This window comes from Pseudomonas sp. LBUM1670, assembly GCF_059695695.1.
The window spans coordinates 5,145,780-5,202,311 of record NZ_CP166783.1; the positions used below are offsets into that span (position 1 = coordinate 5,145,780).

The 56,532-nt window shown below is 56.4% G+C and carries 55 protein-coding genes, 6 tRNA genes and 3 rRNA genes (1 of these 64 cut by a window edge); 9 read left to right on the plus strand and 55 right to left on the minus strand.

What is annotated here, in order from left to right:
• The 39 genes from rplE to tyrS form a co-directional block, all read right to left on the minus strand.
• Positions 1–289 carry the 5' portion of a 50S ribosomal protein L5 gene (rplE, locus tag ACA073_RS23535; RefSeq protein ID WP_003210069.1) on the minus strand. Its footprint begins 251 nt before the window's first position, so only the first 289 of its 540 coding nucleotides appear in the window; it begins with the start codon at positions 287–289; the stop codon falls past the left edge of the window.
• A 22-nt stretch (positions 290–311) separates the two neighbouring features.
• The gene (rplX, locus tag ACA073_RS23540) at positions 312–626 is read right to left on the minus strand and encodes a 50S ribosomal protein L24 (RefSeq protein ID WP_003176416.1); all 315 of its coding nucleotides are present in this window, start codon (positions 624–626) and stop codon (positions 312–314) included.
• 11 nt (positions 627–637) lie between these two features.
• A complete protein-coding gene (gene rplN, locus ACA073_RS23545; protein ID WP_002555479.1) occupies positions 638–1,006 on the minus strand; it encodes a 50S ribosomal protein L14 in 369 nt (122 codons plus the stop codon).
• 23 nt (positions 1,007–1,029) lie between these two features.
• The gene (gene rpsQ / locus ACA073_RS23550; RefSeq protein ID WP_003176419.1) at positions 1,030–1,296 is read right to left on the minus strand and encodes a 30S ribosomal protein S17; all 267 of its coding nucleotides are present in this window, start codon (positions 1,294–1,296) and stop codon (positions 1,030–1,032) included.
• A 2-nt stretch (positions 1,297–1,298) separates the two neighbouring features.
• Positions 1,299–1,490: a 50S ribosomal protein L29 gene (gene rpmC, locus ACA073_RS23555; protein ID WP_008030901.1), complete on the minus strand. Its 192-nt coding sequence runs from the start codon at positions 1,488–1,490 to the stop codon at positions 1,299–1,301.
• Entirely contained in the window at positions 1,490–1,903 is a 414-nt protein-coding gene (rplP, locus tag ACA073_RS23560) for a 50S ribosomal protein L16 (protein WP_261740739.1), read from the minus strand. Before rplP ends, rpmC begins: the two co-directional genes overlap by 1 nt.
• A gap of 12 nt (positions 1,904–1,915) precedes the next feature.
• On the minus strand, positions 1,916–2,602 hold the full coding sequence (gene rpsC / locus ACA073_RS23565; protein WP_003176422.1) for a 30S ribosomal protein S3: 687 nt from the start codon (positions 2,600–2,602) through the stop codon (positions 1,916–1,918).
• 13 nt (positions 2,603–2,615) lie between these two features.
• Positions 2,616–2,948, minus strand: coding sequence for a 50S ribosomal protein L22 (gene rplV / locus ACA073_RS23570; RefSeq protein WP_003103908.1), 333 nt, complete (start codon positions 2,946–2,948; stop codon positions 2,616–2,618).
• Between the two features lie 11 nt (positions 2,949–2,959).
• Entirely contained in the window at positions 2,960–3,235 is a 276-nt protein-coding gene (rpsS, locus tag ACA073_RS23575; RefSeq protein WP_002555486.1) for a 30S ribosomal protein S19, read from the minus strand.
• 16 nt (positions 3,236–3,251) lie between these two features.
• Complete coding sequence (gene rplB, locus ACA073_RS23580) at positions 3,252–4,076, minus strand: 50S ribosomal protein L2 (RefSeq protein ID WP_003210080.1); 825 nt, start codon at positions 4,074–4,076, stop codon at positions 3,252–3,254.
• Between the two features lie 14 nt (positions 4,077–4,090).
• Positions 4,091–4,390 carry a 50S ribosomal protein L23 gene (gene rplW / locus ACA073_RS23585; RefSeq protein WP_002555488.1) on the minus strand — a complete coding sequence of 100 codons (300 nt, stop codon included), beginning with the start codon at positions 4,388–4,390 and terminating at the stop codon, positions 4,091–4,093.
• On the minus strand, positions 4,387–4,989 hold the full coding sequence (gene rplD / locus ACA073_RS23590) for a 50S ribosomal protein L4 (RefSeq protein ID WP_007896707.1): 603 nt from the start codon (positions 4,987–4,989) through the stop codon (positions 4,387–4,389). Before rplD ends, rplW begins: the two co-directional genes overlap by 4 nt.
• Positions 4,990–5,001: 12 nt before the next feature.
• A complete protein-coding gene (gene rplC / locus ACA073_RS23595) occupies positions 5,002–5,637 on the minus strand; it encodes a 50S ribosomal protein L3 (protein WP_003186059.1) in 636 nt (211 codons plus the stop codon).
• An 80-nt stretch (positions 5,638–5,717) separates the two neighbouring features.
• A complete protein-coding gene (gene rpsJ, locus ACA073_RS23600) occupies positions 5,718–6,029 on the minus strand; it encodes a 30S ribosomal protein S10 (protein ID WP_003186070.1) in 312 nt (103 codons plus the stop codon).
• Between the two features lie 156 nt (positions 6,030–6,185).
• Complete coding sequence (gene tuf / locus ACA073_RS23605) at positions 6,186–7,379, minus strand: elongation factor Tu (protein ID WP_007896660.1); 1,194 nt, start codon at positions 7,377–7,379, stop codon at positions 6,186–6,188.
• A gap of 30 nt (positions 7,380–7,409) precedes the next feature.
• Positions 7,410–9,515 (minus strand): elongation factor G, encoded by a 2,106-nt coding sequence (gene fusA / locus ACA073_RS23610; RefSeq protein WP_150582440.1) that lies wholly within the window; start codon positions 9,513–9,515, stop codon positions 7,410–7,412.
• A gap of 30 nt (positions 9,516–9,545) precedes the next feature.
• On the minus strand, positions 9,546–10,016 hold the full coding sequence (gene rpsG, locus ACA073_RS23615) for a 30S ribosomal protein S7 (protein WP_002555493.1): 471 nt from the start codon (positions 10,014–10,016) through the stop codon (positions 9,546–9,548).
• Between the two features lie 118 nt (positions 10,017–10,134).
• Positions 10,135–10,506, minus strand: coding sequence for a 30S ribosomal protein S12 (gene rpsL / locus ACA073_RS23620; protein ID WP_002555494.1), 372 nt, complete (start codon positions 10,504–10,506; stop codon positions 10,135–10,137).
• Between the two features lie 216 nt (positions 10,507–10,722).
• Positions 10,723–14,922: a DNA-directed RNA polymerase subunit beta' gene (rpoC, locus tag ACA073_RS23625; RefSeq protein ID WP_214379168.1), complete on the minus strand. Its 4,200-nt coding sequence runs from the start codon at positions 14,920–14,922 to the stop codon at positions 10,723–10,725.
• A 64-nt stretch (positions 14,923–14,986) separates the two neighbouring features.
• Positions 14,987–19,060: a DNA-directed RNA polymerase subunit beta gene (gene rpoB, locus ACA073_RS23630; protein ID WP_461952995.1), complete on the minus strand. Its 4,074-nt coding sequence runs from the start codon at positions 19,058–19,060 to the stop codon at positions 14,987–14,989.
• Between the two features lie 220 nt (positions 19,061–19,280).
• Positions 19,281–19,646, minus strand: a complete 366-nt coding sequence (gene rplL / locus ACA073_RS23635; protein WP_497399872.1) for a 50S ribosomal protein L7/L12 — start codon at positions 19,644–19,646, stop codon at positions 19,281–19,283.
• A gap of 80 nt (positions 19,647–19,726) precedes the next feature.
• The gene (rplJ, locus tag ACA073_RS23640) at positions 19,727–20,227 is read right to left on the minus strand and encodes a 50S ribosomal protein L10 (RefSeq protein WP_007896629.1); all 501 of its coding nucleotides are present in this window, start codon (positions 20,225–20,227) and stop codon (positions 19,727–19,729) included.
• 198 nt (positions 20,228–20,425) lie between these two features.
• The gene (gene rplA / locus ACA073_RS23645) at positions 20,426–21,121 is read right to left on the minus strand and encodes a 50S ribosomal protein L1 (RefSeq protein WP_008041297.1); all 696 of its coding nucleotides are present in this window, start codon (positions 21,119–21,121) and stop codon (positions 20,426–20,428) included.
• Positions 21,121–21,552, minus strand: a complete 432-nt coding sequence (gene rplK / locus ACA073_RS23650) for a 50S ribosomal protein L11 (RefSeq protein ID WP_017341076.1) — start codon at positions 21,550–21,552, stop codon at positions 21,121–21,123. Before rplK ends, rplA begins: the two co-directional genes overlap by 1 nt.
• A gap of 116 nt (positions 21,553–21,668) precedes the next feature.
• On the minus strand, positions 21,669–22,202 hold the full coding sequence (gene nusG / locus ACA073_RS23655) for a transcription termination/antitermination protein NusG (RefSeq protein ID WP_007896622.1): 534 nt from the start codon (positions 22,200–22,202) through the stop codon (positions 21,669–21,671).
• Between the two features lie 9 nt (positions 22,203–22,211).
• Entirely contained in the window at positions 22,212–22,580 is a 369-nt protein-coding gene (gene secE / locus ACA073_RS23660) for a preprotein translocase subunit SecE (protein ID WP_007896620.1), read from the minus strand.
• Positions 22,581–22,625: 45 nt separating this feature from the next.
• Positions 22,626–22,701 (minus strand) — tRNA-Trp (locus ACA073_RS23665).
• Positions 22,702–22,869: 168 nt separating this feature from the next.
• Positions 22,870–22,945: transfer RNA gene (locus ACA073_RS23670), tRNA-Thr, on the minus strand.
• 26 nt (positions 22,946–22,971) lie between these two features.
• Positions 22,972–23,045 (minus strand) — tRNA-Gly (locus ACA073_RS23675).
• Between the two features lie 24 nt (positions 23,046–23,069).
• Positions 23,070–23,154 (minus strand) — tRNA-Tyr (locus tag ACA073_RS23680).
• Positions 23,155–23,296: 142 nt separating this feature from the next.
• Positions 23,297–23,737: a hypothetical protein gene (locus ACA073_RS23685; protein WP_497399875.1), complete on the minus strand. Its 441-nt coding sequence runs from the start codon at positions 23,735–23,737 to the stop codon at positions 23,297–23,299.
• A gap of 7 nt (positions 23,738–23,744) precedes the next feature.
• On the minus strand, positions 23,745–24,500 hold the full coding sequence (locus tag ACA073_RS23690) for a pantothenate kinase (RefSeq protein WP_497399877.1): 756 nt from the start codon (positions 24,498–24,500) through the stop codon (positions 23,745–23,747).
• Positions 24,490–25,449 (minus strand): bifunctional biotin--[acetyl-CoA-carboxylase] ligase/biotin operon repressor BirA, encoded by a 960-nt coding sequence (gene birA / locus ACA073_RS23695; protein ID WP_497399879.1) that lies wholly within the window; start codon positions 25,447–25,449, stop codon positions 24,490–24,492. The genes ACA073_RS23690 and birA overlap by 11 nt, the downstream gene beginning before the upstream one ends.
• 136 nt (positions 25,450–25,585) lie before the next feature.
• Positions 25,586–25,701: ribosomal RNA gene (rrf, locus tag ACA073_RS23700) — 5S ribosomal RNA — on the minus strand.
• A 146-nt stretch (positions 25,702–25,847) separates the two neighbouring features.
• Positions 25,848–28,739, minus strand: a 23S ribosomal RNA gene (locus ACA073_RS23705).
• A gap of 227 nt (positions 28,740–28,966) precedes the next feature.
• A tRNA-Ala gene (locus ACA073_RS23710) sits at positions 28,967–29,042 on the minus strand.
• 9 nt (positions 29,043–29,051) lie between these two features.
• A tRNA-Ile gene (locus ACA073_RS23715) sits at positions 29,052–29,128 on the minus strand.
• Between the two features lie 123 nt (positions 29,129–29,251).
• Positions 29,252–30,788, minus strand: a 16S ribosomal RNA gene (locus ACA073_RS23720).
• The 16S, 23S and 5S rRNA genes sit together here with 2 tRNA genes alongside, the layout of an rRNA operon.
• A 552-nt stretch (positions 30,789–31,340) precedes the next feature.
• Positions 31,341–32,540 (minus strand): tyrosine--tRNA ligase, encoded by a 1,200-nt coding sequence (gene tyrS / locus ACA073_RS23725; protein WP_497399881.1) that lies wholly within the window; start codon positions 32,538–32,540, stop codon positions 31,341–31,343.
• Between the two features lie 212 nt (positions 32,541–32,752).
• On the opposite strand from tyrS, the gene ACA073_RS23730 reads away from it, so the two are divergent.
• Positions 32,753–34,171: a peptidoglycan DD-metalloendopeptidase family protein gene (locus ACA073_RS23730; protein WP_497399883.1), complete on the plus strand. Its 1,419-nt coding sequence runs from the start codon at positions 32,753–32,755 to the stop codon at positions 34,169–34,171.
• Positions 34,172–34,174: 3 nt separating this feature from the next.
• Positions 34,175–35,266, plus strand: a complete 1,092-nt coding sequence (locus ACA073_RS23735) for an anhydro-N-acetylmuramic acid kinase (protein WP_497399885.1) — start codon at positions 34,175–34,177, stop codon at positions 35,264–35,266.
• A 79-nt stretch (positions 35,267–35,345) separates the two neighbouring features.
• Here the strand turns inward: ACA073_RS23735 and erpA are convergent, their stop codons facing one another.
• On the minus strand, positions 35,346–35,696 hold the full coding sequence (gene erpA, locus ACA073_RS23740; protein WP_497399887.1) for an iron-sulfur cluster insertion protein ErpA: 351 nt from the start codon (positions 35,694–35,696) through the stop codon (positions 35,346–35,348).
• Between the two features lie 168 nt (positions 35,697–35,864).
• Entirely contained in the window at positions 35,865–36,899 is a 1,035-nt protein-coding gene (argC, locus tag ACA073_RS23745; RefSeq protein ID WP_497399889.1) for an N-acetyl-gamma-glutamyl-phosphate reductase, read from the minus strand.
• A gap of 135 nt (positions 36,900–37,034) precedes the next feature.
• Between argC and hemJ the strand changes: the two genes are divergently transcribed.
• The 6 genes from hemJ to coq7 all read left to right on the plus strand — a co-directional run bounded on the left by hemJ (position 37,035) and on the right by coq7 (position 41,655).
• Positions 37,035–37,463, plus strand: a complete 429-nt coding sequence (gene hemJ, locus ACA073_RS23750) for a protoporphyrinogen oxidase HemJ (RefSeq protein ID WP_497399891.1) — start codon at positions 37,035–37,037, stop codon at positions 37,461–37,463.
• 33 nt (positions 37,464–37,496) lie between these two features.
• Positions 37,497–38,465, plus strand: a complete 969-nt coding sequence (locus ACA073_RS23755; protein WP_461952986.1) for an NAD(P)H-dependent flavin oxidoreductase — start codon at positions 37,497–37,499, stop codon at positions 38,463–38,465.
• Positions 38,466–38,557: 92 nt separating this feature from the next.
• Positions 38,558–39,535, plus strand: a complete 978-nt coding sequence (locus ACA073_RS23760) for a DUF805 domain-containing protein (RefSeq protein WP_497399893.1) — start codon at positions 38,558–38,560, stop codon at positions 39,533–39,535.
• A gap of 62 nt (positions 39,536–39,597) precedes the next feature.
• On the plus strand, positions 39,598–40,386 hold the full coding sequence (locus tag ACA073_RS23765) for an SDR family NAD(P)-dependent oxidoreductase (RefSeq protein ID WP_497399895.1): 789 nt from the start codon (positions 39,598–39,600) through the stop codon (positions 40,384–40,386).
• Positions 40,387–40,465: 79 nt separating this feature from the next.
• Entirely contained in the window at positions 40,466–40,804 is a 339-nt protein-coding gene (locus ACA073_RS23770) for a histidine triad nucleotide-binding protein (protein WP_497399897.1), read from the plus strand.
• A gap of 203 nt (positions 40,805–41,007) precedes the next feature.
• Positions 41,008–41,655: a 2-polyprenyl-3-methyl-6-methoxy-1,4-benzoquinone monooxygenase gene (gene coq7 / locus ACA073_RS23775; protein WP_497399899.1), complete on the plus strand. Its 648-nt coding sequence runs from the start codon at positions 41,008–41,010 to the stop codon at positions 41,653–41,655.
• Positions 41,656–41,819: 164 nt separating this feature from the next.
• Here the strand turns inward: coq7 and speD are convergent, their stop codons facing one another.
• Positions 41,820–42,614, minus strand: a complete 795-nt coding sequence (speD, locus tag ACA073_RS23780; RefSeq protein WP_131061017.1) for an adenosylmethionine decarboxylase — start codon at positions 42,612–42,614, stop codon at positions 41,820–41,822.
• Positions 42,615–42,853: 239 nt separating this feature from the next.
• On the minus strand, positions 42,854–43,276 hold the full coding sequence (locus ACA073_RS23785) for an OsmC family protein (protein ID WP_007941657.1): 423 nt from the start codon (positions 43,274–43,276) through the stop codon (positions 42,854–42,856).
• 230 nt (positions 43,277–43,506) lie between these two features.
• On the opposite strand from ACA073_RS23785, the gene crp reads away from it, so the two are divergent.
• The gene (gene crp / locus ACA073_RS23790; RefSeq protein ID WP_497399902.1) at positions 43,507–44,151 is read left to right on the plus strand and encodes a cAMP-activated global transcriptional regulator CRP; all 645 of its coding nucleotides are present in this window, start codon (positions 43,507–43,509) and stop codon (positions 44,149–44,151) included.
• Here the strand turns inward: crp and ACA073_RS23795 are convergent.
• The 12 genes from ACA073_RS23795 to ACA073_RS23850 form a co-directional block, all read right to left on the minus strand.
• Positions 44,148–44,849: a lipoate--protein ligase family protein gene (locus ACA073_RS23795; protein WP_497399904.1), complete on the minus strand. Its 702-nt coding sequence runs from the start codon at positions 44,847–44,849 to the stop codon at positions 44,148–44,150. The genes crp and ACA073_RS23795 overlap by 4 nt on opposite strands.
• Positions 44,850–44,997: 148 nt before the next feature.
• Positions 44,998–45,834, minus strand: a complete 837-nt coding sequence (trpC, locus tag ACA073_RS23800) for an indole-3-glycerol phosphate synthase TrpC (RefSeq protein ID WP_497399906.1) — start codon at positions 45,832–45,834, stop codon at positions 44,998–45,000.
• The gene (trpD, locus tag ACA073_RS23805) at positions 45,831–46,880 is read right to left on the minus strand and encodes an anthranilate phosphoribosyltransferase (protein WP_461952979.1); all 1,050 of its coding nucleotides are present in this window, start codon (positions 46,878–46,880) and stop codon (positions 45,831–45,833) included. The genes trpC and trpD overlap by 4 nt, the downstream gene beginning before the upstream one ends.
• A gap of 9 nt (positions 46,881–46,889) precedes the next feature.
• On the minus strand, positions 46,890–47,483 hold the full coding sequence (locus tag ACA073_RS23810; RefSeq protein WP_008027095.1) for an aminodeoxychorismate/anthranilate synthase component II: 594 nt from the start codon (positions 47,481–47,483) through the stop codon (positions 46,890–46,892).
• 114 nt (positions 47,484–47,597) lie between these two features.
• Entirely contained in the window at positions 47,598–49,079 is a 1,482-nt protein-coding gene (gene trpE, locus ACA073_RS23815; RefSeq protein ID WP_497399909.1) for an anthranilate synthase component I, read from the minus strand.
• A gap of 71 nt (positions 49,080–49,150) precedes the next feature.
• Positions 49,151–49,969 carry a phosphoglycolate phosphatase gene (locus ACA073_RS23820; RefSeq protein WP_497399911.1) on the minus strand — a complete coding sequence of 273 codons (819 nt, stop codon included), beginning with the start codon at positions 49,967–49,969 and terminating at the stop codon, positions 49,151–49,153.
• A complete protein-coding gene (gene rpe, locus ACA073_RS23825) occupies positions 49,966–50,640 on the minus strand; it encodes a ribulose-phosphate 3-epimerase (protein ID WP_008027088.1) in 675 nt (224 codons plus the stop codon). The genes ACA073_RS23820 and rpe overlap by 4 nt, the downstream gene beginning before the upstream one ends.
• A gap of 80 nt (positions 50,641–50,720) precedes the next feature.
• Positions 50,721–51,869: an iron-containing alcohol dehydrogenase gene (locus ACA073_RS23830; RefSeq protein ID WP_497399913.1), complete on the minus strand. Its 1,149-nt coding sequence runs from the start codon at positions 51,867–51,869 to the stop codon at positions 50,721–50,723.
• A gap of 194 nt (positions 51,870–52,063) precedes the next feature.
• Entirely contained in the window at positions 52,064–52,888 is an 825-nt protein-coding gene (locus ACA073_RS23835) for an ABC transporter permease (protein ID WP_497399915.1), read from the minus strand.
• Between the two features lie 12 nt (positions 52,889–52,900).
• Positions 52,901–54,148 (minus strand): ABC transporter permease, encoded by a 1,248-nt coding sequence (locus ACA073_RS23840; protein WP_407015371.1) that lies wholly within the window; start codon positions 54,146–54,148, stop codon positions 52,901–52,903.
• Between the two features lie 171 nt (positions 54,149–54,319).
• Positions 54,320–55,363: an ABC transporter substrate-binding protein gene (locus ACA073_RS23845; protein WP_497399917.1), complete on the minus strand. Its 1,044-nt coding sequence runs from the start codon at positions 55,361–55,363 to the stop codon at positions 54,320–54,322.
• 44 nt (positions 55,364–55,407) lie between these two features.
• Positions 55,408–56,532, minus strand: a complete 1,125-nt coding sequence (locus ACA073_RS23850) for an ABC transporter ATP-binding protein (RefSeq protein ID WP_497399919.1) — start codon at positions 56,530–56,532, stop codon at positions 55,408–55,410.

Sequence of the window (56,532 nt, forward strand, 5' to 3'; positions counted from 1 at the left end):
ACATACGCTCACGGCGCAGGGTCACTTTGACGCCGATCGGCCAACCTTCACGGACTTTAAAGCCAGCGATGGATTTCCGAGCGTAAGTCACAACGACTTTCTGGCCGGTGATCTTTTCCAGGTCAGCAACAGCGTGTTCGATGACTTTTTTGTCGCCGATCGCTTCGCCCAGACCCATGTTCAGGGTGATTTTGGTAACGCGCGGAACTTCCATCACGTTCGAAAGCTTAAGTTCTTCCTTAAGTTTCGGAGCGATTTCCTTCCGGTAAATCTCTTTTAGTCGTGCCATGGTCTCATCTACCTAGCAGTGTTCAAGCATCAACCGCTTTTTGGGTCGACTTGAAGACACGAATTTTCTTGCCGTCTTCTACTTTGAAACCAACGCGGTCAGCCTTGTTGGTTTCGCCGTTGAAAATGGCGACGTTAGAAGCATCCAGTGGAGCTTCTTTTTCGACGATACCGCCCTGCACGCCCGACATCGGGTTAGGCTTGGTATGACGCTTAACCAGGTTCAGACCACCAATAACCAAACGGTTATTAGCGAGAACCTTAAGCACCTTACCGCGCTTACCTTTGTCTTTGCCGGCGATCACGATGATCTCGTCGTCACGACGAATCTTTTGCATGTCGGATCTCCTTACAGCACTTCTGGGGCGAGCGAGACGATCTTCATGAACTTCTCAGTACGAAGTTCACGGGTCACTGGCCCAAAGATACGGGTGCCGATCGGCTCTTGCTTGTTGTTCAGAAGAACAGCAGCGTTGCCATCAAAGCGGATAATGGAGCCATCTGCACGGCGTACGCCGTGACGAGTGCGGACTACAACAGCAGTCATCACTTGGCCTTTTTTCACCTTACCGCGAGGAATTGCTTCCTTCACGGTAACTTTGATGATGTCACCGATACCAGCGTAACGACGATGGGAGCCACCCAGCACCTTGATGCACATAACGCGGCGAGCGCCGCTGTTATCGGCCACATCGAGCATGGATTGAGTCTGAATCATATAATTTCTCCGACCCCTAGTCCTTAGACTTCCACAGCGCGTTCGAGAACATCAACCAGCGCCCAAGACTTGGTCTTGGCCAAAGGACGAGTTTCACGAATAGTGACTTTGTCGCCGATGTGGCACTGATTGGTTTCGTCGTGCGCGTGCAGCTTAGTCGAACGCTTAACGTATTTACCGTAGATCGGGTGCTTTACGCGACGCTCGATCAGAACGGTGATGGTCTTGTCCATTTTGTCGCTGACAACACGGCCAGTCAGCGTACGGACGGTTTTTTCGGCTTCAGCCATGATTACTTACCTGCCTGCTGTTTGAGCACAGTCTTCACGCGAGCGATGTCACGCTTAACTTGCCGGAGCAGGTGAGACTGCCCCAACTGGCCAGTTGCTTTCTGCATGCGCAGATTGAACTGGTCGCGCAGCAGGCCGAGCAGTTGCTCGTTAAGCTGCGGCGCGTCTTTTTCACGAAGTTCATTCGCTTTCATCACATCACCGTCCGTTTAACAAAGGCGGTGGCGAGCGGCAGCTTTGCAGCAGCCAGGGCAAAAGCCTCACGCGCCAGCTCTTCAGTAACGCCCTCGATTTCATACAGGACTTTGCCTGGCTGAATCTGGGCAACCCAGTACTCCACGTTACCCTTACCTTTACCCATCCGAACTTCGAGTGGCTTTTTGGAAATAGGCTTGTCCGGGAATACACGGATCCAGATCTTGCCGCCACGTTTAACGTGACGGGTCAGTGCACGACGCGCTGACTCGATCTGACGAGCGGTGAGACGACCACGAGCTACAGACTTCAGCGCATACTCGCCGAAGCTGACTTTGCTACCGCGCAATGCCAGGCCACGGTTGTGACCAGTCATTTGCTTGCGGAACTTCGTACGCTTTGGTTGCAACATTTGGCGTACCCCTTACTTAGCAGCTTTTTTACGAGGCGCTGGTGCTTGTGGTTTCAGCTCTTCTTGGCGACCACCAATTACTTCGCCTTTGAAGATCCAAACCTTTACACCGATCACACCATAAGTGGTGTGAGCTTCGTAGTTGGCATAGTCGATGTCGGCACGCAGGGTGTGCAGTGGCACACGACCTTCGCGATACCATTCAGTACGTGCGATTTCAGCACCGCCGAGACGACCGCTCACTTGGATTTTGATGCCTTTGGCACCAATGCGCATGGCGTTCTGTACAGCGCGCTTCATAGCGCGACGGAACATTACGCGACGCTCCAGCTGCTGAGCTACGCTCTGCGCAACCAACATACCGTCGAGTTCCGGCTTGCGGATTTCTTCGATATTGATGTGCACAGGCACACCCATTTGCTTGGTCAGGTCCTGACGCAGTTTCTCAACATCTTCACCTTTCTTCCCGATAACGATACCTGGACGAGCGGTGTGGATGGTGATACGTGCAGTTTGGGCCGGACGATGGATATCGATACGGCTTACGGACGCGCTTTTTAGTTTGTCTTGGAGATACTCACGCACCTTCAGATCAGCGAACAAATAGTCCGCATAAGTCCGACCGTCTGCGTACCAGACGGAGGTGTGCTCCTTGACGATTCCCAGGCGAATGCCAATGGGATGTACTTTCTGACCCATCTCTTCGACTCCGTTACTTGTCAGCAACCTTGACAGTGATATGGCAAGACCGCTTGACGATGCGATCAGCACGGCCTTTGGCACGTGGCATGATTCGCTTCAGCGAACGCCCTTCGTTGACGAAAACGGTGCTGACTTTAAGGTCATCAACGTCTGCGCCTTCGTTATGCTCGGCGTTGGCTACGGCCGACTCCAGCACTTTCTTCATGATCTCGGCGGCTTTCTTACTGCTGAAAGCCAACAAGTTGAGCGCTTCGCCCACCTTCTTCCCGCGGATCTGGTCGGCGACCAAGCGGGCTTTCTGGGCGGAGATTCGAGCGCCCGACAACTTAGCGGCTACTTCCATTTCCTAACCCCTTAACGCTTGGCTTTCTTGTCAGCCACGTGCCCACGATATGTGCGGGTACCGGCGAACTCGCCCAGTTTGTGGCCGACCATGTCTTCGTTCACGAGAACTGGCACATGTTGACGACCGTTGTGTACTGCGATGGTCAGACCGACCATTTGTGGCAGGATCATCGAACGGCGCGACCAGGTTTTAACTGGTTTGCGATCGTTCTTTTCCGCCGCCACTTCGATCTTCTTCAGTAGGTGAAGATCGATAAAAGGACCTTTTTTCAGAGAACGTGGCACTGTCGTATCCCTCTATTTACTTGCGACGACGGACGATCATTTTGTCGGTACGCTTATTACCACGAGTCTTCGCGCCCTTAGTCGGGAAGCCCCATGGCGATACCGGATGACGACCACCAGAGGTACGACCTTCACCACCACCATGTGGGTGGTCAACCGGGTTCATGGCAACACCACGAACGGTTGGGCGAACGCCACGCCAGCGTTTGGCACCAGCTTTACCCAGCGAACGCAGGCTGTGCTCGGAGTTCGAGACTTCACCCAGGGTCGCGCGGCATTCAGCCAGCACTTTACGCATCTCACCAGAACGCAGACGCAGGGTCACGTAGACACCTTCACGAGCGATCAGCTGAGCCGAAGCACCAGCGGAACGAGCGATTTGTGCGCCTTTACCTGGCTTCAATTCGATGCCGTGTACGGTGCTACCAACTGGAATGTTACGCAGTTGCAGAGCGTTGCCCGGCTTGATCGGCGCCAAAGCACCTGCGATCAGCTGGTCGCCAGCACTCACGCCTTTAGGGGCGATGATGTAGCGACGCTCGCCATCTGCGTACAGCAGCAGAGCGATGTGAGCAGTACGGTTTGGATCGTATTCAATACGCTCGACAGTGGCAGCGATGCCATCTTTGTCGTTGCGACGGAAATCGACCAGACGATAATGCTGCTTATGGCCACCACCAATGTGACGAGTGGTAATACGACCATTGTTGTTACGACCACCAGTCTTCGATTTTTTCTCGAGCAGCGGTGCGTGAGGAGCGCCTTTATGCAGCTCCTGGTTGACCACCTTGACCACAAAACGGCGGCCAGGGGAAGTCGGTTTGCATTTAACGATTGCCATGATGCACCCCTTCCTTACTCAGCACTGCTGCTGAAATCGAGATCTTGGCCTGGCTGAAGGGAGATAACTGCCTTCTTCCAGTCATTACGCTTGCCCAGACCGCGAGCAGTGCGCTTGCTCTTACCCAGAACATTCAGGGTAGTAACACGCTCTACTTTCACGCTGAACAGGCTTTCGACGGCCTTCTTGATTTCCAGCTTGGTTGCGTCAGTTGCAACCTTGAAAACGAACTGGCCTTTCTTGTCAGCCAGAACCGTAGCCTTCTCGGAAACGTGCGGGCCAAGCAGAACTTTAAATACGCGTTCCTGGTTCATCCCAGCAGCTCCTCGAATTTCTTCACGGCCGACACGGTGATCAACACCTTGTCGTATGCGATCAGACTAACTGGATCGGAACCTTGCACGTCACGTACATCAACGTGTGGCAGGTTGCGAGCAGCCAGGTACAGGTTCTGATCAACTACTTCAGACACGATCAAGACGTCAGTCAGGCCCATGCCGGTCAGTTTGTTCAGCAGATCTTTGGTCTTCGGTGCATCAACAGCGAAGTCCTGAACCACAACCAGACGATCAGTACGCACCAGCTCAGCAAGGATGGAACGCATTGCTGCGCGATACATCTTCTTGTTCAGCTTCTGGGTGTGATCCTGAGGACGAGCTGCGAAAGTGGTACCGCCGCCACGCCAGATTGGGCTACGGATAGTACCGGCACGAGCACGGCCAGTACCTTTCTGACGCCATGGGCGCTTACCACCACCACGAACGTCGGAACGGGTCTTTTGCTGCTTGCTACCTTGACGGCCGCCGGCCATGTAGGCCACGACTGCTTGGTGAACCAGCGTCTCGTTGAATTCGCCGCCAAATGTCAGTTCGGAAACTTCGATCGCTTGAGCGTCATTTACATTTAATTGCATGTCAGCTTCCCCTTAACCGCGAGCCTTGGCTGCTGGACGTACAACCAAGTTGCCGCCAGTAGCGCCAGGAACAGCGCCCTTGACCAACAACAGATTGCGTTCAGCGTCCACGCGCACTACTTCGAGGGACTGCACGGTCACGCGCTCAGCGCCCATATGACCGGACATTTTTTTGCCCTTGAATACACGACCAGGAGTCTGGCACTGGCCGATAGAGCCTGGAACGCGGTGGGACACGGAGTTACCGTGGGTATTATCTTGCCCGCGGAAGTTCCAACGCTTGATCGTACCCTGGAAGCCTTTACCTTTGGACTGACCGGTTACATCAACCAGTTGACCAGCGGCGAAGATTTCAGCGTTGATCAGATCGCCGGCCTGGTACTCGCCTTCTTCAAGGCGGAATTCCATTACGGTACGACCAGCGGCAACGTTCGCTTTAGCGAAGTGGCCAGCCTGAGCAGCTGTAACACGCGAAGCACGACGCTCGCCTACAGTGACTTGCACTGCACGATAGCCATCGGTTTCTTCAGTTTTGAACTGGGTGACGCGATTCGGCTCGATCTCAATGACCGTGACCGGAATGGAGACACCTTCTTCGGTGAAAATACGGGTCATACCGCATTTACGACCGACTACACCAATAGTCATGTTGTAAACCTCATGAGTGTACGGGGCTTTCACCCGCTATGGCCGCCCATTTCAGAGCGTTACACGACTAAGACCGAGTCTTAGCCGAGGCTGATCTGCACTTCCACACCGGCCGCAAGATCAAGCTTCATAAGAGCATCAACGGTTTTATCCGTTGGCTGGACGATGTCCAGAACGCGCTTATGAGTACGGATCTCGTACTGGTCACGCGCGTCTTTGTTGACGTGCGGGGAGACCAGAACGGTGAACCGCTCTTTACGGGTAGGCAGTGGAATTGGACCACGCACTTGAGCACCAGTACGTTTCGCGGTTTCCACGATTTCCTGGGTGGATTGGTCGATCAGGCGATGGTCAAAAGCCTTCAACCTGATACGGATTTGCTGATTTTGCATTGGATTTCAGACTCCGGCTGCTATTCCCACCGGGCGCAATACGCCCGTTAAAAGGAGGCGCAATTCTATAGACGCCCCAGATAGGTGTCAACCCAATAAAAAAGCCCCCGCTAAGCGGGGGCTTTTTCAACTCATCAAAGCTTACTCAAAAAGAGCTTACTCGATGATTTTGGCTACGACGCCAGCGCCGACGGTACGACCGCCTTCACGGATAGCGAAACGCAGACCGTCTTCCATTGCGATGGTCTTGATCAGGGTGACAACCATTTTGATGTTGTCGCCCGGCATTACCATTTCAACGCCTTCCGGCAGTTCGCAGTTACCAGTCACGTCAGTCGTACGGAAGTAGAACTGTGGACGGTAGCCTTTGAAGAACGGAGTGTGACGGCCGCCTTCTTCTTTGCTCAGAACGTAGACTTCAGCTTCGAACTTGGTGTGCGGCTTAACCGAACCTGGCTTAACCAGAACCTGGCCACGCTCAACGTCGTCACGCTTGGTACCACGCAGCAGAACGCCGCAGTTCTCGCCAGCACGACCTTCGTCGAGCAGCTTACGGAACATTTCAACACCGGTGCAGGTGGTGACGGTGGTGTCACGCAGACCAACGATTTCCAGTGGATCCTGAACCTTGACGATACCGCGCTCGATACGGCCAGTTACAACAGTACCGCGACCGGAGATCGAGAATACGTCTTCGATTGGCATCAGGAACGGCTTGTCGATAACACGAACTGGATCCGGGATGTAGCTGTCCAGAGTCTCAACCAGTTTACGAACGGCAGTGGTGCCCATTTCGTTGTCGTCTTGGCCGTTCAGAGCCATCAGAGCCGAACCGATGATGATCGGAGTGTCGTCACCTGGGAAGTCGTAAGTGCTCAGCAGATCGCGCACTTCCATCTCAACCAGTTCCAGCAGCTCAGCGTCGTCAACCATGTCAGCCTTGTTCAGGAAGACAACGATGTACGGAACGCCAACCTGACGGGACAGCAGGATGTGCTCACGGGTTTGTGGCATCGGACCATCAGCGGCCGAGCAAACCAGGATAGCGCCGTCCATCTGAGCAGCACCGGTGATCATGTTCTTCACATAGTCAGCGTGACCTGGGCAGTCAACGTGAGCGTAGTGACGGATCAGCGAGTTGTATTCAACGTGCGCGGTGTTGATGGTGATACCACGAGCCTTCTCTTCCGGAGCGCTGTCGATCTTGTCGAAAGCAACAACGGCCGAACCGAAAACTTCGGAGCAAACGCGAGTCAGAGCAGCGGTCAGCGTGGTTTTACCGTGGTCAACGTGACCAATGGTGCCAACGTTGACGTGCGGGAGGGTACGGTCAAATTTTTCTTTAGCCACGACAATTAACTCCTAGCCTAAAGGACTGAATCAGCCTTGTTTTTTGGTAACGGTTTCGACGATGTGCGACGGAGCCGTATTGTATTTTTTGAATTCCATAGAGTAGCTTGCGCGACCTTGGGACATGGAACGAACGTCGGTCGCATAACCGAACATCTCGCCCAACGGAACCTCGGCACGAATTACTTTACCGGAAACCGTATCTTCCATACCCAGGATCATGCCGCGACGACGGTTAAGGTCGCCCATCACGTCACCCATATAGTCTTCAGGTGTAACAACCTCTACTGCCATGATCGGCTCGAGCAACTCACCACCGCCCTTCTGGGCCAGTTGCTTGGTCGCCATGGAAGCAGCCACCTTAAACGCCATCTCGTTCGAGTCGACGTCGTGGTAGGAACCATCAAACACGGTAGCCTTCAGGCCGATCAGCGGATAGCCGGCAACTACGCCGTTCTTCATCTGCTCTTCGATACCTTTCTGGATAGCCGGGATGTATTCCTTAGGAACCACACCACCCACTACTTCGTTCACGAATTGCAGACCTTCCTGACCTTCGTCAGCAGGAGCAAAACGGATCCAGCAATGGCCGAACTGACCACGACCGCCGGATTGACGAACGAACTTGCCTTCGATTTCACAGTTCTTCGTGATGCGCTCACGATAGGAAACCTGAGGCTTACCGATGTTGGCTTCGACGTTGAACTCACGGCGCATCCGGTCAACCAGGATGTCCAGGTGCAACTCGCCCATGCCGGAGATGATCGTTTGACCAGTCTCTTCATCAGTCTTGACGCGGAAAGATGGATCTTCCTGAGCAAGTTTGCCCAGAGCGATACCCATTTTTTCCTGGTCATCCTTGGTCTTAGGCTCTACGGCAACCGAAATAACCGGCTCCGGGAAGTCCATGCGAACCAGGATGATTGGCTTGTCAGCGCTGCACAAGGTTTCACCAGTGGTGACGTCCTTCATGCCGATCAAGGCCGCGATGTCACCAGCGCGTACTTCCTTGATTTCTTCACGGGCGTTTGCGTGCATTTGCACCATACGACCCACGCGCTCTTTCTTGCCCTTAACCGAGTTGATCACGCCGTCGCCGGAGGCCAACACGCCCGAGTAAACGCGGACGAAGGTCAAGGTACCCACGAATGGGTCGGTAGCAATTTTGAAAGCCAGAGCCGAGAACGGCTCGCTGTCATCTGCGTGACGCTCCATTTGCTTTTCCTCGTCATCCGGGTCAGTACCCTTGATGGCAGGAATGTCGGTTGGAGCAGGCAGGTAATCGATAACGGCGTCGAGAACCAGGGGAACACCCTTGTTCTTGAAGGAAGAACCGCAAACAGCCAGAACGATCTCACCAGCGATAGTACGCTGACGCAGAGCGGCCTTGATTTCCGCGTTGGTGAGTTCTTCACCTTCGAGGTACTTGTTCATCAGCTCTTCGCTGGCTTCGGCCGCAGCCTCAACCATGTTGCCGCGCCATTCGTCAGCCAGTTCCTGCAGTTCAGCAGGGATAGGCTTGCGAACTGGAACCATGCCTTTGTCGGAGTCATTCCAGTAAACAGCTTCCATGGCCATCAGATCGATCTGACCCTGGAAGTTGTCTTCGGAACCGATAGCCAACTGGATTGGCACCGGGGTGTGACCCAGACGCTGCTTGATCTGACCGATCACGCGCAGGAAGTTCGCACCAGCACGGTCCATCTTGTTTACGTAAACAAGACGTGGAACGCCGTATTTGTTGGCTTGACGCCATACGGTTTCCGACTGAGGCTCAACACCCGAGGTACCGCAGAACACAACGACCGCGCCGTCGAGAACACGCAGGGAACGCTCAACTTCAATAGTGAAGTCAACGTGGCCCGGGGTGTCGATGACGTTGAAGCGGTATTGGTCTTTGTGCTGCTTCTCGGAACCCTGCCAGAAGGCGGTAATGGCAGCAGAAGTAATGGTAATACCACGCTCCTGCTCCTGAACCATCCAGTCTGTGGTCGCGGCGCCGTCATGCACCTCGCCCATTTTGTGACTTTTGCCAGTGTAAAAAAGGACGCGCTCGGTGGTGGTGGTTTTACCAGCATCCACGTGAGCAACGATACCAATGTTACGGTAGCGATTAATCGGTGTTGTACGAGCCATAAAGCCCTCGCAAAATTAGTGACGCTAAAATTAGAAGCGGTAGTGCGAGAAAGCCTTGTTGGCTTCAGCCATACGGTGCACGTCTTCACGCTTCTTAACTGCAGCACCTTTACCTTCGGCAGCGTCCAACAGTTCGCCAGCCAAACGCAGAGCCATAGACTTCTCGCCGCGCTTACGGGCGAAGTCTACCAACCAGCGCATTGCCAGAGCGTTACGACGGGACGGACGAACTTCAACCGGAACCTGGTAAGTAGCACCGCCTACACGGCGCGACTTTACTTCGACCAGCGGAGCGATGGCGTCGAGAGCTTTCTCGAAGATTTCCAGGGGGTCGCTGTTCTTGCGTTCTTTAACTTTTTCCAGCGCGCCATAAACGATACGCTCGGCAACGGCTTTCTTGCCGCTTTCCATTACGTGGTTCATGAACTTGGCCAGGATCTGGCTGCCGTATTTTGGATCGTCAAGCACTTCGCGCTTGGCTGCTACGCGTCTTCTTGGCATGGATAAGCCCTCAAACGGTCTTCAGGTTCGCTCGGAATCAGTGCCCTTTCGGGACGCCTCCGACCTTACTCTTATCGACTCAGAAAAATAGAAAATCTGTTTTTACAAAAAGCCACTACTACTTAGGCTTCTTGGTACCGTACTTCGAACGACCCTGGTTACGACCTTTAACGCCGGAAGTATCCAAAGAACCGCGAACGGTGTGGTAACGAACACCTGGCAAGTCTTTTACACGGCCGCCACGGATCAGTACGACGCTGTGCTCTTGCAGGTTGTGGCCTTCACCGCCGATGTACGAGGAAACCTCGAAACCGTTGGTCAGACGCACACGGCATACTTTACGCAGTGCCGAGTTAGGTTTTTTCGGCGTGGTGGTATACACACGGGTGCATACGCCACGACGTTGCGGGCAGTTCTGCAGCGCAGGCACGTCGGATTTCTCGACGATACGCTTACGCGGCTGACGTACCAGCTGGTTGATAGTTGCCATCTACTAGCTCCACTGTTGTCTTGCGACGCTATTGTCTTGCAAGAAAAGCAAAATGGCAGGAACGAATTCCCGCCAAATTTAGGGGTACAAGAGTCTAAAGAGGATCTTGTCCCCAGTCAAGGCAAGGCCCCGACCTTCCCGCTCATCCAACCTCGACAAATTGTCTTGATTCGATGAACGGAACGACCGGGGCCTTACGCTCATTTATCGCAGAACTCAGTTACCGCTCGAGTTCAGCGCTTCGGTCAGTGCAGCTTCCACTTCACTGGCGCTTACGCGCAACGGTTTGTCAGCATCACGACGGCGTTTACGCTCGCTGTGATAAGCCAGACCGGTACCCGCCGGGATCAGACGACCCACGACAACGTTTTCTTTCAGGCCGCGCAGATAATCGCGCTTGCCGGTTACCGCCGCTTCGGTCAGTACGCGAGTGGTTTCCTGGAAGGAAGCCGCCGAGATGAACGATTCGGTAGACAACGACGCCTTGGTGATACCCAACAGCACGCGAGTGAACTTGGAAACGAATTTCTCGTCGCCAGCCAGACGCTCGTTCTCTACCAGAACGTGAGTCAACTCCATCTGGTCGCCCTTGATGAAAGTCGAGTCGCCGGATTCAGCGATTTCAACTTTACGCAGCATCTGACGCAGGATGGTCTCGATGTGCTTGTCGTTGATCTTCACGCCTTGCAGACGATAAACGTCCTGGATCTCGTTCACGATGTACTTGGCCAGCGCACTTACACCCAGCAGACGCAGGATGTCGTGTGGATCGCTCGGACCGTCGGAGATAACTTCGCCGCGGTTTACCTGTTCGCCTTCGAAGACGTTCAGGTGGCGCCACTTCGGAATCAGCTCTTCGTACGGATCAGTACCGTCGTTCGGAGTGATAACCAGACGGCGCTTGCCTTTGGTCTCTTTACCGAATGCGATGGTGCCGCTGACTTCAGCCAGAATCGAGGCTTCTTTCGGACGACGGGCTTCGAACAAGTCGGCAACACGCGGCAGACCACCGGTGATGTCACGGGTCTTCGAAGTCTCTTGCGGAATACGAGCGATAACATCACCGATCGCGATTTTCGCACCGTCCGCAACACCGACCAGGGCGTTGGCTGGCAGGAAGTACTGAGCGATAACGTCAGTGCCTGGCAGCAACAGATCCTTGCCGTTGTCATCAACCATCTTCACAGCAGGACGGATATCTTTACCGGCAGCTGGACGGTCTTTGGCGTCGAGTACTTCAATGTTGGTCATACCGGTCAATTCGTCAGTCTGACGCTTGATCGTGATGCCTTCTTCCATGCCCACGTAGGTCACGGTACCTTTCATTTCGGTAACGATCGGGTGAGTGTGCGGATCCCACTTGGCCACGATTGCGCCAGCGTCGACCTTGTCACCTTCTTTAACCGAAATCACAGCACCGTACGGCAGCTTGTAGCGCTCGCGCTCACGACCGAAGTCATCAGCGATTGCCAGCTCACCGGAACGGGACACAGCAACCAGGCAACCATCCACTCGCTCAACGTGCTTCAGGTTATGCAGACGGACGGTACCGCCATTCTTCACCTGAACGCTGTCGGCTGCGGAGGTCCGGCTTGCCGCACCACCGATGTGGAACGTACGCATGGTCAGCTGGGTACCCGGCTCACCGATGGACTGGGCAGCGATAACGCCGACCGCTTCACCGATGTTCACCTGGTGACCACGAGCCAGGTCACGGCCGTAGCACTTGGCGCAAATGCCATAGCGGGTTTCGCAGCTGATCGGCGAACGCACGATCACTTCGTCGATGCTGTTCAGCTCGATGAACTCGACCCACTTCTCGTCTACCAGCGTGCCGGCAGGAACGATAACTTCTTCGGTACCTGGCTTGAACACGTCACGGGCGATGACACGACCCAATACGCGCTCACCCAGCGGCTCAACAACGTCACCGCCCTCAATGTGCGGAGTCATTACCAGGCCGTGCTCGGTGCCGCAATCGATCTCGGTCACAACCAGATCCTGCGCCACGTCTACCAGACGACGAGTCAGGTAACCGGAGTTCGCAGTTTTCAACGCGGTATCCGCCAGACCTTTACGAGCACCGTGAGTCGAGATGAAGTACTGAAGTACGCTCAAACCTTCACGGAAGTTCGCAGTAATCGGCGTTTCGATGATGGAACCGTCCGGCTTGGCCATCAGGCCACGCATACCGGCGAGCTGACGGATCTGCGCTGCAGAACCCCGTGCGCCCGAGTCGGCCATCATGTACATCGAGTTGAAGGATTCCTGGTCGACTTCGACGCCATGACGGTCGATGACTTTCTCTTTCGAGAGGTTGGCCATCATTGCCTTGGAAACTTCGTCGTTCGCCTTGGACCAAAGGTCGATCACTTTGTTGTACTTCTCGCCCTGGGTTACCAGGCCGGAAGCGTACTGACTTTCGATCTCTTTCACTTCATCAGTAGCAGCATTGATGATGCGGGCTTTTTCATCCGGGATAACGAAGTCGTTAACACCGATGGAAACGCCGGAGATGGTCGAGTAAGCAAAACCGGTGTACATCAACTGGTCAGCGAAGATAACGGTCTCTTTCAAACCAACCACGCGGTAGCACTGGTTGATCAGCTTGGAGATCGCCTTTTTCTTCATCGGCTGGTTGACGACGTCGTACGACAGGCCAGGTGGAACAACCTGGAACAACAGCGCACGGCCGACAGTGGTGTCGACGATACGAGTGTTCTTGACGCTGCCACCGTCACGATCGTTTACGGTTTCGTTGATCCGCACTTTGACTTTGGCGTGCAGTGCGGCTTCGCCGGCACGGAACACACGGTCAACTTCCTGCAGATCCGCGAACACACGACCTTCGCCCTTGGCGTTGATCGCTTCACGAGTCATGTAGTACAGACCCAATACAACGTCCTGCGACGGAACGATGATTGGCTCACCGTTGGCTGGCGACAGAATGTTGTTGGTCGACATCATCAACGCACGCGCTTCCAACTGGGCTTCCAGTGTCAGCGGTACGTGCACGGCCATTTGGTCGCCGTCGAAGTCGGCGTTGTACGCAGCACAGACCAGAGGGTGCAGCTGGATAGCCTTGCCTTCGATCAGTACCGGTTCAAACGCCTGGATACCCAGACGGTGAAGGGTCGGTGCACGGTTGAGGAGAACCGGGTGTTCGCGAATGACTTCAGCGAGAACGTCCCAAACTTCCGGCAGTTCGCGCTCGACCATCTTCTTGGCAGCTTTGATGGTGGTAGCGAGACCACGCATTTCCAGCTTGCCGAAAATGAACGGCTTGAACAGCTCGAGAGCCATTTTCTTCGGCAGGCCGCACTGGTGCAGACGCAGGGTCGGACCTACGGTAATTACCGAACGACCGGAGTAGTCAACACGCTTACCGAGCAAGTTCTGACGGAAACGACCCTGCTTACCCTTGATCATGTCAGCCAGGGATTTCAGAGGACGCTTGTTGGAACCGGTGATAGCGCGGCCACGACGACCGTTGTCGAGCAGTGCGTCGACAGCTTCCTGCAACATACGCTTTTCGTTGCGCACGATGATGTCCGGAGCGGACAGATCGAGCAGACGCTTCAAGCGGTTGTTACGGTTGATCACTCGACGATACAGATCGTTGAGGTCGGAAGTCGCGAAGCGACCGCCATCCAGCGGGACCAGTGGACGCAGATCTGGCGGCAGAACCGGCAGAACGGTCAGCACCATCCATTCTGGAAGGTTGCCGGAACCCTGGAAGGCTTCCATCAACTTCAGACGCTTGGACAGCTTCTTGATTTTGGTTTCGGAGTTGGTTTGCGGAATTTCTTCACGCAGACGGCCAATCTCGTGTTCCAGGTCGATAGCGTGCAGCAGTTCGCGGACAGCTTCGGCACCCATGCGGGCATCGAAATCGTCGCCGAACTCTTCCAGCGCTTCGAAGTACTGCTCGTCGTTCAGCAGCTGACCTTTTTCAAGGGTGGTCATGCCTGGATCGATAACGACATAGCTCTCGAAGTAGAGAACGCGTTCGATATCACGCAGGGTCATGTCCATCAGCAAGCCGATACGCGACGGCAGCGATTTCAGGAACCAGATGTGGGCAACTGGCGAGGCCAGTTCGATGTGCGCCATGCGCTCACGACGAACTTTAGCCAGCGCGACTTCAACGCCGCACTTCTCGCAGATCACACCACGGTGCTTCAAGCGCTTGTACTTACCGCACAGGCACTCGTAATCCTTTACCGGGCCAAAGATCTTGGCGCAGAACAGGCCGTCACGCTCAGGTTTGAACGTACGGTAGTTGATGGTTTCCGGCTTTTTAACTTCACCGAACGACCACGAACGGATCATCTCAGGCGATGCCAATCCGATACGGATGGCGTCGAACTCTTCGACTTGACCCTGGTTTTTCAGCAAATTCAGTAGGTCTTTCAAGGCCTTTCCTCCTGGCGGAGCAGAGAGCGGGCAATCCTGCCCCGCTCTCGATTCGCGTCACGTGTTATTCGGTTTCCAGATCGATATCGATGCCGAGGGAACGAATTTCCTTGATCAACACGTTGAAGGACTCGGGCATGCCCGGCTCCATACGGTGATCGCCATCCACGATGTTTTTGTACATCTTGGTACGGCCGTTCACATCGTCCGACTTCACTGTGAGCATTTCTTGCAGAGTGTAAGCAGCACCGTATGCTTCCAGTGCCCAGACCTCCATCTCCCCGAAACGCTGACCACCGAACTGCGCCTTACCACCCAGCGGCTGCTGGGTAACCAGGCTGTACGAACCGGTAGAACGAGCGTGCATCTTGTCGTCTACCAAGTGGTTCAGCTTCAGCATGTACATGTAGCCAACAGTAACCGGGCGCTCGAACTTGTTGCCGGTACGGCCGTCGGTCAGCTGCATCTGGCCGCTTTCTGGCAGGTCTGCCAGTTTCAGCATGGCCTTGATTTCGCTTTCCTTGGCACCGTCGAACACTGGAGTGGCCATTGGAACGCCGCCACGCAGGTTCTTCGCCAGATCCAGGATTTCCTGGTCGGAGAAGCTATCCAGATCTTCGTTACGACCGCCGATCTCGTTGTAGATCTCGTGCAGGAACTTGCGAAGCTCGGCGACTTTGCGCTGCTCTTCGATCATCCGGTTGATCTTCTCACCCAGACCTTTAGCCGCGAGGCCGAGGTGGGTTTCAAGGATCTGACCAACGTTCATACGCGAAGGTACGCCCAACGGGTTGAGGACGACGTCGACCGGGGTGCCATTGGCATCGTGCGGCATGTCTTCAACCGGCATGATCACGGAGACCACACCTTTGTTACCGTGACGACCGGCCATCTTGTCGCCCGGCTGGATGCGGCGACGGATTGCCAGGTAAACCTTGACGATTTTCAGCACGCCTGGAGCCAGGTCATCGCCCTGCTGCAGTTTGCGCTTCTTGTCTTCGAACTTGTCGTCCAGCAGACGGCGGCGATCAACGATGTAGGCCTGAGCCTTCTCGAGTTGCTCGTTCAGAGCATCTTCAGCCATGCGCAGTTTGAACCACTGACCATGCTCAAGACCGTCGAGAACTTCGTCGGTGATTTCCTGACCTTTCTTCAGACCGGCGCCGCCTTCGGCTTTGTGGCCGACCAGAGCGGAACGCAGACGTTCGAAAGTGGCGCCTTCAACGATACGGAACTCTTCGTTCAGGTCCTTGCGGATCTCGTCGAGTTGAGTCTTCTCGATCGACAGTGCACGAGCATCACGCTCAACGCCGTCGCGGGTGAAGACCTGTACGTCGATGACAGTACCTTTGGTGCCGGTAGGCACACGCAGGGAGGTGTCTTTAACGTCGCTGGCTTTTTCACCGAAGATGGCACGCAGCAGTTTTTCTTCCGGCGTCAGTTGGGTCTCGCCTTTCGGAGTGACCTTACCAACCAGGATGTCGCCTGCGCCTACTTCAGCACCTACGTAAACGATACCGGCTTCGTCCAGTTTGTTCAGTGCAGCTTCACCCACGTTCGGGATGTCTGCAGTGATTTCCTCTGGCCCAAGCTTGGTGTCACGTGCCACACAGGTCAGTTCCTGGATGTGGATCGTGGTGAAGCGATCTTCCTGAACCACACGCTCGGACAGGCAGATGGAGTCTTCGAAGTTGAAGCCGTTCCATGCCATGAACGCGATGCGCATGTTCTGACCGAGAGCCAGTTCACCCATGTCGGTGGACGGACCGTCAGCCATGATGTCGCTGCGCTGAACCCGATCACCCTTACGCACCAGCGGACGCTGGTTGATGCAGGTGTTCTGGTTGGAGCGGGTGTATTTGGTCAGGTTGTAGATGTCGACACCAGCTTCGCCGGTTTCAACTTCGTCATCAGCAACACGAACCACGATACGGCTTGCGTCGACGGAATCGATAACGCCGCCACGACGAGCCACGACGCAAACGCCGGAGTCACGAGCTACGTTACGCTCCATGCCGGTACCGACCAGCGGCTTGTCAGCACGCAGGGTTGGTACAGCTTGACGCTGCATGTTCGAACCCATCAACGCACGGTTGGCGTCATCGTGCTCGAGGAACGGGATCAGCGACGCTGCAACCGAAACTACCTGCTTCGGCGATACGTCCATCAAGGTGACGTCTTCCGGCGCCTTGACGGTGAACTCGTTCAGGTGACGAACAGCTACCAGTTCGTCGATCAGGACTTTCTTGTCGTTCATCGTGGCCGAAGCCTGAGCGATCACGTGATCAGCTTCTTCGATGGCGGACAGGAACACGATCTCGTCGGTGACCAGAGCGTCTTTCACCACACGGTACGGGCTCTCGAGGAAGCCGTACTGGTTGGTGCGCGCATAGGCGGCCAAGGAGTTGATCAGACCGATGTTCGGGCCTTCCGGCGTTTCAATCGGGCATACACGACCGTAGTGAGTCGGGTGTACGTCACGAACTTCAAAGCCAGCACGCTCACGAGTCAAACCGCCAGGGCCGAGTGCAGACACACGACGCTTGTGGGTGATCTCGGACAGCGGGTTGTTCTGGTCCATGAACTGGGACAGCTGGCTGGAACCGAAGAACTCTTTCACCGCCGCAGCCACTGGCTTGGCGTTGATCAGGTCTTGCGGCATCAGGCCTTCGCTTTCAGCCATCGACAGACGCTCTTTGACCGCACGCTCAACACGTACCAGGCCAACGCGGAACTGGTTCTCGGCCATTTCGCCTACGCAGCGAACACGACGGTTACCCAAGTGGTCGATGTCATCGACGATGCCTTTACCGTTGCGGATGTCGACCAGAGTCTTCAGTACCGCGACGATGTCTTCTTTGCACAACACGCCTGAACCTTCGATCTCGGTACGACCGATACGACGGTTGAACTTCATCCGGCCGACCGCAGACAGGTCATAGCGCTCAGGGCTGAAGAACAGGTTGTTGAACAGAGTCTCGGCAGCGTCTTTGGTTGGCGGCTCGCCTGGACGCATCATGCGATAGATCTCGACCAGCGCTTCCAATTGGTTGCTGGTGGAGTCGATCTTCAGTGTGTCGGAGACGAACGGACCGCAGTCGATGTCGTTGGTGTACAGAGTTTCGATGCGGACAACCTGAGCCTTGGCGATTTTTGCCAGGATCTCGGTGTTCAGCTCGGTGTTGCACTCTGCCAGGATTTCGCCGGTTGCCGGATGCACGATGACCTTGGCGGTAGTGCGACCCAGGACGTAGTCCAGAGGCACTTGCAGCTCTTTGATCCCTGCTTTTTCCAGCTGGTTGATGTGGCGAGCAGTAATACGACGACCTTGCTCGACAATAACCTTGCCTTTGTCATCCAGGATATCCAGGACAGCAATTTCACCACGCAGGCGCTGAGGCACCAGTTCCAGGCTGAGGTTTTCACCCTGCACGTGGAAGACGTTGGTGGTGTAGAACGCATCCAGCACTTCTTCAGTGGTATAGCCCAGCGCGCGCAGCAGTACCGATGCAGGCAGCTTGCGACGACGGTCGATACGCACGAACACGCAGTCTTTCGGGTCGAACTCGAAGTCCAGCCACGAACCGCGGTAAGGAATGATGCGCGCGGAGTACAGCAGTTTGCCGGAGCTGTGCGTCTTGCCACGGTCGTGGTCGAAGAACACGCCCGGGGAACGGTGCAGCTGGGAAACGATTACACGCTCGGTACCGTTGATTACGAAGGTACCGTTCTCAGTCATCAGGGGGATTTCACCCATGTAGACTTCTTGCTCTTTGATGTCCTTGATCGCTTTGTTCGACGATTCTTTGTCGAAAATGATCAGGCGCACTTTTACCCGCAAAGGTACGGCGTAAGTTACACCGCGCAATACGCATTCTTTGACATCAAATGCCGGTTCGCCCAGGCGATAACCGACGTACTCCAGCGCAGCATTGCCGGAGTAGCTGATGATCGGGAAAACGGATTTGAAGGCCGCATGCAGGCCCACGTCGCGGAACTGATCTTTAGTCGCTCCCGCTTGCAAGAATTCACGATACGAATCCAGCTGGATGGCCAGGAGGTACGGCACATCCATGACGTCCGGCAACTTGCTAAAGTCCTTGCGGATACGTTTTTTCTCAGTATATGAGTAAGCCATCAGCGTTCCCCAGCTTGGTCACCTGCTTGTTTGGCCCCTCCCGACGGGAGCAGCCAGAAAATCGTGCAAACCCCATGGTTTGCGCCACCGCATCGGGTGGTTACAGCTCGTTACCAGCACCGACCCAGTCGGTTGCCAATAACGGAAAAAGGCCGGTGGCAAGAGCCACCAGCCATCAGCCTTTCGCTTTACGCTTGGGCTGGAGGTGCAAAGTCGATGCTTACTTCAGCTCGACTTTAGCGCCTGCTTCTTCCAGAGTGGCTTTTGCTTTGTCAGCTGCGTCTTTCGAAACAGCTTCCAGAACGATGCCAGGAGCGCCGTCAACTACTGCCTTGGCTTCTTTCAGGCCCAGACCGGTCAGTTCACGTACAGCCTTGATCACGTTAACTTTCTTCTCGCCAGCTTCGGTCAGCATGACGTTGAATTCAGTTTGTTCTTCAACAACGGCAGCAGCAACAGCTGGACCAGCGGAAGCAGCGGCAGCGGAAACGCCGAACTTCTCTTCCATGGCCTTGATCAGCTCAACGATTTCCAGAACGGATTTTTCGCCGATTGCTTCGATGATTTGGTCGTTAGTCAGAGACATGACTATAAATTCCTGTATTGGGGTGACAGCCTACGCGGCCATCGAAATAAACAATAAACGCTGAAAGGAGTCGCTCAGCCTTAGGCTGCGGCAGCTTCTTTCTGGTCGCGAAGGGCCGCCAGAGTACGAGCCAATTTGCTGGTTGCGCCTTGAATCACGCTCATCAGCTGAGAAATTGCTTCGTCACGGGTCGGCAGACTTGCCAGTACGTCGATCTGATTAGCTGCGAGGAACTTGCCCTCGAACGCAGCTGCCTTGATCTCGAACTTATCCTGACCTTTTGCGAATTCTTTGAAGATACGAGCAGCAGCGCCCGGATGTTCTTTAGAGAATGCAATCAAGGTCGGGCCAGTGAACACGTCGTTGAGCACGTCATATTGAGTGCCAGCAACGGCGCGCTTGAGCAGGGTGTTACGTACAACACGTACGTAAACGCCAGCTTCACGAGCCTCTTTACGGAGTCCGGTCATAGCGCCTACTGTCACACCGCGGGCATCAGCCACAACAGCAGACAGGGCAACATTGGCAGCCTCGTTGACTTCAGCGACGATGGCCTTCTTGTCTTCGAGTTTAATTGCCACGGGTTTAACTCCTGCTTGTTACCGTTTCATCCAACCGGAGCCGGATGTCGTTTTGGTGTCTGATTCGGTAAGGAACCGGGAGCACCATCTGCGTAGGCTTGAGGTTTAAGACTTGCGTCGCCTACGGTCTTGGATAGCCCCCGCCAGGCAGGGACCCCAATCTTTCAATTGGCGCAATCGCTTGCGCCAATCTGTGTCTTACGCGTCGAGCGAGCTTTGGTCGATGACCAGACCTGGGCCCATAGTGGTGCTCAGGGTAACGCGCTTGACGTAAATGCCTTTCGAGGAAGCTGGCTTGATACGCTTCAGATCAGCGATCAGGGCTTCAACGTTTTCCTTCAGCTTGACGGCGTCGAAGCCGATCTTGCCAACGGAAGTGTGGATGATGCCGTTCTTGTCGGTGCGATAACGAACCTGACCAGCCTTGGCGTTTTTAACCGCGGTAGCTACGTCTGGGGTTACGGTGCCGACTTTAGGGTTAGGCATCAGGCCACGTGGACCGAGGATCTGACCCAACTGACCAACAACGCGCATTGCATCCGGGGATGCGATAACTACGTCATAGTTCAGGTCGCCGCCTTTCATTTCGGCAGCCAGGTCGTCCATACCTACACGGTCAGCGCCGGCAGCCAGAGCGGCCTCAGCAGCTGGACCCTGGGTGAACACAGCAACGCGAACAGTCTTGCCAGTGCCGTGTGGCAGCACGGTAGCGCTACGAACGACCTGGTCGGATTTACGCGGGTCAACACCCAGGTTCACAGCAACGTCGAACGACTCGCTGAACTTTACAGTCGACAGCTCAGCCAGCAGAGCAGCAGCGTCTACAAAGTTGTAGGACTTGCCTGCTTCGATTTTGCCGGCGATAGCCTTTTGACGCTTGGTCAACTTAGCCATTACACACCCTCCACGTTAAGGCCCATGCTACGAGCAGAACCGGCGATGGTACGCACGGCCGCTTCCATATCAGCTGCAGTCAGATCCGCGTTTTTAACTTTCGCGATATCTTCCAGCTGAGCACGAGTCACGGTGCCAACCTTAACGGTGTTCGGACGAGCGGAGCCGCTAGTCAGACCGGCCGCCTTCTTCAGCAGAACCGAAGCAGGGGTGGATTTGGTTTCGAAAGTGAAGCTACGGTCGCTGTAGACAGTGATGATCACTGGAGTCGGCAGACCTGGCTCAATACCCTGAGTACGGGCGTTGAAAGCCTTGCAGAACTCCATGATGTTCACGCCGTGCTGACCCAGAGCAGGACCAACAGGTGGGCTTGGGTTAGCCTGAGCGGCCTTCACTTGCAGCTTGATGTAAGCGGTAATCTTCTTGGCCATGAGGCACTCCAATTACGGGTTCGAACGCCTCGAAAGGCTCCCCGGTTACTTGCGCGTTTATCCCAGTGACGACAAAACCCCACAGCCTAGGCTGCGGGGTTGGGATGCTTGTCCAGCTAGACCTTTTCGACCTGACTGAACTCGAGCTCTACCGGAGTAGAGCGACCGAAAATGAGCACTGCCACTTGGATTCGGCTCTTTTCGTAGTTAACTTCTTCAACCGTACCGGTAAAATCGGCAAACGGCCCGTCGTTGACACGTACCGACTCGCCAGGCTCGAACAACGTCTTCGGCTTCGGCTTGTCGCTACCGTCAGCAACACGACGCAGAATCGCTTCTGCCTCTTTATCAGTGATTGGCGCAGGCTTATCAGCGGTACCGCCGATGAAACCCATCACCCGAGGAGTATCCTTGACCAAGTGCCAAGTACCCTCATTCATGTCCATCTGAACCAGCACATAACCTGGGAAGAACTTGCGCTCGCTTTTGCGTTTCTGGCCATTACGCATTTCAACCACTTCTTCAGTGGGAACCAGAATCTCGCCAAAGCCATCTTCCATGCCAGCCAGCTTTACGCGCTCGACCAACGAGCGCATGACATGCTTCTCGTAACCGGAGTAAGCATGCACAACGTACCAACGCTTAGCCACGGGACACCCTTAGCCGACAATCAAGGAAACAAGCCAGCCGAGCAGGGAATCAAGCCCCCACAACAGCAACGCCATAACCAGAACAACAGCCACAACGATCAACGTGGTCTGCGTGGTTTCTTGGCGAGTTGGCCATACGACTTTACGAATCTCGGTGCGAGCTTCCTTCACCAGTACAAAGAAAGACTTGCCCTTGACTGTCTGCAGGCCTACAAAGGCAGCTACAGCAGCAATGACAAGCAATGCAAGCACACGGTACAGGATCGGCGAAGCAGAGTAATACTGATTACCAACAACGCCAACGACCACCAAAGCGACTACTACTAGCCACTTGAGCAGATCGAAGCGAGAGCCTTGAGCTTCAGCTTTAGGAGTCATCTATGAAGATCCTGTGAAAAGAAAGCCAGACACACCAAGTGAATCTGGCAGGTCAGGAGGGAATCGAACCCCCAACCTACGGTTTTGGAGACCGTCGCTCTGCCAATTGAGCTACTGACCTAAAACAAAATCAGGCCGACCATTATGCCGGCCCAAAAAAGACATTACAACAATTTACTCAACAGCCTTTGCGCCTCACCAGCACCGGGATTCAAACCACCCCTGGAACAACGAAACACAACCAGACCATTAAAACAAAGGCAGATATTTTCATATCTGCCTTGTTATATGGAGCTCTTGAGCGGATTTGAACCGCTGACCTCACCCTTACCAAGGGTGTGCTCTACCAACTGAGCTACAAGAGCGCAACACTGTGCAAAACCTGCAAACTTGGAGCGGGTAGCGGGAATCGAACCCGCATCATCAGCTTGGAAGGCTGAGGTTCTACCACTAAACTATACCCGCGAGGCTTGCAGCTCTCGCTAAAAATGGTGGAGGGGGAAGGATTCGAACCTTCGAAGTCGTAGACGTCAGATTTACAGTCTGATCCCTTTGGCCGCTCGGGAACCCCTCCTAAGCGAGCCGGCATTCTATATCATGCCAGCCTTCTGTCAAGCATTTTCTCATTAAAAACCTGAGGTTAGCTGCGTTGACCTCGCTTTGCACCGTTGACCTTTAAAGGTCTTCACTGCGAAGCGGGCGCCATTCTATGCAAACTATTCAGCGGGCGCAACCCCCTCGCACGGCATTATTTTATGTTTTAACTCATTGAATTCTCTGGAAAGGTTTTGCAGCTGTACATCATCCAGCCAGCGCCGGCTTTCTGGGGCCACGCGCACCCAGTAACCCGCAAAATCGGGAAGATCCTTTGGCAGGGACTGATATTTGATCTCCATGCCATTCAAGCGCCGCTCAACAGCCTGAGCAGCTTCTGGACGAACAAAACCACCCAAGTACAGACAGCTATTGTCCGCCTGAGCAGCTTTCCCTTTATCCCGGGATGCATCAGTCGTCTCGCTCAACAAGCGAATATCCTGCTGAGCCCCCCGATACAAACTCAAAGGAGTGACATCCTTCGCGCGCAGAGGAGCCTCTTGTTGGTGCCAGATGTAATAGAACACGTTGAGAACAAGCAGTAGCAGGAACAACCAACGCATATGAACCTCAGGACAAAGGACATGCCATAGCCAAACCTACAAATACCAGATCTGGAACCACTCTGGCCTCAGGCACGATCTCGGAAACCAGCCCTGCATCTCCACCAGTAAGGAAAACGGAAAAATCTGCCCCCCAGTAGCTACGCGCGAGCTCTAGCTGAGTCAGAACAAACCCCCTGAGCATCAGCGAGCAACCCCGCTCAACCGCTTCGACGGTTGTCCGACCCGGGACGAGACTTTCCATAGCGCGCTCAGCAGCGAGATCTCCATAACGAATTTTACGGGTATGGGTACGCAACTGATTCCGCATCAACGGCATACCCGGACAAATGAATCCTCCGAGATGCTCTCCATCACTGGCGACGTAATCCGCAGTGACAGCAGTGCCGAAATCCAGCACCAGGCAAGCACGCGAGGCCAAGTGGAATCCTCCTAGCATCGCCAGCCAGCGATCTAGCCCCAGGCGCTCGAACTCCTCGTAACCATTGCGAACGCCAGACATTTCGCGAGCAGGGGCCGCGCAAGCTACCGACACTTCAAAAGTCTCTGTCAGCAGAGAAACCAACGCACCGGTTTCCTCGACCGTTCTGACACTGACCAACCGACAGAACTTGAGAGCAAGCCCCTTCCCCTTGAGCGCATTCAAACTCTCCAGCAATGCGAGATTCGAATCGACGACGCCTTCACCGACCGTCTGGCGCGCATCCACGCCAAGTACTCGCCACTTGATGAAACTGTTTCCGCAGTCGAGCTCAAGAATCATCACGCAACCTCAAGCTGAGCTCACCACCACTAAAGACTTTTTCCACACCACCCACCTTCAAGCGCAGAGCACCCTGACTATCAATACCCAGCACTTCGCCATCTATTTGGTTAACACCAGCGATCAACGAGACCGCCCGTCCCTGCCATAGATGATTTTGCTCCCACTCAGCCTGGATAGCAGGAAATCCGTCAACCTGATGCCGACCCAAATATACCTGGAGCATCTGACCCAACCGCGCGACCAGTTGATTGCGATCGAATGCCCGCCCCGACTCTAGCCGCATGGATGTCCACTGCTGATCAACCTCATCGGTCATCTGCATATTCACATTTATTCCAACACCCAGCACCACGTGACACACATCAGCAGGATCTCCGACCAACTCGAGCAATATTCCCGCGATTTTTTTCTGACCAACCAGAACATCGTTCGGCCACTTCAATCCCGCATCTGAAACACCCAGTCCTCTCAGGGTTTGCATGACAGCAAGCCCGACAACAAGGCTCAGGCCTTCCAGTTGGCGCATGCCACCATCAATACGCAGCACCAGACTGTAATAGATATTTTCCGCAAAAGGACTCGCCCACTTACGCCCACGGCGCCCACGACCAGACGTCTGCCGCTCGGCGAGCACAAGGAATGGCGATGCTTGGCCACGATCAATTGCACGCAGCGCTTCAGCATTCGTGGAGTCAATTGAATCGAAAATCAGAATGGGCCAATCACAAGAAGGCGCCTGCTCTGCTATCGCGGCAGAATCAAGCAGAGTCAACGGCGAAGCCAGTTGATAACCGCGCCCTCGCACTTTGTGGATGGACAAGCCAAGTTCAGCTTCTAAAAGCTGAAGCTGTTTCCATACAGCACTACGACTGACACCCAAAGCGGCGCCCAGGGCCTGACCTGAATGGAATCGGCCATCCTTAAGAAGCTTTAACAATGTCAGCATTCAAGTCTCGCCTCACAATGAGGCCCGCATGATAGCCACGCCTTGAGCTGTTGCATAGAAACCGTACTGGGCAGATTTTCCTGCGGGCAAAACAAAACCCCTACCTGCATACGCAGATAGGGGTTTCGGAATTTAATCTTGACGATGACCTACTCTCACATGGGGAAACCCCACACTACCATCGGCGATGCATCGTTTCACTGCTGAGTTCGGGATGGGATCAGGTGGTTCCAATGCTCTATGGTCGTCAAGAAATTCGGGTACCGAACCGTCTTTCGACGCTTCAGCAAATTGGGTATGCAATAGATTTGTGTGTTGCTCTCGAACTTTCGGTTCATTGCGTCTTCACACACCGCAATCTGATGCTCTCTCGAGTAGTCAAATTGCTTGGGTGTTATATGGTCAAGCCTCACGGGCAATTAGTATTGGTTAGCTCAACGCCTCACAGCGCTTACACACCCAACCTATCAACGTCGTAGTCTTCGACGGCCCTTCAGGGGACTCAAGGTCCCAGTGAGATCTCATCTTGAGGCTAGTTTCCCGCTTAGATGCTTTCAGCGGTTATCTATTCCGAACATAGCTACCCGGCAATGCCACTGGCGTGACAACCGGAACACCAGAGGTTCGTCCACTCCGGTCCTCTCGTACTAGGAGCAGCCCCTCTCAAATCTCAAACGTCCACGGCAGATAGGGACCGAACTGTCTCACGACGTTCTAAACCCAGCTCGCGTACCACTTTAAATGGCGAACAGCCATACCCTTGGGACCGGCTTCAGCCCCAGGATGTGATGAGCCGACATCGAGGTGCCAAACACCGCCGTCGATATGAACTCTTGGGCGGTATCAGCCTGTTATCCCCGGAGTACCTTTTATCCGTTGAGCGATGGCCCTTCCATACAGAACCACCGGATCACTAAGACCTACTTTCGTACCTGCTCGACGTGTCTGTCTCGCAGTCAAGCGCGCTTTTGCCTTTATACTCTACGACCGATTTCCGACCGGTCTGAGCGCACCTTCGTACTCCTCCGTTACTCTTTAGGAGGAGACCGCCCCAGTCAAACTACCCACCATACACTGTCCTCGATCCGGATAACGGACCTGAGTTAGAACCTCAAAGTTGCCAGGGTGGTATTTCAAGGTTGGCTCCACGCGAACTGGCGTCCACGCTTCAAAGCCTCCCACCTATCCTACACAAGCAAATTCAAAGTCCAGTGCAAAGCTATAGTAAAGGTTCACGGGGTCTTTCCGTCTAGCCGCGGATACACTGCATCTTCACAGCGATTTCAATTTCACTGAGTCTCGGGTGGAGACAGCGCCGCCATCGTTACGCCATTCGTGCAGGTCGGAACTTACCCGACAAGGAATTTCGCTACCTTAGGACCGTTATAGTTACGGCCGCCGTTTACCGGGGCTTCGATCAAGAGCTTCGCGTTAGCTAACCCCATCAATTAACCTTCCGGCACCGGGCAGGCGTCACACCCTATACGTCCACTTTCGTGTTTGCAGAGTGCTGTGTTTTTAATAAACAGTCGCAGCGGCCTGGTATCTTCGACCGGCATGGGCTTACGGAGCAAGTCCTTCACCCTCACCGGCGCACCTTCTCCCGAAGTTACGGTGCCATTTTGCCTAGTTCCTTCACCCGAGTTCTCTCAAGCGCCTTGGTATTCTCTACCCAACCACCTGTGTCGGTTTGGGGTACGGTTCCTGGTTACCTGAAGCTTAGAAGCTTTTCTTGGAAGCATGGCATCAACCACTTCGTGTTCTAAAAGAACACTCGTCATCAGCTCTCGGCCTTGGAATCCCGGATTTACCTAAGATTCCAGCCTACCACCTTAAACTTGGACAACCAACGCCAAGCTGGCCTAGCCTTCTCCGTCCCTCCATCGCAATAACCAGAAGTACAGGAATATTAACCTGTTTTCCATCGACTACGCTTTTCAGCCTCGCCTTAGGGACCGACTAACCCTGCGTCGATTAACGTTGCGCAGGAAACCTTGGTCTTTCGGCGTGGGTGTTTTTCACACCCATTGTCGTTACTCATGTCAGCATTCGCACTTCTGATACCTCCAGCAAGCTTCTCAACTCACCTTCACAGGCTTACAGAACGCTCCTCTACCGCATCACCTAAGTGATACCCGTAGCTTCGGTGTATGGTTTGAGCCCCGTTACATCTTCCGCGCAGGCCGACTCGACTAGTGAGCTATTACGCTTTCTTTAAAGGGTGGCTGCTTCTAAGCCAACCTCCTAGCTGTCTAAGCCTTCCCACATCGTTTCCCACTTAACCATAACTTTGGGACCTTAGCTGACGGTCTGGGTTGTTTCCCTTTTCACGACGGACGTTAGCACCCGCCGTGTGTCTCCCATGCTCGGCACTTGTAGGTATTCGGAGTTTGCATCGGTTTGGTAAGTCGGGATGACCCCCTAGCCGAAACAGTGCTCTACCCCCTACAGTGATACATGAGGCGCTACCTAAATAGCTTTCGAGGAGAACCAGCTATCTCCGAGCTTGATTAGCCTTTCACTCCGATCCACAGGTCATCCGCTAACTTTTCAACGGTAGTCGGTTCGGTCCTCCAGTTAGTGTTACCCAACCTTCAACCTGCCCATGGATAGATCGCCCGGTTTCGGGTCTATTCCCAGCGACTAGACGCCCTATTAAGACTCGCTTTCGCTACGCCTCCCCTATTCGGTTAAGCTCGCCACTGAAAATAAGTCGCTGACCCATTATACAAAAGGTACGCAGTCACCCAACAAAGTGGGCTCCCACTGCTTGTACGCATACGGTTTCAGGATCTATTTCACTCCCCTCTCCGGGGTTCTTTTCGCCTTTCCCTCACGGTACTAGTTCACTATCGGTCAGTCAGTAGTATTTAGCCTTGGAGGATGGTCCCCCCATATTCAGACAAAGTTTCTCGTGCTCCGTCCTACTCGATTTCATGACCAAGAGATTTTCGCGTACAGGGCTATCACCCACTATGGCCGCACTTTCCAGAGCGTTCCGCTAATCTCAAAGCCACTTAAGGGCTGGTCCCCGTTCGCTCGCCACTACTAAGGGAATCTCGGTTGATTTCTTTTCCTCAGGGTACTTAGATGTTTCAGTTCCCCTGGTTCGCTTCTTAAGCCTATGTATTCAGCTTAAGATACCTAACTTATGTTAGGTGGGTTCCCCCATTCAGACATCTCCGGATCACAGTCTGTTTGCCGACTCCCCGAAGCTTTTCGCAGGCTACCACGTCTTTCATCGCCTCTGACTGCCAAGGCATCCACCGTATGCGCTTCTTCACTTGACCATATAACCCCAAGCAATCTGGTTATACTGTGAAGACGACATTCGCCGAAAATTCGCGATTAAACTCACAAATTTTACCTTAGCCTGATCCGTTACCAGTGAAAGTAACGTTCAGTCTATCTTTCTATCACATACCCAAATTTTTAAAGAACGATCTAATCAAAGACTAGAAATCAATATTCATTCCCGAATATTCATTTCTAAACTCTAACAAGTAGAAGCAGTTAATGGTGGAGCCAAACGGGATCGAACCGTTGACCTCCTGCGTGCAAGGCAGGCGCTCTCCCAGCTGAGCTATGGCCCCATACAAAATTGGTGGGTCTGGGCAGATTCGAACTGCCGACCTCACCCTTATCAGGGGTGCGCTCTAACCAACTGAGCTACAGACCCAATTTCGAGCGCGTAACTGTTAGCGTTGAGCTATCAGCTTGGAGCTTAAAGCTGCTTCTATCGTCTTCTTCAATGAATCAAGCAATTCGTGTGGGAACTTATGGAGCAGCTGATGTCGTCGATTAAGGAGGTGATCCAGCCGCAGGTTCCCCTACGGCTACCTTGTTACGACTTCACCCCAGTCATGAATCACACCGTGGTAACCGTCCTCCCGAAGGTTAGACTAGCTACTTCTGGTGCAACCCACTCCCATGGTGTGACGGGCGGTGTGTACAAGGCCCGGGAACGTATTCACCGCGACATTCTGATTCGCGATTACTAGCGATTCCGACTTCACGCAGTCGAGTTGCAGACTGCGATCCGGACTACGATCGGTTTTGTGGGATTAGCTCCACCTCGCGGCTTGGCAACCCTCTGTACCGACCATTGTAGCACGTGTGTAGCCCAGGCCGTAAGGGCCATGATGACTTGACGTCATCCCCACCTTCCTCCGGTTTGTCACCGGCAGTCTCCTTAGAGTGCCCACCATTACGTGCTGGTAACTAAGGACAAGGGTTGCGCTCGTTACGGGACTTAACCCAACATCTCACGACACGAGCTGACGACAGCCATGCAGCACCTGTCTCAATGTTCCCGAAGGCACCAATCCATCTCTGGAAAGTTCATTGGATGTCAAGGCCTGGTAAGGTTCTTCGCGTTGCTTCGAATTAAACCACATGCTCCACCGCTTGTGCGGGCCCCCGTCAATTCATTTGAGTTTTAACCTTGCGGCCGTACTCCCCAGGCGGTCAACTTAATGCGTTAGCTGCGCCACTAAGAGCTCAAGGCTCCCAACGGCTAGTTGACATCGTTTACGGCGTGGACTACCAGGGTATCTAATCCTGTTTGCTCCCCACGCTTTCGCACCTCAGTGTCAGTATCAGTCCAGGTGGTCGCCTTCGCCACTGGTGTTCCTTCCTATATCTACGCATTTCACCGCTACACAGGAAATTCCACCACCCTCTACCATACTCTAGCTTGTCAGTTTTGAATGCAGTTCCCAGGTTGAGCCCGGGGCTTTCACATCCAACTTAACAAACCACCTACGCGCGCTTTACGCCCAGTAATTCCGATTAACGCTTGCACCCTCTGTATTACCGCGGCTGCTGGCACAGAGTTAGCCGGTGCTTATTCTGTCGGTAACGTCAAAACAGCAAAGTATTAATTTACTGCCCTTCCTCCCAACTTAAAGTGCTTTACAATCCGAAGACCTTCTTCACACACGCGGCATGGCTGGATCAGGCTTTCGCCCATTGTCCAATATTCCCCACTGCTGCCTCCCGTAGGAGTCTGGACCGTGTCTCAGTTCCAGTGTGACTGATCATCCTCTCAGACCAGTTACGGATCGTCGCCTTGGTGAGCCATTACCTCACCAACTAGCTAATCCGACCTAGGCTCATCTGATAGCGCAAGGCCCGAAGGTCCCCTGCTTTCTCCCGTAGGACGTATGCGGTATTAGCGTCCGTTTCCGAGCGTTATCCCCCACTACCAGGCAGATTCCTAGGCATTACTCACCCGTCCGCCGCTCTCAAGAGAAGCAAGCTTCTCTCTACCGCTCGACTTGCATGTGTTAGGCCTGCCGCCAGCGTTCAATCTGAGCCATGATCAAACTCTTCAGTTCAAACATCTTTGGGTTTTTAAGAAACCCTAAACTTGGCTCAGCAATCGTTGGTTACATCTTTGATTTCTCGCGGAGCAACTTGTGATGCTGATAATCTTGTTGACTATCAGTCTGACTCCACAAGCACCCACACGAATTGCTTGATTCAGTTGTTAAAGAGCGGTTGGTTAAGATCTTTCGTCTCAACCGAGGCGCGCATTCTACAGCGTCCTCTGTATCTGTCAAGCGGTTATTTTGCGAAGTTTTCAAAGTTTCCTTTGCAACTTCAACCACTTGCGCTTCCGATCTCTCGTTAGCGGGAGGCGAATTCTACAGCGTTACTCGCTGCTGTCAACACCTCTTTTTCTCCGCTTTCGACCGAGACGATCGAACCGTCAATAAGGCGAAAACATACTGCCTTACCAACTCCTTCTGGGCTTCGATGATCTGAAGCAACTCACTGCCGAAAACTGCGTAACTCTTTGTTTACCAAGGAGTTTTCCGTTTCGACTGCGCCGGAAGTGGGGCGAATTATAGACTTCCAGAATCTGCCGTCAACCCCTATTTCCAGCTTTACTCGGGTTTAAGCGAAATACGTGCAAATGCCTTCTTTCCAGCCTGGCAAACATGGGTCGCGCCCAGTACGTATATAAAGGTGCGATCGACAACCTCACCATCTATACGCACACCGCCAGAATTCAGGAGATCACGCGCCACCGCCGAGTTCTTCACCAGGCCTGCCTTATTAAGGACGGCAGCAATCGGCATGTCTTCAGTAGCGGTCAACTCGATTTCCGGTAGATCATCCGGCAACTCGCCATCCTTCATACGGTTGCCCGCCCCACGATGGGCATTGGCCGCCGCCTCTTCACCATGGAAGCGCGCCACAATCTCTTCGGCCAGCTTGATCTTGATGTCACGCGGATTGGCGCCCGCCTCGACATCAGCGCGGAACGCATCGATCTCATCCATGGAGCGGAAGCTGAGCAATTCGAAGTAACGCCACATCAGCACGTCCGGAATGGAAACCAGCTTGCTGTACATCACACCCGGCGCTTCCTGGATGCCGACATAGTTGCCCAGGGATTTGGACATCTTCTTCACGCCATCCAGACCTTCGAGCAACGGCATGGTCAGAATGCACTGAGGCTCCTGACCATAACCACGCTGCAGCTCACGCCCCATCAGCAGGTTGAACTTCTGGTCGGTGCCACCCAACTCGACATCCGCGCGCAAGGCGACCGAGTCGTAACCCTGAACCAGCGGATAGAGGAACTCGTGAATGGCAATTGGCTGGTTGGTCGTGTAGCGCTTGTCGAAGTCGTCGCGCTCGAGCATGCGAGCAACGGTGTACTGCGATGTCAGGCGAATGAAGTCGGCCGGCGACATCTGATCCATCCAGGTGGAGTTGAACGCCACTTCGGTTTTCGCCGGATCAAGAATCTTGAAGACTTGAGTCTTGTAGGTCTCGGCATTCTCGAGAACCTGCTCACGGGTAAGCGGTGGACGTGTTGCGCTCTTGCCGCTCGGATCACCGATCATCCCGGTGAAGTCACCTATAAGGAAGATCACCTGATGCCCCAGTTCCTGAAACTGACGCAGCTTATTAATAAGCACGGTGTGACCCAGGTGCAAATCCGGCGCAGTCGGATCGAAGCCTGCCTTAATACGTAGCGGCTGGCCACGCTTGAGCTTTTCGATCAGCTCGGACTCGACCAACAGTTCTTCCGCACCACGTTTGATCAGCGCTAGCTGCTCTTCAACCGACTTCATAACAGACCCGCAAGGCTCGAATTCAAAGGGAACCAACCATACAAGATCACGCGTCAAATACAAAGTTTGGCCGGCGCAATGACGCCAATCCGCTGGCAGAGTGACCACGGACTTGCTTCAGAGATGATTTGGTTATATTTTATACAGTTATTTCATCTTCATCATGTCATTCATCTTTTCCAATTCATCTTTTTTCAAAGTCAAAATTACCTATGACCAAAGAATCGTCTAAAGCGCCACCGCTTTACCCGAAGACCCACCTGCTCGCAGCAAGTGGCATCGCCGCTCTTCTGAGCCTGGCGCTTCTGGTATTTCCTTCCAGTGATGTAGAAGCCAAAAAGACGACCCTGAGTCTTGAACTGGAAAGCCCTGCTGAACAACTGACACAAGATCAAGACGCCGCCGAAGCGGTCCAAGCCACAAATGAGCCGGCAACTTCCCCTTTCGCGCAGATCGAAAACAGCGCCGAAGAGCCCCAGGAAACCGCCCAGGCCGCACCCGAGCCGGTTGTCGAAGAACAGAAGGCGCCCAACCACAGGGAAGTGATCGTCGCCAAAGGTGACACGCTCTCCACCCTGTTCGAGAAAGTCGGTCTCCCGGCCGCTTCGGTGCATGAAATACTGGCCAGCGACAAGCAAGCCAAGCAATTCAGCCAGCTCAAGCATGGCCAGAAACTCGAATTCGAACTGAGCCCTGAAGGCCAACTGACCAATCTGCACAGCAAGGTCAGCGACCTTGAAAGCATCACCCTGACCAAGAATGACAAGGGTTATGTGTTCAACCGCATCACCGCGAAGCCTACCGTGCGTTCTGCTTACGTTCATGGCGTGATCAACAGCTCGCTGTCGCAATCTGCCGCTCGCGCCGGTCTGTCCCATAGCCTGACCATGGACATGGCCAGTGTGTTTGGCTACGACGTCGACTTCGCTCAGGATATTCGCCAAGGTGACGAGTTCGACGTGATCTATGAGCAGAAGGTTGTCAACGGCAAGGCCGTCGGCAACGGGCCGATCCTCTCAGCGCGCTTCACCAACCGCGGCAAGACCTACACTGCCGTGCGTTACACGAACAAACAAGGTAACAGCAGCTACTACACCGCTGACGGCAACAGCATGCGCAAGGCGTTTATCCGGACGCCGGTAGACTTCGCCCGCATCAGCTCGAAGTTCTCGATGGGCCGCAAGCACCCGATCCTGAACAAGATCCGTGCCCACAAAGGTGTCGACTACGCTGCTCCGCGCGGCACGCCAATCAAGGCGGCCGGTGACGGCAAAGTGTTGTTGGCCGGCCGTCGCGGCGGTTATGGCAACACCGTGATCATTCAGCATGGCAACACTTACCGTACGCTGTATGGCCACATGCAGGGCTTCGCCAAAGGTGTCCAGACCGGTAGCTCTGTCAAGCAGGGTCAAGTGATTGGCTACATCGGCACCACCGGCCTGTCTACTGGCCCGCATTTGCACTACGAGTTCCAGGTCAATGGCGTTCACGTCGATCCGCTGGGTCAAAAAGTCGCGATGGCCGATCCGATTTCCAAAGCAGAACGCGCTCGCTTCCTCGCGCAGAGTCAGCCGCTGATGGCGCGCATGGACCAAGAGAAATCCACCCAACTGGCTTCGAGCAAGCGCTAAGCCATGACGCTCTATATAGGTGTGATGTCCGGAACCAGCCTCGACGGCCTGGACATCGCACTGGTCGAACTGACCCCGGCGATCAAGCTGATCGCCACGCACTACATTCCCATGCCTGATTCAATGCGCGCCGAGCTGCTTGGCTTGTGCGCCAGCGGCCCGGACGAGATTGCCCGCTCCGCCATCGCCCAGCAGAACTGGGTGAAGCTGGCGGCACAAGGCATTCACACCCTTCTTGATCGACAAAAGCTGGAACCCGAAGACATTCGCGCGATTGGCAGCCACGGCCAGACCATTCGCCACGAACCTGCGCGCGGCTTCACGGTGCAGATCGGCAACCCTGCCCTGCTGACCGAATTGACCGGCATCACCGTGGTCAGCGACTTCCGCAGCCGCGATGTGGCCGCAGGCGGTCAAGGCGCTCCACTGGTTCCCGCCTTTCACGAAGCCTTGTTTGAAGAACAGGCCGGCAACCGTGCGGTACTGAATGTTGGCGGCTTCAGCAACCTCAGCCTGATCGAGCCCGGCAAACCCGTTGCGGGCTTCGACTGCGGCCCGGGGAACGTATTGCTGGACGCCTGGATTCATCAACAACGGGGCGAGAACTTTGATCGCGACGGCCAATGGGCTGCCAGCGGCAAGGTCGAACCTGCTCTGTTGAAAGCACTGCTCAGCGATCCATTCTTCGTGACCAAAGGCCCAAAAAGCACCGGCCGCGAAGTGTTCAACCTGCCATGGCTGACTCAGCATCTATCAAAACTGCCGACCTTCGCCGCCGAAAACGTACAGGCAACGCTGCTGGAACTGACCGCACTGACCATCATCGAATCGCTGCAAAGCGCTCAATCGGATACCCGGGAGTTGCTGGTCTGCGGTGGCGGCGCGCACAACGCCACACTGATGAACCGCCTGGCCAGCCTGGTGCCGAACGCGAAAGTCAGCAGCACAGCCACTCACGGTGTTGACCCGGACTGGGTTGAAGCCATGGCTTTCGCCTGGCTGGCCCACTGCTGCCTCCAAGGCATCGCCGCCAACCGCCCAAGCGTCACCGGCGCCCGCGGCTTGCGCGTACTCGGCGCCATCTACCCCGCCTGACTATCCCAACAGCACCCGGACAGCAAAACGCCGCAGAGCCCTGAGGCCATGCGGCGTTTGATAATGCGGTAAAGCGCGATCAGATCGAGAACGAAGAACCGCAGCCACACGTGGTGCTGGCGTTCGGGTTCTTGATCACGAAACGCGAACCTTCCAGACCTTCCTGATAATCCACCTCGGCGCCTGCCAGGTACTGGAAGCTCATCGGATCGACGACCAGGCTCACACCTTCGCGCTCGACGATGGTGTCGTCATCGGCCACTTCTTCATCGAAGGTGAAGCCGTATTGAAAACCTGAACAACCGCCGCCCGTAACGAATACGCGCAGCTTCAAGCGATCATTCCCCTCTTCATCGACCAGGCTCTTCACCTTGTGCGCGGCACCTTGGGTGAATTGCAAAGCGGTGGGGGTGAAGGATTCGACGCTCATGCTGACTATCTCCCGGCGTTACGCCGCCATAATGCGTGATGACGCGCATTATCCGCTTCTCCTAGAAAAGCGGTCAACTATTGTTACGGTATATCAATAAACCCGATTACCGGCTGGAAATGCAAAAAGGCCCGTTCGACGGGCCTTTTTGCTGAGCGGGATAAAACCTTACGGCAACATGCCGGCGTGGGACAGGCCCAGACGCTCATCCAGCCCAAACAGGATGTTCAGGTTCTGCACTGCCTGACCCGACGCGCCTTTGACCAGGTTATCGATCACCGACAACACCACCACCAGATCACCGTCCTGCGGACGATGCACGGCGATACGGCAGACGTTGGCACCGCGCACGCTGCGGGTTTCCGGGTGGCTGCCTGCTGGCATCACATCAACGAACGGTTCGTTGGCATAGCGCTTTTCAAATAGCGCCTGCAGATCCACCGAGCGATCCACGACCGTCGCGTAGAGCGTCGAGTGAATGCCGCGAATCATCGGGGTCAGGTGCGGAACGAAGGTCAGACCGACGTCCTTGCCTGCTGCGCGACGCAGCCCCTGGCGAATTTCCGGCAAGTGACGGTGACCTTTGACGGCGTAGGCCTTCATGCTTTCCGACGTCTCGGAGTACAGCGAACCTACGGAAGCGCCACGGCCAGCACCGCTGACGCCGGATTTGCAGTCAGCGATCAAGCGAGTGGTATCGGCCAGACCCGCTTCGAGCAATGGCAGGAAACCCAATTGCGTGGCGGTCGGGTAGCAACCCGGCACGGCGATCAGGCGAGCCTGTTTGATCTGCTCGCGATTGACTTCCGGCAAACCGTAGACGGCTTCTTCCAGCAGCTGCGGCGCACCGTGAGGCTGGCCGTACCACTTTGCCCACTCATCTGCGTCTTGCAGACGGAAGTCCGCCGACAGGTCGATGACCTTGGTCCCCGCCGCCAGCAGTTCACCCGCCAACGCATGGGCAACACCGTGAGGCGTGGCGAAGAACACCACGTCGCAGGCACCCAGGGTCTTGACGTCCGGAACGCTGAACGCCAGGCCATCGTAATGACCGCGCAGGTTCGGGTACATATCAGCCACGGCCAGACCGGCCTCGGATCGGGAAGTGATCACGACCACTTCTGCCTGCGGATGCTGTGCCAACAGACGCAGCAGTTCGACACCGGTGTAACCCGTGCCGCCGACGATACCGACCTTGACCATAAACCTGCCCTCAACGAACCCACTGGAAAGCCGTCGATAATAGGGCCCGCATCGTCCTGCGACAACCGTCAAGGTGACGTGCGGACGCTCTACCCTCTACTATCTTCGCTACCGTGAACTTGGGAATAACCAAAAATGCTTTATCTGTGGCTCAAAGCGCTTCACATCATCAGTATGGTCTGCTGGTTTGCCGGCCTGTTCTACTTGCCGCGCCTGTTCGTCTATCACGCCCAAAGCGAAGACGCTGTCAGCAAAGAACGCTTCAGCCTGATGGAGCGCAAGCTGTACCGCGGCATCATGGGGCCGGCGATGATCGCCACCCTGATTTTCGGCATCGCGCTGATCGGCCTGAACCCAGGCATCTTCAGTCAGGGTGCGTGGATTCACGCCAAATTGACGCTGGTGGTGATCCTGATCGGCTACCACCACATGTGCGGCGCGCAGGTAAAACGTTTTGCCCGTGGCGAGAACACCCGCAGCCATGTCTTTTATCGCTGGTTCAATGAAGTGCCGGTTCTGATATTGCTGGCTATCGTAATTCTGGTCGTCGTTCGACCGTTCTAACTTCAATCGGCACCACTTACCGGGGTACTTCCAATGTCGCTGCCCGCTTTGCTCGAACAACGTTTGCGTTTGCCCGTCGTGGCGGCGCCGATGTTTCTGATTTCCAATCCGCAATTGGTGCTCGCCTGCTGCCGTAATGGCGTGGTGGGCAGCTTTCCCGCGCTGAACCAGCGTGAGAGCAGCGGCTTCAAGGCCTGGCTGGAAGAAATCGAAGCTGGCCTGGCGACACTGGATAACCCCGCGCCTTATGCCGTGAACCTGATCGTCCACAACAGTAACCCGCGGCTGCAGGCGGACCTGGACATCTGCATCGAGCACAAGGTGCCGATCGTGATTACCAGCCTCGGCGCCGTGAAAGAGCTGGTCGATGCCGTTCACAGCTATGGCGGCCTGGTCTTCCATGACGTGACGACCCGTCGCCATGCAGAGAAAGCCGCCGAAGCTGGCGTCGATGGCTTGATTGCCGTGGCCGCGGGGGCCGGTGGACACGCCGGCACCTGGAGCCCGTTCTCGTTGATTGCCGAAATCCGCCAGTTTTTCGACAAGACGCTGCTGCTGGCCGGCTGTCTGAACCACGGCCACGAGATTCTGGCTGCGCAATTGCTCGGTGCGGATCTGGCCTACTTCGGTACGCGATTTATCGGCACCGCTGAAAGTCACGCCCCTGACGCCTATAAAGAGATGCTGCTGACCTCCAGAGCGGCAGACATCATCCATACTCCAGCGGTGTCGGGCGTGCCGGCGAGCTTTATGCGCCAGAGCCTGGAAGCTGCCGGTTTCGACATGGCGGCATTGCAAGGCAAGGGTGAAGTCAACTTCGGCTCCAAGCTCAAACCGTTGAGCGATGAAGCCAAGGCGTGGAAAACCGTGTGGTCCGCCGGCCAGGGCGTCGGGGAGATCGATGATTTGCCGAGCGTGGATCAATTGGTCGCCCGGCTGGACGCTGAATACCGCAAGGCACTGGAACTGGCAGCACAGCTACCGAAACGCTGGCCGCGCTGACAGGAAAACTTGGCCAGCCATCCCCGGCTGGCCTTACACTCCGGCTCGCAACACCCTAACTATCCGAACACTCGCGACAAGGATGCCTCGCAATGAACGACAACCGTTTCAAGATCGTATTCGACGGCGCTCTGCTGCCGGGGATCGATATCACCACTGCCAAACTCAATCTGGCGGCGTTGTACAAAAGCGAAGTAGCGGCCATCGAACGGCTGTTTACCGGGCAAAAGGTTGCGCTCAAGCAAGGCCTGTCGCAGACAGACGCACAAACCTACCTTCAGGCGCTGACGAAAACCGGCATCGATGCCCGTATCGAAAGCGAACCGTCCATTGAACTGAACATGTCCGACGTTCACGAGCCATCCCCTGCGCCCAACCAATGGGCATCGCCAGACGCCGAATCACCTTATGCGCCACCGCGCGCGACAGTCGGTGAGGTGCTACCCGCGTTCGGCACACTCAAGGCGTTCACCTTCGCAGGACGCATCGGCCGTTTGCGCTATCTGGCGTGGACGATGGCCTTGATGCTGGTGCTGATGGGTGTTGCCGGGGTGTTCATTTCCATCGGTTTGTCGCTGATCGCCCTGACCTCGACGGTCGGTCTGGTGATCGGCGGGCTGGTCGGCACCGCGGTGTGCATCGCGTTCATTGTTGTCAGCATTCAAATCAGCGTTCAACGCCTGCATGACCTAGGCTGGTCTGGCTGGTTGTATCTGCTGACTCTGGTGCCATTCGTGGGCGGGCTTTTCCCGATTTTACTCGCGGTACTGCCGGGCAATGCCGCAGCCAACCAATACGGCGCACCACCACCAGCCAACACCACCGCAGTAAAAGTGCTTTGCGCGCTTTGGCTGGTATTCGTCACTGTTGTCTTCATTGGCGCAATCACCGGCGGTATCGGTGCCCTGCAAAATGAATACGAAAGCACCACCGAGAGCAGCTACGAAAGTGGCTCAGTCACGACCGATGAAGTCGAAGTCGAGACAGCCTCAGAGGCTGAACAAGTACCCGATTCCGCAGACGAGGAAGCCGAAGAACCCCCGGCCCCTGTAGACTCTGCGAAAGAATGAACAGCGCTCCCCGCCCGTGACACCTGCGTCGCCGGCGCGGAGCTGTTGCGATGGAGAACTGCATGACCCGTTACGCTCTGATCACTGGCGCTTCCAGCGGCATCGGCCTGGCGATGGCCGAAGCGCTGGCCCGGCGTGGCCGCAGCCTGATTCTGGTGGCCCGACAGCGTGATCAGCTGGAAACTATTGCGATTGAACTGACCCAACGGTTTGGCGTGGAAGTGTTGTTCCGCGCCTGCGACCTCGGCGAACCGCTGCGGCTGTCCGGATTTCTGCTGGAGCTGGAAGAAGGCGACCGGCAGATCGACCTGCTGGTGAACTGCGCCGGCATCGGTACCTGCGGCCCCTTCCTGGCGCAGGACTGGATGACTGAACAAGACCTGATCGAAGTGAACATCCTCGCACTCACTCGCCTGTGCCACGCCATCGGTAACAGCATGGCGTTGCAGGGTGGCGGGCAGATCTTGAATGTCGCCTCGGTCGCGGCCTTCCATCCCGGCCCGTGGATGAGCACTTACTACGCCAGCAAGGCGTATGTGCTGCACTTTTCCGAAGGCTTGCGCGTCGAGTTGAAGAAATGCGCGGTCAAGGTGTCGGTGCTCTGCCCCGGCCCGACCCGCACGGCGTTTTTCCGCACCGCACAACTGGACACCGACAAACTGGTCGACAGCAAACTGCTGATGAGTCCCGAGGAAGTCGCGCTTTATACCGTGCGGGCGCTGGATAAAAATCGCGCCATTATCATTCCGGGTCGCCTGAACCGCTGGTTCGCCTTCCTGCCACGGCTTGGCTCACGCTGGTTGACCCGGACAATCGTGGGCATGGTCAACAAGGCCTACTGCCCGCGCTGATCAACCTTCAAGGCAAAAGGCTGGGCTCGGCGATACCCGATGAGTACACTCAGGCCAGCCAAATAACGGAGAAACAGCTGTGGATACTCTGTTCACCAAGATCATCAACCGGGAAATCCCGGCCAAGATCATTTACGAGGACGACCAGGTACTGGCCTTCCACGACATCGCCCCACAGGCGCCAGTGCATTTTCTGGTGATCCCGAAGAAGCCGGTGCGCACCCTCAACGACCTCACCGAGGACGACAAGGCTTTGGCCGGGCATATTCTGTTCACCGCCCAGCGCCTGGCGCTGGAACTGGGTTGCGAAGAAGGTTTTCGTGTCGTCATGAACTGCAATGATTTGGGTGGGCAGACCGTCTATCACATTCACATGCACGTGCTGGGTCAGCGCCAGATGCACTGGCCGCCGGGTTGATTCACCCCGCGTCCCTGTAGGAGCGAGCTTGCTCGCGATGGATTCAAGAGCGCCGCGTTTAATCAGTAAACACGCGTTATCGTTAACGACCATCGCGAGCAAGCTCGCTCCTCCAGGGTAATACCCTCTGGAAATGACCCAGCGCAAACCTTCCCCGGCCGATTGGGTTAAACTGCTCACCGAGATTCTTCCCGGAGTTCAGCATGACTACCCAACGTCACTACTCGCCGATCGACCGTCTTCTGCTGCAAGCCGATGCCGCGATGCGTACCCTGCTGCCCTTCAGCGGCCAGCCGTACCGTCCATCCCCCGCTATTGTGCAGCCGGAAGCACAAATGAGCGACGAAGACACCCGGCACGTTGCCGGTCTGATGCGCATCAACCATACCGGCGAAGTCTGCGCCCAGGCGCTGTATCAGGGCCAGGCCCTGACCGCCAAGCTGCCGCAGGTGCGCGCCGCCATGGAACATGCCGCCGAAGAAGAAGTCGACCATCTGGTCTGGTGCGAACAACGCATCAAACAGTTGGGCAGCCACACCAGCATTCTCAACCCGCTGTTCTACGGCATGTCGTTCGGGATTGGCGCAGTGGCCGGATTGATCAGCGACAAAGTCAGCTTGGGGTTCGTCGCCGCTACGGAGCATCAGGTGTGCAAGCATTTGAATGAACACCTTGAGCAATTGCCGGCCAAGGACGAAAAGTCTCGGGCGATTCTTGAGCAGATGCGTATTGATGAAGAGCACCATGCTGAAAGTGCATTGGAAGCCGGGGGCTTTCGTTTTCCGGCGCCGGTGAAGTTTGGAATGAGCTTGATGGCCAAGGTGATGACCAAGAGTACTTATCGGATCTGACCTGTAGGAGCGAGCTCGCTCGCGATAAACCTGAGGGCAACGCGTTTATCCAGCAAACACGCGTTATCGTTAACGTCCATCGCGAGCAAGCTTGCTCCTACAAGGGCAAGACATAAAAAAGGCGACTGCCGTGAGGGAGTCGCCTTTTTTTGTGTTCGAAAAGCTTAGGTCGGCATGTTGCGCGCGTAGAAGATTTCGAGCATTTCGTGTTTCACACGATCAGTCACTTGAGCACGTTGCTCAGGGGACAGGTTGTTGGTCGCATCACCGAACAGGTAGTTATCCAGTTCGAAGTTCTTCAACAGCATTTTGGTGTGGAACAGGTTTTCCTGGTACACGTTCACGTCGGTCATCTGGTACGCGTCGCGGGTGTCGTCGGAGAGGTAGTTCTGAATCGAGTTGATCTCGTGATCGATGAAGTGCTTATTGCCTTCGACGTCACGGGTGAAACCGCGCACACGATAATCCACGGTCACGATGTCCGAATCGAACTGGTGAATGAGGAAGTTGAGCGCTTTAAGCGGTGAAATGACGCCACAGGTCGAAACGTCAATGTCCACACGGAAGGTTGCAATGCCGTCGTCCGGATGGATTTCCGGGTAGGTGTGCACCGTGATGTGGCTCTTGTCGAGGTGGGCCAGGATAATCTCGGGCAACGGGCCCGGGGATTCTTCGATCTGGCTGTCGGTCGGGGTCACCGGCTCTTCCGAGATCAGAATCGTGACGCTGGCGCCCTGTGGGTCGTAGTCCTGACTGGCGATGTTCAGGATGTTGGCACCAATGATATCGACAACTTCTGTGAGGATCTGCGTCAGGCGCTTCGCGTTGTACTCTTCATTGATGTACTCGACGTAAGCCTGCTGGTCTTGCGGGGTTTCCGCGTAGCAGATGTCATAGATGTTGAAGCTCAAGGTCTTGGTCAGGTTATTGAACCCGTGGAGCTTGAGTTTGCTTTTCACCGTTAAAAACTCTCTATGTATTGCGGCCCGGGCCGCGTGATCAAGCATGCCCGTCAAATGCGGACGACGCACCTGCGTAGGACGGTTAACACCTCTTCGCGATGGCGATTTTGGTTGTCTGTTCGGGCAAGCGGTCTGTCGACTGACGGACCACTACCCTGAAAAAAGTGGCGCATTATGCAGACGTCAGCTTGGGATCGCCAGAGTCTGCACTGCTTTTATGATAGTTGAATGTCGATTCAACCGAGTTCGATGATTTCGTAGTCGTGGGTAATCGCAACACCGGCCGCGCCGAGCATGATCGACGCCGAGCAATACTTCTCGGCAGACAGCTCGATGGCGCGTTTGACCTGGGCTTCTTTGAGCCCGCGCCCCTTGACCACGAAATGCATGTGGATCTTGGTGAAGACCTTCGGGTCCTCGGTCGCGCGCTCGGCTTCGAGGAAGGCTTCGCAGCTTTCAACGGCCTGACGGGACTTCTTGAGGATGCTGACCACATCGAAATTGCTGCAACCGCCGACACCCAGCAGGAGCATTTCCATCGGCCGGACACCCAGGTTACGACCACCGGCATCGGGTGGACCGTCCATGACCACGACATGACCGCTGCCGGATTCGCCGAGGAACATGGCTTCGCCAGCCCATTGGATGCGTGCCTTCATCGCCAAGACTCCACTGTCTAAAAAAGGGTCGCCAGCTTAGCACAGGGCCCTTGATTGACAGCGCTCGCCGTCCTAGGACATAGCCATCTGCTGCGTAGGTAAATGCTCGAATATTGCAGGAAGTGTCTGTTAAGCTGGCGCCAATTCGCTGGCGCATAGCCAGCTTCGCAGCAACCTCAGTGCCTCATAAAAAAACCAAACACACCCTGCAGTCTTTTCGGGATACAACCATGGTTGGTATTGCCCCTACACCCAAAATCAAAAACGTCGACAAGTTGTTGATGCATTGTCAGCGCCGTCGTTATGCCGCTAAAAGCAACATCATTTGTGCCGGCGACCGCTCGGAGACGCTGTTCTTCATCATCAAAGGCTCGGTCACCATCCTGATCGAGGATGACGACGGCCGTGAAATGATCATTGCCTACCTGAACGCCGGGGACTTTTTCGGTGAGCTGGGTCTGTTTGAACAGGCCGGCCGGGAACAGGAACGCAGCGCCTGGGTGCGCGCGAAGATCGAGTGCGAAGTCGCGGAAATCAGCTACGCGAAATTCCGCGAGTTGTCCCAGCAAGATCCAGACATTCTTTACGTACTCAGCGGACAAATCGCACAGCGCCTGCGCAACACCACCCGCAAGGTCGGTGACCTGGCGTTCTTCGACGTCACCGGTCGCGTTGCGCGTTGCTTGCTGGAACTGTGCAAACAGCCAGACGCCATGACCCACCCCGATGGCATGCAGATCAAGGTGACCCGTCAGGAAATCGGGCGGATTGTCGGGTGTTCCCGGGAGATGGTTGGCCGCGTCCTCAAGGACCTGGAGGAACGCAACCTGGTGGACGTCAAAGGCAAGACCATGGTGGTCTTCGGTACACGCTAAGCCCTGAACATGTCCGCCAGCAACTGACGATAGAGCGCGTCGAGCCGCTCCAGCGCCTCGGGCGCCGCAAATTTTTCATGCAAGGCGATGTGGCTCTCGGCACGAACCCGCTGTTCCAGACCGCATGCCTCGTTGAAGCGATTGACCGCCGCGACCATCGATTCGCGCTCGTTATCCAGCAACAAAGCACCGTGCACCAAACCGACCGGGCGCGAACCGCCCTTGCTCTGGCGCCAGCGCTGAGCGGTGCCGACCATCTTGCGACCGTCGAGATTGACGTTGAATCGGCCATCGCAAAATGCGCCGTCCACTTCGCCCAACGATGAGACGCCACCCTGCTCATCCAGTAGCTGACAAATCGGATCGCAGAGACGCCGATAGGCGGTTTCGATGCGGTTCTGGTCGCCCTCGCTGCGGGGTGGCGCGTAGACCAGCGCGATGTTGATGGTTGATGCCGATTGCGGCACGGGTTCACCGCCGGTTTCACGCAAGAGGACTGGCCAACCTGCTGCAGCCGATACTTCGCAAGCGGCATCGAAACCGGGCAGTCGATTCAAGCGGCGCGGCATGACCAATGCTTGATCGCTGGGTTGCCAGAACAGAAGACCGAATTCTGAATCGCCACTGCAGATTGAGGCCAGCAAATCCTGTTCGGCTTGCAGGCCGGCTTCGACGGTCAGGTTGGTCGGCTGGGTCATGGACTGTTCCGCAAGGCGTGAAATTTTTGGGGAATTTGAGGGCCTCTTCGCGAGCAAGCCCGCTCCCACATTAGTTCGCATCCGTCCAGACAACGGCGATCCAATGTGGGAGCGGGCTTGCTCGCGAAGGCCGCACCGCGGTTTGTGTTCAGTCGAGTGTAGAACCACTCACAGCAGTACCACGCTCCGGGAAAAACAGACGCTGCAATTCGGTACCCGGGCTTTCGGCGCGCATGAACGCTTCGCCAACCAGGAACGCATACACGTCGCTGATTTCCATCAGCTCGACATCGGCCCGATTGAGAATGCCGCTTTCTGTAATCACCAGACGATCGCGCGGAATACGCGGTAACAGGTCAAGGGTAGTTTCCAGACTGACGTCGAAGGTGTGCAGATTGCGGTTGTTCACGCCCACCAGCGGCGTGTCGAGGGTTTTCAAGGCCCGATCCAGCTCGTCGCCATCGTGGACTTCCACCAGCACATCGAGGCCAACGCTTTTGGCCACTGCCGCCAGCTCGGCCATTTTCACGTCATCCAGTGCGGAGACGATCAACAGCACGCAGTCAGCGCCCAAAGCACGGGCTTCGACGATCTGGTACGGATCGATCATGAAATCCTTGCGGATCACCGGCAGATTGCACGCCGCGCGGGCCTGTTGCAGATACGCATCGGCGCCCTGGAAGTAATCGATATCGGTGAGCACCGACAGGCAGGTCGCGCCGCCCTTCTCGTAACTCCTGGCAATGTCCGCCGGAACGAAGTTCTCGCGAATCACGCCTTTGCTTGGCGAAGCTTTCTTGATTTCAGCAATGACCGCCGGCTGCTTGAGCTTGGCCTGAGCCAACAATGCCTTGGCAAAACCACGGGGTGCATCGGCCGCCTTGGCCAGACTTTCCAGCTCCGCCAGACTCACACGAGCGCTACGCTCGGCGACTTCCTGGACTTTGCGCGCCAGAATGTTTTCCAGAACCGTCGGTACACTCATCCCTCATTCTCCACTTTGAATACCGCGGTAAATGCACCCAGCTCCTCAAGTTTTTCCCGAGCGAGGCCTGTGTGCAGCGCATCGTGCGCCAGGGCAACGCCTTCTTTCAAACTGGTCGCCAGGTCGGCGGCGTAAAGTGCAGCACCGGCATTGAGCACGATCATTTCGGCGGCTTTCTGACCGCTCTCAGTCTTGCGCTTGCCGAGGGCATCACGAATCAGCTCGAGCGAAGCGGCCGGGCTTTCCACCGCCAGGCCGTGCAGGCTCTGGCTCTTCATGCCCAGGTCTTCCGGTTCGACCCAATACTCGGTGATCTGGTCATTCTTCAATTCCGCCACGAAGGTAGGCGCTGCCAGACTGAACTCGTCCAGACCATCCTTCGAATGCACCACCAGCACGTGCTTGCTGCCCAAACGCTGCAAGACTTCGGCCAATGGCCGGCACAACGCCTGGCTGAACACGCCCACCACCTGATGTTTCACGCCGGCCGGATTCGTAAGCGGGCCGAGCATGTTGAACAGGGTACGCAAGCCAAGATCCTTGCGCGGACCGGCGGCGTACTTCATGGCACGGTGATGGGTCTGGGCAAACATGAAACCGATGCCGACGTTGTCGATGCAGCGCGCCACTTGAACAGGGGTCAGGTTCAGGTAGATACCCGCCGCTTCCAGCAGATCGGCGCTGCCGCTTTTACCCGACACCGCACGGTTACCGTGCTTGGCCACGGTGCAACCGGCCGCTGCCACCACGAAGGAAGACGCCGTCGAGACGTTGAAGATGTTCGCACCATCGCCGCCGGTGCCGACCACATCGACCACGCCGTCGAGGGTTTTGAGTTCGACCTTGTCCGCCAGCTCGCGCATGACCGACACGGCGCCGACGATCTCGTCGATGCTTTCGCTCTTCATGCGCATGGCCATCATGAACGCGCCGATCTGCGCGTCCGTGCATTGCCCGGTCATGATCTCGCGCATCACATCGCGCATTTCTTCGGTGCTGAGGTCGAGGTGATCGACGATACGGCTCAGGGCTGTCTTGATATTCATGGAAAGTCCTTAGCGCGTGCCGCCGGTTTGTTTGAGGAAGTTGGCAAACAACTCGTGACCCTGTTCGGTCAGGATAGACTCAGGGTGGAATTGCACACCTTCGATGTTCAGCGTCTTGTGGCGCAGGCCCATGATCTCGTCGACCGAGCCGTCTTCAAGCTGGGTCCAGGCGGTCAGCTCCAGACAGTCGGGCAGAGTTTCGCGCTTGACGATCAACGAGTGATAGCGCGTAACCGTCAGCGGATGATTCAGGCCTTCGAATACGCCTTTGTCCTCGTGGAACACCGGGCTGGTCTTGCCGTGCATCACTTGGCGGGCACGAACCACATCGCCGCCAAACGCCTGGCCGATGGATTGATGGCCCAGGCACACGCCAAGAATCGGCAGCTTGCCGGCAAAATGCTTGATGACGTCAATCGAGACGCCCGCTTCGGTCGGGGTGCAAGGACCGGGAGACACGACGATCCGCTCAGGGTTGAGCGCTTCGATTTCGGCAACGGTCAGTTCATCGTTGCGCACGACTTTGACCTGGGAGCCGAGCTCACCAAGGTATTGCACAACGTTGTAAGTAAAAGAGTCGTAGTTATCGATCATCAGCAACATGGCTTGAGAACCTCTTGAATTCACTGACTATAAAGACTGCCTTCGAGTGAGTGACCCGCAGCGTCCAGCGCTTTGTCAGGCAAAGCGACATGGCATACGGGTCACGTTCTTCGGTCAGCTTTCCGGGGTTTGTTCAGCCAGGGCGACTGCACGGAACATTGCGCGACGCTTGTTCAGGGTTTCTTCCCATTCCAGCGCCGGCACCGAGTCGGCAACGATGCCGCCACCGGCCTGCACGTGCAGTTCGCCGTTCTTGATCACCGCGGTGCGAATGGCAATCGCGGTGTCCATGTTGCCGTTCCAGGCGAAGTAACCGACCGCGCCGCCGTAGACGCCACGCTTGACCGGCTCCAGTTCGTCGATGATTTCCATCGCGCGAATCTTCGGTGCGCCGGACAAGGTGCCCGCCGGCAGGATCGCCCGCAGCGCGTCCATCGCCGTCAGCCCGGCCTTCAATTGCCCGGTGACGTTGGACACGATGTGCATCACGTTGGAATAACGCTCGATGACCATTTTCTCGGTGAGTTTCACCGAACCGATTTCCGAGACGCGACCGGTGTCGTTACGACCCAGGTCGATCAGCATCAAGTGCTCGGCGATTTCCTTGTCGTCGGACAGCAGGTCTTTTTCCAACGCCAGATCCGCTTCTTCGTTCGCGCCGCGCGGGCGAGTGCCGGCGATCGGGCGCACGGTGATCAGGTTGTCTTCGACCCGCACCAGCACTTCCGGCGAACTGCCGACGACGTGGAAGTCGCCGAAGTTGAAGAAGTACATGTAAGGCGTCGGGTTGAAACAACGCAACGCGCGATACAAATCAATCGGCGCCGCCTTGAAGTCGATCGACATGCGCTGCGACGGCACGACCTGCATGCAGTCACCGGCCAGGATGTATTCCTTGATGGTGTCGACGGCTTTTTCGTAATCGTCCTGGGTGAAACTGGAACGGAACACCGGATCAGCCGATTGCTGTTTGCTGAAATCCAGGCCACGGCGCGGGGTGATGGGCTGGCGGAGTTTTTCCAGCAGCTCTTCCAGACGCGCCTGACCTTGCTCGAATGCATCGTCCTGCGACGGGTCGGCCAGGACGATTGCGTGCATTTTGCCGGCGAGGTTGTCGAACACCACCACCGCATCGGACACCATCAGCAGAATGTCCGGCACGCCCAGCGGATCCGGGTTCGGGCACTTGCCCAGACGCTTCTCCACATAACGCACACAATCGTAGCCGAAGTAACCCACCAGGCCGCCGTTGAAACGCGGCAGGCCAGGAATAGTCGGTACGTTGTAACGGGCTTTGAATTCTTCAACGAACGCTAGCGGGTCTTCGGCCTCGTGGCTTTCGATCTCGACGCCGTCGTGCGTCACGCTGATGTGGTGATCGTGAACCCGCAGTACCGTGCGGCACGGCAGGCCGATGATCGAGTAACGGCCCCACTTCTCCCCGCCCTGCACCGATTCGAGCAGGTAGGAATTGGGCTCGTCGGCCAGTTTCAGGTAGATCGACAGCGGCGTGTCGAAGTCGGCCAGGGTTTCGCAGGCAAGCGGGATGCGGTTGTAGCCGGCAGCGGCCAAACGCAGGAATTCTTCGCGGATCATGGAGTAGCCTCGTGGCTTGAGGTGCTAACAGTCAGGTATGCAAACGCGCCGGGATACCGGCCAGGAACAAGTCAGGCGCGCCAACGCCAGCGGGCCAGGGCCTTGATGACTTTCATCCAGAGTTTGCGAGTGACCACCACGATGGCGTTTCCAGAAGGGGGTTGAACAGCGTCGGCCAACGTTATCTCAGCGGCCGGATCCAGGCAACCGGGAATTAGCTTGCGCAGGTCGTCGATGACCAGCGCCGGCGACTCTTCGGCAATCGGCCGACCATGGTTGTAGCCATAACTGAGGGCCACACATTTGACCCCGGCCGCTTTCGCCGCCAGCACATCGCTGCGCGAATCGCCGACGAACAACGACTGCGACGCCGGAATGTTGGCCATTTTCATCACGAAAAACAGCGCGGCAGGGTCGGGTTTCTTCTGCGGCAGGGTGTCGCCACCGATGATCCATTTGAAATAGCGGCCGATCTTCATCTGATCCAGCAACGGCGCGACGAAACGCTCCGGCTTGTTGGTGATCAGCGCCATTTCCACGCCTTGTTTGTTCAGCCACTTGAGGGTGTCACGCACGCCGGGGTAAACCACCGTCAAGTCGTGACCGTCCGCATAGAAGCCGTTGAACAATTCCAGGGCATGCCCGGCTTCGACCTCATCGACACCTTCGGCGTCGATGTGGTTGGCCAGGGCCCGGCACACCAGCGTGTGCACGCCGTTGCCGACCCAGTCACGCACCGATTCGATGCCGACAGGCTGGCGCCCGAGTTTGAGCAGCATGTTATCCACCGCCGCGGCGAGGTCTGGGACCGAATCGACCAGCGTGCCATCCAGATCGAACATCACCAGACGCGGCAGGCGGCCCGGGAACAGCTGCTCAAAGCCACTCATGGGCGGGCCAGGGCCAGTTCGGAACGCATCTTCTCGATGACTTCCTGGTAGTTCGGCGCATTGAAGATCGCCGAGCCGGCCACGAAGGTGTCGGCGCCAGCCGCTGCGATTTCACGAATGTTGTTCACGTTCACGCCACCGTCGATTTCCAGGCGGATGTCACGCCCGGACGCATCGATCAACGCGCGCGCTTCACGCAGCTTGTCGAGGGTGCCGGGGATGAACTTCTGCCCGCCGAAGCCAGGGTTGACGCTCATCAGCAGGATCATGTCGACCTTGTCCATCACGTACTTGAGCACGTCCAGCGGAGTCGCCGGGTTAAACACCAGGCCCGACTTGCAGCCACCTTCGCGGATCAGTTGCAGGGAACGGTCGACGTGCTGCGAGGCTTCCGGGTGGAAGGTGATGTAGGTCGCGCCGGCCTCGATGAAGTCACCGACGATGCGGTCCACCGGGCTGACCATCAGGTGCGCGTCGATCGGCGCGGTCACGCCGTACTTGCGCAGTGCGGCGCAGACCATCGGGCCGATGGTCAGGTTCGGCACGTAGTGGTTGTCCATGACATCGAAGTGCACGAAGTCGGCGCCAGCGGCCAGAACGTTGTCCACTTCTTCACCCAGGCGGGCGAAGTCGGCGGAGAGAATCGACGGAGCAATTACGAAGGGCTGCATGACGCACCTTTTCTGAGCAAAATCACGATGGCGCGCATTGTATACCTCATGCTTTGACACGCGCACCGTGGCGGCGATGATCAGTAAGCCGCGCGGTAGATCTTCTCGATATCAATCGCGCTCAATTTGCGTGGATTGTTGCGCATCAGGCGCTCGATCCCCGCAGCTTCCACGGCCATGGCCGGGATCGCATCCTCTGGAACGCCGAAACTGCGCAGGCCCGGCGGGATCTCCACGGCTGCACACAACGCGCTCATCGCCTCGACGGCTTTGTCCGCGGCGTCATTGGCACTCAGATGAGCGGTCTTTACCCCCATGGCTTCGGCAATATCCTGCATGCGCTCGACGCAGGCCATCTTGTTCCAGGTCATGACATACGGCAGCAACAAGGCGTTGCTGACGCCATGGGCGATGTTGAAACGCCCGCCCAGCGGGTACGCCAGCGCATGCACCGCGCCGACACCGGCATTGCCGAATGCCATGCCCGCCATCAGGCTGGCGGTGGCCATGTCTTCGCGTGCCTGCAGATCGGAGGGATTCGCGTAGGCCTTGGGTAACGCTTTGGCGATCAACTTGATCGCGCCGATAGCCAGCGCGTCGGTAATCGCTGAAGCATTGAGGGACAAATACGACTCTATGGCGTGCACCAGCGCATCGACGCCACTGGCGGCGGTGACACTGCGCGGGCACGTCAGGGTCATTTGCGGGCTAACCAGCGCCACGTCCGGCAACAGATAGTCGCTGACGATGCCCTTTTTGAGCTGCGCAACCTTGTCGGACAGGATCGCGACGTTGGTCACTTCCGAGCCGGTGCCAGCGGTGGTCGGGATCGCGATCAGCGGCGGGCCTTTGCGCGGCACCTGGTCGATGCCGAACAGATCTTCCAGCTCTCCGTGGTAACCGGCGTAGGCCGCCACGCTTTTGGCGATGTCGATTGCGCTGCCGCCGCCCAGACCGATCAGCCCGTCGTGCCCGCCTTCGCGGTAAACGCGCATGCAGTCTTCGACGATGGCGATTTCCGGGTCTGGCAGCACACGGTCGAAAATCTCGTAACGCCGTTCGCCCAACTGCGCGAGTGCCAGCTCGACCGTACCGGATTTGACCAGCGCGGCGTCGGTGACGATCAGCGGGTTGTCGATGTCCAGGCGCGTGAGTTCGTCAGCCAGTTGCTCGATGGCCCCTGCGCCGGTGATCAGTTTGTGAGCGATTTTGAAAGAGGAAAGACTCATCGTGCGCAGCCTCTTATAGATAGGGGAGCTGGGCACAAGAGTAGCTGGGGATTGGGGGTTGTCTGCTATTCAGGAGGTGAATGACTGCGCCACCACAAGACACCTGTAGGAGCTGCCGAAGGCTGCGATCTTTTGATCTCAAAAAAGCAAAGTCAAAAGATCGCAGCCTTCGGCAGCTCCTACGGGAGATCGTGTCAGACTTGGGCGGTGCGCAGTTTTTCGCTGCGGCCGCGTAGCCATTCCAGGGTCAGCAGCAGGATCACCGAGAAGGCGATCAGCAGCGTTGCCGCAGCGGCAATGGTCGGACTGAGGTTTTCACGAATCCCGCTGAACATCTGCCGTGGCAAAGTCGCTTGCTCGGGACCGGCGAGGAACAGCGTCACCACCACTTCGTCAAACGACGTCGCGAAGGCAAACAGCGCACCGGAGATCACGCCGGGAGCAATCAGCGGCAAGGTCACGCGACGGAACGCGGTCAGCGGCGAAGCACCGAGGCTGGCAGCCGCACGCACCAGATTCTGGTTAAACCCCTGCAACGTCGCCGACACCGTGATGATGACGAACGGCACGCCCAACACCGCGTGCACCACGATCAACGAGAAGAAGCTGTTGCCCAAGCCCAGCGGCGCGAAGAACAGATAACTCGCCACACCAATGATCACCACCGGCACCACCATCGGCGAAATCACCAGCGCCATCACCAGCGCCTTGCCGGGGAAATCGCCGCGGGTCAGGCCAATCGCCGCCAGCGTACCGAAGATCATGGCCAGCACGGTCGCCGCCGGGGCCACAATGATGCTGTTCTTCAGTGAGCGCATCCATTCCGCCGAGGCGAAGAAGTCCTGATACCAGTGCAGCGAGAAGCCTTGCAGCGGATACACCAGGAAACTGCCCGAGTTGAACGACAGCGGAATGATCACCAGCACCGGCAGGATCAGGAACAACAGAATCAAGCCGCAGAGAATCCGCAAGCTGTAGAACCACACCCGCTCAACGGGCGACATATAAGGACTCAGCATTTCATTCTCCCCTTAGCTCAGGCGCAGGCGACTGGCGCCTACCAGCCAGCTGTAAATCAGATAAAGCACCACGGTCGCCAACAGCAGCAGCCCACCGAGTGCGGTCGCCATGCCCCAGTTGATGCTGGTGTTGGTGTAGAAGGCGACGAAATAGCTGACCATCTGATCGTTCGGGCTGCCCAGCAACGCCGGGGTGATGTAGTAGCCGATGGCGAGGATGAACACCAACAGGCAACCGGCGCCGACACCGGCGTAGGTCTGCGGGAAGTACACCCGCCAGAAGCTGGCGAACGGGTGGCAGCCGAGGGAAATCGCTGCGCGCATGTAGGTCGGCGAGATGCCTTTCATCACGCTGTAGATCGGCAGAATCATGAACGGCAGCAGGATGTGCACCATCGAGATGTAGACCCCGGTGCGGTTGAACACCAGTTCCAGCGGCTTATCGATGATGCCCATGGCCATCAGGCCGCTGTTGATCAAACCGCCTGATTGCAGCAACACGATCCACGCCGCGACTCGCACCAGGATCGACGTCCAGAACGGCAGCAGCACCAGAATCATCAGCAGGTTGCTTTGGCGCGATGGCAGGTTCGCCAGCAGGTAAGCCAACGGATACGCCAGCACCAGGCAAATGGCGGTGATGATCAGGCCCATCCAGAAGGTGCGGGCGAAGATGTCGAGGTAGATCGCCTGATCGGGCGTGGCCGGGGCGATTTCGCCGAGGTCGTCGATGCGGTGATCGACGGCGGCCAGCAGGTAGTACGGGGTAATGCTGCTGGTGTTGCGGCGTACCGCTTGCCAATAGGCCGGATCACCCCAGCGTTCGTCGAGCCCTTCCAGCGCTTCTTTATAAGAAGCCGGTTCAGTGGCGAACGGCAAGGCGCGGGCGGTTTTGGTCAGCAGGCTGCGGTAGCCGGCCAACTCCATGTTCAAGCGCTTGGACAGGTCGCCCAAGGTCTGATTCTTGCGCGCTTCAGCGAGGTCTTCGCTGGCCGCTTTGTACACGGGCTCAGCGGGCAGGCCGCGGCCGTCCCAACTGGCGATGGCTGCCACGGTGCGCGGCATGCCGCCGACCACTTCCGGGTTACCTACGCTTTTGTAGAGCAGCGCCACGATCGGCACCAGGAACACCAGCAACAGAAACAGCACCAGCGGCGCGATCAAGGCCTGGGCCTTCCAGCGATTGATCCGCTCGGCGTGCTTGAGCCGCTGCTTCAAGGTGGGGTCAGTGCCCGCGTTCAGGGGAATGGCGGTGGCCATGGCGTACTCCGGAAATCTTTGGATGGGCGGCATCACCCAAGTGATGCCGCATTGCATCGATATTCTTGAACCAGACACCGGCCCCCGTAGGAGCTGGCGCAGCCTGCGATCTTTTGGCGGCTTCAAGACCGCTGAAGATCAAGATCAAAAGATCGCAGCCTTCGGCAGCTCCTACTTGGCAGCCCAGGAATTGAAACGCTGTTCCAGTTGCTCGCCGTTGTCAGCCCAGAAGCTGACGTCGATCTGCACCTGGTTGGCGATGTTTTCCGGGGTGGTCGGCATGTCTTTCAGGACATCCTTGGACAACAGCGGTACGGCTTGGGTGTTGGCCGGGCCGTAGGCGATGTTTTCCGAGTAGGTCTTCTGCTGCTGCGGCATCACCGAGAAAGCGATGAATTTCTTCGCCGCTTCGGCACGGGCCTTGTCCAGACCTTTTGGAATCGCCCAGGCGTCGAAGTCGTAGATGCCGCCGTTCCACACGACTTTCAGGTTGCTTTCTTTCTGCACGGCAGCGATCCGGCCGTTGTAGGCGGAGCTCATGACCACGTCACCCGAAGCGAGGTATTGCGGCGGTTGTGCGCCGGCTTCCCACCACTGAATGCTTGGTTTCAGCTCATCGAGCTTCTTGAACGCGCGGTCCTGACCGTCTTTGCCGGCCAGCACTTTGTAGACGTCTTTCGGCGCAACGCCGTCGGCCATCAGTGCGAATTCCAGGGTGTACTTGGCGCCTTTGCGCAGGCCGCGCTTGCCCGGGAATTTCTTGGTGTCCCAGAAATCCACCCAACTGGTCGGTGCGGATGCCAGTTTGTCAGCGTTGTAGGCCAACACGGTCGACCATACGAAGAAGCCTACGCCGCAAGGCTGGATGGCGCCTTTGACGTAGTCTTCGGTCTTGCCGAACAGTGCCGGGTCGAGTTGCTCGAACATGTCTTCGTCGCAACCACGGGACAGTTCTGGCGATTCAACTTCCACCAGGTCCCAGGACACGCTCTTGGTATCGACCATGGCTTTGACCTTGGCCATCTCGCCGTTGTACTCGCCGGCGACGATCTTGCCGTTGCCCGCCGCTTCCCACGGTGCGTAGAAGGCTTTGACCTGCGCAGCCTTGTTCGCCCCGCCAAAGGACACCACGGTCAGGTCCGGGCCCGCCGCCATCGCGTGCGCCGCACCCATCATGCCCAGGACCAGGGCGGTGAATTTCAGGGATCTCAACATTTATTGTTCTCTCCACGTGCAGGGTTGGTTGAAGCAGGGGGCGATCAGTTCGCCTCTAGAAGTGGGTCGAGCGCACGAACGTGTTCGACCTCCCAGCCAAGCGGTACCACGTCGCCGACGGCGAGCGCAGGATCGAGCTCGGCAATCGGTTGTTTCACAAAGAAGTCGGTCTTGCCGCAGACTTCCAGGCGAACCCGGACGTGGTCGCCCAGATAGATGAATTCCGCCACCCTCCCGGAGAAGCGGTTGACGCAGGACTCGCTCGAACCATTGAGGCTCACGCGTTCCGGTCGAATCGACAGCGTGACGGGCTCGCCGGTCTTGCCGACGTTGACCGCCAGGGCTTCAACCTTTTCACCGCGACTGAGTTCCACGATGCAACGGTCGCCGGTGTGGCTGTGCAAACGGCCGTTGAGACGGTTGTTCTCGCCGATGAAGTTGGCGACGAAGGTGTTCTTCGGTTCTTCGTAGAGGCTGCGCGGCGGGGCGATCTGCTGGATTTCGCCCTGATGGAACACGGCCACGCGGTCGGACATGGTCAGGGCTTCACCCTGGTCATGGGTCACGTAGACCACGGTCACGCCGAGGCGCTGGTGCAGGTGTTTGATTTCCATCTGCATGTGTTCGCGCAGTTGTTTGTCGAGTGCACCAAGAGGCTCGTCCATCAACACCAGTTGCGGTTCGAACACCAACGCGCGGGCCAGCGCTACACGCTGCTGCTGACCGCCGGACAGCTGCGCCGGATAGCGCTGGGCGAAGGCGTCGAGCTGAACCATGCTCAGCACGCGTTTGACCCGGTCACTGACATCGCTCTTGTTCAAGCCGCGCACGGTCAGCGGAAACGCGAGGTTCTCGGCGACGGTCATGTGCGGGAACAGTGCGTAGTTCTGGAACACCATGCCGATGTCGCGCTTGTGCGGCGGCACGTTGTTGATGGAACGCCCGGCCAGGAGGATTTCGCCGGCGGTCGGCGTTTCGAAACCGGCGAGCATCATCAGGCTGGTGGTCTTGCCCGAGCCGGACGGCCCGAGCAAGGTGAGGAACTCGCCTTTGCGAATGTCCAGGTTGAGGTCTTTGACGATCAGGTTCTCGCCGTCGTAGCTCTTTTGCACTCCACGAAAGCTGACCAGAATGTCGCTGGCCCCTGCGTTTGAATCGACCTGGCTCAT

What these genes read in the sequence shown, in the direction of transcription:
- rpsJ (WP_003186070.1), bottom strand. Translation starts at nt 6,029, where the DNA reads ATGCAAAATCAGCAAATCCGTATCAGGTTGAAGGCTTTTGACCATCGC.
- rplK (WP_017341076.1), bottom strand. Translation starts at nt 21,552, where the DNA reads ATGGCCAAGAAGATTACCGCTTACATCAAGCTGCAAGTGAAGGCCGCT.
- rplA (WP_008041297.1), bottom strand. Translation starts at nt 21,121, where the DNA reads ATGGCTAAGTTGACCAAGCGTCAAAAGGCTATCGCCGGCAAAATCGAA.
- ACA073_RS23730 (WP_497399883.1), top strand. Translation starts at nt 32,753, where the DNA reads ATGACCAAAGAATCGTCTAAAGCGCCACCGCTTTACCCGAAGACCCAC.
- tyrS (WP_497399881.1), bottom strand. Translation starts at nt 32,540, where the DNA reads ATGAAGTCGGTTGAAGAGCAGCTAGCGCTGATCAAACGTGGTGCGGAA.
- ACA073_RS23795 (WP_497399904.1), bottom strand. Translation starts at nt 44,849, where the DNA reads ATGACCCAGCCGACCAACCTGACCGTCGAAGCCGGCCTGCAAGCCGAA.
- ACA073_RS23810 (WP_008027095.1), bottom strand. Translation starts at nt 47,483, where the DNA reads ATGTTGCTGATGATCGATAACTACGACTCTTTTACTTACAACGTTGTG.
- trpD (WP_461952979.1), bottom strand. Translation starts at nt 46,880, where the DNA reads ATGAATATCAAGACAGCCCTGAGCCGTATCGTCGATCACCTCGACCTC.
- rpsC (WP_003176422.1), bottom strand. Translation starts at nt 2,602, where the DNA reads ATGGGTCAGAAAGTACATCCCATTGGCATTCGCCTGGGAATCGTCAAG.
- ACA073_RS23820 (WP_497399911.1), bottom strand. Translation starts at nt 49,969, where the DNA reads ATGAGTGGCTTTGAGCAGCTGTTCCCGGGCCGCCTGCCGCGTCTGGTG.
- erpA (WP_497399887.1), bottom strand. Translation starts at nt 35,696, where the DNA reads ATGAGCGTCGAATCCTTCACCCCCACCGCTTTGCAATTCACCCAAGGT.
- rplP (WP_261740739.1), bottom strand. Translation starts at nt 1,903, where the DNA reads ATGTTGCAACCAAAGCGTACGAAGTTCCGCAAGCAAATGACTGGTCAC.
- ACA073_RS23850 (WP_497399919.1), bottom strand. Translation starts at nt 56,532, where the DNA reads ATGAGCCAGGTCGATTCAAACGCAGGGGCCAGCGACATTCTGGTCAGC.
- rplC (WP_003186059.1), bottom strand. Translation starts at nt 5,637, where the DNA reads ATGACTATTGGTGTAGTCGGTCGTAAATGCGGTATGACCCGTATTTTC.
- ACA073_RS23785 (WP_007941657.1), bottom strand. Translation starts at nt 43,276, where the DNA reads ATGAAGGCACGCATCCAATGGGCTGGCGAAGCCATGTTCCTCGGCGAA.
- fusA (WP_150582440.1), bottom strand. Translation starts at nt 9,515, where the DNA reads ATGGCTCGTACAACACCGATTAATCGCTACCGTAACATTGGTATCGTT.
- rplB (WP_003210080.1), bottom strand. Translation starts at nt 4,076, where the DNA reads ATGGCAATCGTTAAATGCAAACCGACTTCCCCTGGCCGCCGTTTTGTG.
- ACA073_RS23755 (WP_461952986.1), top strand. Translation starts at nt 37,497, where the DNA reads ATGTCGCTGCCCGCTTTGCTCGAACAACGTTTGCGTTTGCCCGTCGTG.
- ACA073_RS23760 (WP_497399893.1), top strand. Translation starts at nt 38,558, where the DNA reads ATGAACGACAACCGTTTCAAGATCGTATTCGACGGCGCTCTGCTGCCG.
- rpsG (WP_002555493.1), bottom strand. Translation starts at nt 10,016, where the DNA reads ATGCCAAGAAGACGCGTAGCAGCCAAGCGCGAAGTGCTTGACGATCCA.
- secE (WP_007896620.1), bottom strand. Translation starts at nt 22,580, where the DNA reads ATGACTCCTAAAGCTGAAGCTCAAGGCTCTCGCTTCGATCTGCTCAAG.
- ACA073_RS23845 (WP_497399917.1), bottom strand. Translation starts at nt 55,363, where the DNA reads ATGTTGAGATCCCTGAAATTCACCGCCCTGGTCCTGGGCATGATGGGT.
- rpmC (WP_008030901.1), bottom strand. Translation starts at nt 1,490, where the DNA reads ATGAAAGCGAATGAACTTCGTGAAAAAGACGCGCCGCAGCTTAACGAG.
- rplD (WP_007896707.1), bottom strand. Translation starts at nt 4,989, where the DNA reads ATGCAATTAAATGTAAATGACGCTCAAGCGATCGAAGTTTCCGAACTG.
- crp (WP_497399902.1), top strand. Translation starts at nt 43,507, where the DNA reads ATGGTTGGTATTGCCCCTACACCCAAAATCAAAAACGTCGACAAGTTG.
- ACA073_RS23765 (WP_497399895.1), top strand. Translation starts at nt 39,598, where the DNA reads ATGACCCGTTACGCTCTGATCACTGGCGCTTCCAGCGGCATCGGCCTG.
- ACA073_RS23835 (WP_497399915.1), bottom strand. Translation starts at nt 52,888, where the DNA reads ATGCTGAGTCCTTATATGTCGCCCGTTGAGCGGGTGTGGTTCTACAGC.
- rplW (WP_002555488.1), bottom strand. Translation starts at nt 4,390, where the DNA reads ATGAACCAGGAACGCGTATTTAAAGTTCTGCTTGGCCCGCACGTTTCC.
- rplN (WP_002555479.1), bottom strand. Translation starts at nt 1,006, where the DNA reads ATGATTCAGACTCAATCCATGCTCGATGTGGCCGATAACAGCGGCGCT.
- ACA073_RS23735 (WP_497399885.1), top strand. Translation starts at nt 34,175, where the DNA reads ATGACGCTCTATATAGGTGTGATGTCCGGAACCAGCCTCGACGGCCTG.
- hemJ (WP_497399891.1), top strand. Translation starts at nt 37,035, where the DNA reads ATGCTTTATCTGTGGCTCAAAGCGCTTCACATCATCAGTATGGTCTGC.
- trpC (WP_497399906.1), bottom strand. Translation starts at nt 45,834, where the DNA reads ATGAGTGTACCGACGGTTCTGGAAAACATTCTGGCGCGCAAAGTCCAG.
- rplL (WP_497399872.1), bottom strand. Translation starts at nt 19,646, where the DNA reads ATGTCTCTGACTAACGACCAAATCATCGAAGCAATCGGCGAAAAATCC.
- rpoB (WP_461952995.1), bottom strand. Translation starts at nt 19,060, where the DNA reads ATGGCTTACTCATATACTGAGAAAAAACGTATCCGCAAGGACTTTAGC.
- argC (WP_497399889.1), bottom strand. Translation starts at nt 36,899, where the DNA reads ATGGTCAAGGTCGGTATCGTCGGCGGCACGGGTTACACCGGTGTCGAA.
- ACA073_RS23840 (WP_407015371.1), bottom strand. Translation starts at nt 54,148, where the DNA reads ATGGCCACCGCCATTCCCCTGAACGCGGGCACTGACCCCACCTTGAAG.
- ACA073_RS23685 (WP_497399875.1), bottom strand. Translation starts at nt 23,737, where the DNA reads ATGCGTTGGTTGTTCCTGCTACTGCTTGTTCTCAACGTGTTCTATTAC.
- birA (WP_497399879.1), bottom strand. Translation starts at nt 25,449, where the DNA reads ATGCTGACATTGTTAAAGCTTCTTAAGGATGGCCGATTCCATTCAGGT.
- coq7 (WP_497399899.1), top strand. Translation starts at nt 41,008, where the DNA reads ATGACTACCCAACGTCACTACTCGCCGATCGACCGTCTTCTGCTGCAA.
- rplX (WP_003176416.1), bottom strand. Translation starts at nt 626, where the DNA reads ATGCAAAAGATTCGTCGTGACGACGAGATCATCGTGATCGCCGGCAAA.
- rpsL (WP_002555494.1), bottom strand. Translation starts at nt 10,506, where the DNA reads ATGGCAACTATCAACCAGCTGGTACGTCAGCCGCGTAAGCGTATCGTC.
- rpsQ (WP_003176419.1), bottom strand. Translation starts at nt 1,296, where the DNA reads ATGGCTGAAGCCGAAAAAACCGTCCGTACGCTGACTGGCCGTGTTGTC.
- trpE (WP_497399909.1), bottom strand. Translation starts at nt 49,079, where the DNA reads ATGATCCGCGAAGAATTCCTGCGTTTGGCCGCTGCCGGCTACAACCGC.
- ACA073_RS23690 (WP_497399877.1), bottom strand. Translation starts at nt 24,500, where the DNA reads ATGATTCTTGAGCTCGACTGCGGAAACAGTTTCATCAAGTGGCGAGTA.
- ACA073_RS23830 (WP_497399913.1), bottom strand. Translation starts at nt 51,869, where the DNA reads ATGAGTCTTTCCTCTTTCAAAATCGCTCACAAACTGATCACCGGCGCA.
- rpe (WP_008027088.1), bottom strand. Translation starts at nt 50,640, where the DNA reads ATGCAGCCCTTCGTAATTGCTCCGTCGATTCTCTCCGCCGACTTCGCC.
- rplV (WP_003103908.1), bottom strand. Translation starts at nt 2,948, where the DNA reads ATGGAAGTAGCCGCTAAGTTGTCGGGCGCTCGAATCTCCGCCCAGAAA.